Source organism: Flavobacterium sp. Root901, from assembly GCF_001429765.1.
Classification (GTDB): Bacteria; Bacteroidota; Bacteroidia; order Flavobacteriales; family Flavobacteriaceae; genus Flavobacterium.
On record NZ_LMJB01000001.1, the window covers coordinates 115,344 to 173,014 of the forward strand.

45 protein-coding genes (2 of these 45 cut by a window edge) are annotated in these 57,671 nt (G+C 34.7%); 6 read left to right on the forward strand and 39 right to left on the reverse strand.

Going from position 1 to position 57,671, the window contains the following annotated elements; genetic code table 11:
• The 3 genes from ASE21_RS00370 to ASE21_RS00380 all read left to right on the forward strand — a co-directional run.
• A protein-coding gene (locus ASE21_RS00370; protein ID WP_242410199.1) for a hybrid sensor histidine kinase/response regulator transcription factor crosses the window boundary here: on the forward strand, window positions 1-3,299 show its 3' portion. Its footprint begins 718 nt before the window's first position; 3,299 of the gene's 4,017 nt are visible here — the last part of the coding sequence; its start codon lies off the left edge, out of view; the stop codon is at window positions 3,297-3,299.
• Window positions 3,300-3,469: 170 nt separating this feature from the next.
• On the forward strand, window positions 3,470-6,787 hold the full coding sequence (locus tag ASE21_RS00375; protein ID WP_057120583.1) for a CheR family methyltransferase: 3,318 nt from the start codon (window positions 3,470-3,472) through the stop codon (window positions 6,785-6,787).
• A 2-nt stretch (window positions 6,788-6,789) separates the two neighbouring features.
• Entirely contained in the window at window positions 6,790-7,212 is a 423-nt protein-coding gene (locus ASE21_RS00380) for a response regulator (protein WP_057120584.1), read from the forward strand.
• Between the two features lie 26 nt (window positions 7,213-7,238).
• On the opposite strand, the gene ASE21_RS00385 is transcribed toward ASE21_RS00380, so the two are convergent.
• Entirely contained in the window at window positions 7,239-7,658 is a 420-nt protein-coding gene (locus ASE21_RS00385) for a response regulator (RefSeq protein WP_057120585.1), read from the reverse strand.
• A gap of 154 nt (window positions 7,659-7,812) precedes the next feature.
• On the reverse strand, window positions 7,813-8,274 hold the full coding sequence (locus ASE21_RS00390; RefSeq protein ID WP_057120586.1) for a response regulator: 462 nt from the start codon (window positions 8,272-8,274) through the stop codon (window positions 7,813-7,815).
• A gap of 237 nt (window positions 8,275-8,511) precedes the next feature.
• Between ASE21_RS00390 and ASE21_RS00395 the strand changes: the two genes are divergently transcribed.
• Window positions 8,512-8,694, forward strand: a complete 183-nt coding sequence (locus ASE21_RS00395) for a hypothetical protein (RefSeq protein ID WP_057120587.1) — start codon at window positions 8,512-8,514, stop codon at window positions 8,692-8,694.
• Window positions 8,695-8,768: 74 nt separating this feature from the next.
• Here the strand turns inward: ASE21_RS00395 and ASE21_RS00400 are convergent, their stop codons facing one another.
• From ASE21_RS00400 to ASE21_RS00460, 13 genes are all read right to left on the reverse strand, one after another.
• Window positions 8,769-10,097 carry a sugar porter family MFS transporter gene (locus ASE21_RS00400; RefSeq protein ID WP_057120588.1) on the reverse strand — a complete coding sequence of 443 codons (1,329 nt, stop codon included), beginning with the start codon at window positions 10,095-10,097 and terminating at the stop codon, window positions 8,769-8,771.
• Window positions 10,098-10,204: 107 nt separating this feature from the next.
• Window positions 10,205-12,154, reverse strand: coding sequence for a glycoside hydrolase family 97 protein (locus ASE21_RS00405; protein WP_057120589.1), 1,950 nt, complete (start codon window positions 12,152-12,154; stop codon window positions 10,205-10,207).
• A gap of 142 nt (window positions 12,155-12,296) precedes the next feature.
• On the reverse strand, window positions 12,297-13,223 hold the full coding sequence (locus tag ASE21_RS00410; RefSeq protein WP_057120590.1) for an ROK family protein: 927 nt from the start codon (window positions 13,221-13,223) through the stop codon (window positions 12,297-12,299).
• Window positions 13,224-13,234: 11 nt separating this feature from the next.
• Window positions 13,235-15,418: a GH92 family glycosyl hydrolase gene (locus ASE21_RS00415; RefSeq protein ID WP_057120591.1), complete on the reverse strand. Its 2,184-nt coding sequence runs from the start codon at window positions 15,416-15,418 to the stop codon at window positions 13,235-13,237.
• A gap of 30 nt (window positions 15,419-15,448) precedes the next feature.
• Complete coding sequence (locus tag ASE21_RS00420; protein ID WP_057120592.1) at window positions 15,449-16,879, reverse strand: glycoside hydrolase family 125 protein; 1,431 nt, start codon at window positions 16,877-16,879, stop codon at window positions 15,449-15,451.
• A 35-nt stretch (window positions 16,880-16,914) separates the two neighbouring features.
• A complete protein-coding gene (locus ASE21_RS00425) occupies window positions 16,915-19,218 on the reverse strand; it encodes a GH92 family glycosyl hydrolase (protein WP_262487392.1) in 2,304 nt (767 codons plus the stop codon).
• A 3-nt stretch (window positions 19,219-19,221) separates the two neighbouring features.
• The gene (locus ASE21_RS00430; RefSeq protein WP_057120593.1) at window positions 19,222-21,033 is read right to left on the reverse strand and encodes a glycoside hydrolase family 2 protein; all 1,812 of its coding nucleotides are present in this window, start codon (window positions 21,031-21,033) and stop codon (window positions 19,222-19,224) included.
• 101 nt (window positions 21,034-21,134) lie between these two features.
• Window positions 21,135-22,319, reverse strand: a complete 1,185-nt coding sequence (locus tag ASE21_RS00435) for a glycoside hydrolase family 76 protein (protein ID WP_057120594.1) — start codon at window positions 22,317-22,319, stop codon at window positions 21,135-21,137.
• A 62-nt stretch (window positions 22,320-22,381) separates the two neighbouring features.
• The gene (locus ASE21_RS00440) at window positions 22,382-23,506 is read right to left on the reverse strand and encodes a SusE domain-containing protein (RefSeq protein ID WP_082603415.1); all 1,125 of its coding nucleotides are present in this window, start codon (window positions 23,504-23,506) and stop codon (window positions 22,382-22,384) included.
• 25 nt (window positions 23,507-23,531) lie between these two features.
• On the reverse strand, window positions 23,532-25,145 hold the full coding sequence (locus ASE21_RS00445) for a RagB/SusD family nutrient uptake outer membrane protein (RefSeq protein WP_057120596.1): 1,614 nt from the start codon (window positions 25,143-25,145) through the stop codon (window positions 23,532-23,534).
• Between the two features lie 11 nt (window positions 25,146-25,156).
• On the reverse strand, window positions 25,157-28,261 hold the full coding sequence (locus ASE21_RS00450; protein WP_128414636.1) for a SusC/RagA family TonB-linked outer membrane protein: 3,105 nt from the start codon (window positions 28,259-28,261) through the stop codon (window positions 25,157-25,159).
• A 472-nt stretch (window positions 28,262-28,733) separates the two neighbouring features.
• A complete protein-coding gene (locus ASE21_RS00455; protein WP_057120598.1) occupies window positions 28,734-29,759 on the reverse strand; it encodes a LacI family DNA-binding transcriptional regulator in 1,026 nt (341 codons plus the stop codon).
• A 423-nt stretch (window positions 29,760-30,182) separates the two neighbouring features.
• On the reverse strand, window positions 30,183-30,569 hold the full coding sequence (locus ASE21_RS00460) for a nuclear transport factor 2 family protein (RefSeq protein ID WP_057120599.1): 387 nt from the start codon (window positions 30,567-30,569) through the stop codon (window positions 30,183-30,185).
• 393 nt (window positions 30,570-30,962) lie between these two features.
• On the opposite strand from ASE21_RS00460, the gene ASE21_RS00465 reads away from it, so the two are divergent.
• A complete protein-coding gene (locus ASE21_RS00465; protein WP_057120600.1) occupies window positions 30,963-32,177 on the forward strand; it encodes a hypothetical protein in 1,215 nt (404 codons plus the stop codon).
• A gap of 98 nt (window positions 32,178-32,275) precedes the next feature.
• On the opposite strand, the gene ASE21_RS00470 is transcribed toward ASE21_RS00465, so the two are convergent.
• The 9 genes from ASE21_RS00470 to ASE21_RS21900 all read right to left on the reverse strand — a co-directional run bounded on the left by ASE21_RS00470 (window position 32,276) and on the right by ASE21_RS21900 (window position 43,953).
• Window positions 32,276-33,412 carry a DUF7005 family protein gene (locus ASE21_RS00470; protein WP_057120601.1) on the reverse strand — a complete coding sequence of 379 codons (1,137 nt, stop codon included), beginning with the start codon at window positions 33,410-33,412 and terminating at the stop codon, window positions 32,276-32,278.
• 5 nt (window positions 33,413-33,417) lie between these two features.
• Window positions 33,418-36,324 (reverse strand): NHLP bacteriocin export ABC transporter permease/ATPase subunit, encoded by a 2,907-nt coding sequence (locus tag ASE21_RS00475; RefSeq protein WP_199858491.1) that lies wholly within the window; start codon window positions 36,322-36,324, stop codon window positions 33,418-33,420.
• A 15-nt stretch (window positions 36,325-36,339) separates the two neighbouring features.
• Window positions 36,340-38,541 (reverse strand): NHLP family bacteriocin export ABC transporter peptidase/permease/ATPase subunit, encoded by a 2,202-nt coding sequence (locus ASE21_RS00480; protein ID WP_057120603.1) that lies wholly within the window; start codon window positions 38,539-38,541, stop codon window positions 36,340-36,342.
• Window positions 38,542-38,550: 9 nt separating this feature from the next.
• A complete protein-coding gene (locus ASE21_RS00485) occupies window positions 38,551-39,813 on the reverse strand; it encodes an NHLP bacteriocin system secretion protein (RefSeq protein WP_057120604.1) in 1,263 nt (420 codons plus the stop codon).
• A gap of 17 nt (window positions 39,814-39,830) precedes the next feature.
• On the reverse strand, window positions 39,831-41,399 hold the full coding sequence (locus ASE21_RS00490) for a TolC family protein (RefSeq protein ID WP_082603417.1): 1,569 nt from the start codon (window positions 41,397-41,399) through the stop codon (window positions 39,831-39,833).
• A 30-nt stretch (window positions 41,400-41,429) separates the two neighbouring features.
• Window positions 41,430-41,951 (reverse strand): cyclic nucleotide-binding domain-containing protein, encoded by a 522-nt coding sequence (locus ASE21_RS00495; protein WP_057120606.1) that lies wholly within the window; start codon window positions 41,949-41,951, stop codon window positions 41,430-41,432.
• Between the two features lie 124 nt (window positions 41,952-42,075).
• On the reverse strand, window positions 42,076-42,411 hold the full coding sequence (locus ASE21_RS00500; RefSeq protein ID WP_057120607.1) for an NHLP leader peptide family RiPP precursor: 336 nt from the start codon (window positions 42,409-42,411) through the stop codon (window positions 42,076-42,078).
• Between the two features lie 56 nt (window positions 42,412-42,467).
• Complete coding sequence (locus tag ASE21_RS00505; protein ID WP_157848763.1) at window positions 42,468-43,112, reverse strand: helix-turn-helix domain-containing protein; 645 nt, start codon at window positions 43,110-43,112, stop codon at window positions 42,468-42,470.
• Window positions 43,113-43,287: 175 nt separating this feature from the next.
• The gene (locus ASE21_RS21900) at window positions 43,288-43,953 is read right to left on the reverse strand and encodes a hypothetical protein (RefSeq protein WP_057120609.1); all 666 of its coding nucleotides are present in this window, start codon (window positions 43,951-43,953) and stop codon (window positions 43,288-43,290) included.
• Window positions 43,954-44,303: 350 nt separating this feature from the next.
• On the opposite strand from ASE21_RS21900, the gene ASE21_RS00515 reads away from it, so the two are divergent.
• On the forward strand, window positions 44,304-45,068 hold the full coding sequence (locus tag ASE21_RS00515) for a response regulator transcription factor (RefSeq protein WP_057120610.1): 765 nt from the start codon (window positions 44,304-44,306) through the stop codon (window positions 45,066-45,068).
• A 25-nt stretch (window positions 45,069-45,093) separates the two neighbouring features.
• Here the strand turns inward: ASE21_RS00515 and ASE21_RS00520 are convergent, their stop codons facing one another.
• The 15 genes from ASE21_RS00520 to ASE21_RS00585 form a co-directional block, all read right to left on the reverse strand.
• Entirely contained in the window at window positions 45,094-46,641 is a 1,548-nt protein-coding gene (locus tag ASE21_RS00520) for a type 2 lanthipeptide synthetase LanM (RefSeq protein ID WP_057120611.1), read from the reverse strand.
• Window positions 46,642-46,757: 116 nt separating this feature from the next.
• The gene (locus ASE21_RS21800; RefSeq protein ID WP_157848764.1) at window positions 46,758-46,925 is read right to left on the reverse strand and encodes a hypothetical protein; all 168 of its coding nucleotides are present in this window, start codon (window positions 46,923-46,925) and stop codon (window positions 46,758-46,760) included.
• Between the two features lie 84 nt (window positions 46,926-47,009).
• Window positions 47,010-47,366: an NHLP leader peptide family RiPP precursor gene (locus ASE21_RS00525; RefSeq protein WP_057120612.1), complete on the reverse strand. Its 357-nt coding sequence runs from the start codon at window positions 47,364-47,366 to the stop codon at window positions 47,010-47,012.
• Window positions 47,367-47,382: 16 nt separating this feature from the next.
• Window positions 47,383-47,742, reverse strand: coding sequence for a class IIb bacteriocin, lactobin A/cerein 7B family (locus tag ASE21_RS00530; RefSeq protein ID WP_057120613.1), 360 nt, complete (start codon window positions 47,740-47,742; stop codon window positions 47,383-47,385).
• Between the two features lie 38 nt (window positions 47,743-47,780).
• Window positions 47,781-48,131 carry an NHLP leader peptide family RiPP precursor gene (locus ASE21_RS00535; RefSeq protein ID WP_057120614.1) on the reverse strand — a complete coding sequence of 117 codons (351 nt, stop codon included), beginning with the start codon at window positions 48,129-48,131 and terminating at the stop codon, window positions 47,781-47,783.
• Window positions 48,132-48,156: 25 nt separating this feature from the next.
• Window positions 48,157-48,516 carry an NHLP leader peptide family RiPP precursor gene (locus ASE21_RS00540; RefSeq protein ID WP_057120615.1) on the reverse strand — a complete coding sequence of 120 codons (360 nt, stop codon included), beginning with the start codon at window positions 48,514-48,516 and terminating at the stop codon, window positions 48,157-48,159.
• A gap of 37 nt (window positions 48,517-48,553) precedes the next feature.
• On the reverse strand, window positions 48,554-48,883 hold the full coding sequence (locus ASE21_RS00545; RefSeq protein WP_082603419.1) for an NHLP leader peptide family RiPP precursor: 330 nt from the start codon (window positions 48,881-48,883) through the stop codon (window positions 48,554-48,556).
• Between the two features lie 102 nt (window positions 48,884-48,985).
• Window positions 48,986-49,318, reverse strand: coding sequence for an NHLP leader peptide family RiPP precursor (locus tag ASE21_RS00550; protein ID WP_057120616.1), 333 nt, complete (start codon window positions 49,316-49,318; stop codon window positions 48,986-48,988).
• A gap of 79 nt (window positions 49,319-49,397) precedes the next feature.
• Entirely contained in the window at window positions 49,398-51,365 is a 1,968-nt protein-coding gene (locus tag ASE21_RS00555; RefSeq protein WP_057120617.1) for an adenylate/guanylate cyclase domain-containing protein, read from the reverse strand.
• 124 nt (window positions 51,366-51,489) lie between these two features.
• Entirely contained in the window at window positions 51,490-51,822 is a 333-nt protein-coding gene (locus ASE21_RS00560; protein ID WP_057120618.1) for a hypothetical protein, read from the reverse strand.
• Between the two features lie 246 nt (window positions 51,823-52,068).
• Window positions 52,069-52,815: a ThiF family adenylyltransferase gene (locus tag ASE21_RS00565; RefSeq protein ID WP_057120619.1), complete on the reverse strand. Its 747-nt coding sequence runs from the start codon at window positions 52,813-52,815 to the stop codon at window positions 52,069-52,071.
• 217 nt (window positions 52,816-53,032) lie between these two features.
• Window positions 53,033-54,421 (reverse strand): MATE family efflux transporter, encoded by a 1,389-nt coding sequence (locus ASE21_RS00570; RefSeq protein WP_057120620.1) that lies wholly within the window; start codon window positions 54,419-54,421, stop codon window positions 53,033-53,035.
• A gap of 172 nt (window positions 54,422-54,593) precedes the next feature.
• On the reverse strand, window positions 54,594-56,387 hold the full coding sequence (locus ASE21_RS00575) for an IucA/IucC family protein (protein ID WP_082603421.1): 1,794 nt from the start codon (window positions 56,385-56,387) through the stop codon (window positions 54,594-54,596).
• 10 nt (window positions 56,388-56,397) lie between these two features.
• Complete coding sequence (locus ASE21_RS00580) at window positions 56,398-56,994, reverse strand: GNAT family N-acetyltransferase (protein WP_057120622.1); 597 nt, start codon at window positions 56,992-56,994, stop codon at window positions 56,398-56,400.
• A 12-nt stretch (window positions 56,995-57,006) separates the two neighbouring features.
• A protein-coding gene (locus ASE21_RS00585; RefSeq protein WP_057120623.1) for a GNAT family N-acetyltransferase crosses the window boundary here: on the reverse strand, window positions 57,007-57,671 show its 3' portion. Its footprint extends 1,723 nt past the window's final position; the window shows 665 of its 2,388 coding nt (coding positions 1,724-2,388); the start codon falls outside the window, past its right edge; it ends in the stop codon at window positions 57,007-57,009.

Here is a 57,671-nt window from a genome sequence, read left to right on the forward strand (position 1 = left end):
TTGGAACCCGTGATCACGGTATTTATAAATACGATACAGCCAGTGGAAAAACAACTCCGTTTATGACCGAAAAACCGGTTTTTGTACGGCAATTTAAAAGAAATAAAAATGAATTGTGGATAGCAAGCGAATCTGGTGTTTACATTTACAATTTGCAGCATAAAACAGTTCGGAATTTACGAAAAAGCCCAAGTGATCCTTACGCAATATCCGATAATGCAGCTTATTGTATTACTATTGATAAAGAAAACGGAGTCTGGATTGGAACTTATTTTGGAGGAGTAAATTACCATCAGAAACAATACGACCAGTTTAAGAAATATTTTCCGCGAAAAAGTGAAAATGCGATTGTAGGAAGTGCGGTTCGGGAAATTCAAAAAGATGATAAAGGAAATCTCTGGATTGGAACAGAAGATGCCGGAATTAACAAATTTAATTTGCAGACAAAGAAATTTGTAAATTTTCAACCGGACAAAACAAAATCCGGGCTTTCATTTTATAACATACACGGCGTTTTGCCAAGAGGAAATAAAATCTGGATAGGCACTTTTGAGCATGGTCTGGATATTATGGACGCTGCTTCTGGTAAAGTTATCAAACACTATGACCATACCAACAGCAGTTTTAAAAGCGATTTTATTGTTTCATTTTATGAAACTCCTAAAAAGGAATTATATGTAATAACTTCTATCGGGATTTATCTATATGATGAAAAAAATGATACTTTTAAAATTTCGGGCAATTTTTCAGAAAGCACGCACTTTACCTGCATGTTTAATGACAAAGACGGAAATTTGTGGGCAGGATCTTATCGCGACGGATTGTTTTATTATAATCCGAAAACAAAAGAAAAAGCAGTCTACAGGCACGATTTTAAAGATAATAAAAGTATTAGTAATGATTTTATTACTTCTATTTTTCAGGATCAGCAGCATAATTTATGGATCGCGACCGAGAATGGCGTGAATTTATTTGATATCCCAAAAAAGGAATTCAAAAAGTTTACTACTAAAGACGGATTTCCAAGTAATGTGATTTATTCAATCTTACAGGATGAAAATCAAAATTTATGTATTACCACTTCAAAAGGCTTGGTCCGGTTTAACTATAAAACAAAAGCCGTTAAAATTTTTACAACAGCAAACGGTCTCCTAAGCGATCAGTTTAATTACAGTTCAGCCTATAAGGATTCAAATGGAGATATGTACTTTGGGAATCTTAACGGGATGATTAGTTTTAATCCTAAGAATTTTAATACCTATAAGTATAATCCGCCCATATTCATAACCGGGCTTCAAATTAACAATCAGGATGTAATAGTAAATGAGGAAGGTTCTCCGTTAGATGAGTCTGTTTCTTATATCAAAAAAATTACCTTAAAAAATCATCAGTCTAATTTTAATATTGATTTTGCCGCTTTAAGTTATACTGCTCCGGAACTTACGCAATACTGGTATAAACTGGACGGAATAAGCGATGACTGGGTTTATTTAAATAAAAACAATAAAGTTTTTTTTACAGAACTTCCGTCTGGTGATTATAAATTCAGGGTAAAATCGCTGAGTGCAGGCGGAATCTGGAGTAAAGAGGCCGTGGTTGAAATTATAATCTTACCTCCGTTTTGGGCAAGCGGATATGCTTTTTTTGTTTATTTTTTAATTATATCAGGATGTCTGTACTGGCTTTTACGCCGTTATCATCAGATGAATATTAAGGAAAATAACCAAAAAATCGAGAAGCTTAATAACGAAAAAGAAAAAGAAATTTACCATGCTAAAATTGAATTTTTTACCAATGTTGCGCATGAAATACGAACTCCGCTGACATTAATAAAAAGTCCATTAGAAAGTCTTCTGAAAAAAAATTATGAGTCTCCTGAAATCATTCCGAGTTTGTCCATTATGGAGAAAAACACTTCTCGTTTATTGAATTTGGTAAATGAGCTGCTGGATTTTAGAAAAACGGAAATGGAAGGGCTCGGGCTTACTTTTGTAGAAACCAATATTTCTTCATTAGTAAAACAATTACAATCTGAGTTTACTCCATTGATTGAAGAAAAAAGAATTCAGGTGCAGTGGGAACTTGGCGAAAAAAATATTTATGCTTTTGTTGACGAAGAAGCCATCAGAAAAATATTGAGCAATTTAATCAGCAATGCTATAAAATATGCCAAAAGTAATGTGATTATTACGCTTTTCAGAGATGAAAACTCTTTGGAATTTATAGTTAAAAACGATGGGAATTTAATTCCGAAAAGTCTTAAGAGCAAAATTTTTGAACCATTTTTCAGAATATTGGGTTCTGAAACACAAACCGGAACAGGAATTGGTTTATCGCTTGCACATTCCCTGACTGAATTACATAAAGGAACTTTAAAACTCCAGTTTTTAGATGACTCGATGAATACTTTTGTGCTCCGCTTACCGCTTCGTCAGCAAAGCGAGTTCCATCTTTATAAAGATACTTCAGAAGTACTGAAGGAAAACAATGAAGAACTTGAAAATGAGATTACCGCTAAAAATATAAAAACCCAAATTCTGATTGTAGAGGATAATCTGGAGCTGCTGAATTTTATGAGCAAGGAACTCGGAAAAGAATATAAGATTTTCAAGGCTGCTAATGGAGAAGAAGCTTTAAAAATTATTCACAACCAAACAATTCATATTGTAATAAGCGACATTACTATGCCGGTAATGGATGGAATCGAATTGTGCGGCCGAATTAAATCGAATATTGAAACCAGCCACATTCCTGTTATTTTGTTAACCGCTTTAAGTGCTGTACAAACCCGTATAAAAGGACTGGAATCCGGCGCTGATGCTTATATTCCTAAGCCTTTTTCAATGGATTTTATACTGGCGCAGATCGATAATTTATTGTCCAACAGGCGTCATGTAATGGAGTATTATGCAAGTTCTCCATTGTCACATTTAAAAACCATTGCACATAATACAATTGACGAGGAATTTATTAAAAAACTGGATGAAATTATAGATCAGAATATGGCAGATACAAATTTAAGTGTTGAATCACTTGCTGATATCCTGTACATGAGCCGTTCAACCTTATATCGAAAAATAAAAGATATATCGAATTTAAGTCCAAACGAACTGATTAATAATGCACGTTTGAAAAAAGCTGCTGAACTCCTGCTTTCCGGAAAATACAAAGTGTATGAAATCGCAGAAATAGTGGGTTATAATTCTCAGTCCAGTTTCAGCAGAAATTTCCAAAAAAGTTTTTCGATGTCGCCTTCAGAATTTATTAATAATGGAAATCAGGAAAATAAAAATGGCTGATTGTCATTCCCAACTACAATACGGAATAAGATATAGGAATTTTTCAATTAAATCGTATTTTAACAGCCGCTTTTTATAAAATAAATGAGGAAAAAAAGGCCTGATTATAAAAAATAAAATAAAAACGAATTATGCTTTGCTGATGAATCTTCAATAGTTATCTTTGAGATATGGACAATTTTACCGAAAAAATTTTTGATATCCGAAAACACAGCCTTCCAGTAGTTGGTGTGGCAGCATCCCAAGAGAGCCTTCAGGAAGTAAGAACCCTTGTGAAAAATCTGCCTGTTAAATGCGGTATGTCTTTTATTGTCTACATAGAAAATCAGAACCAGCCCGATGCCGAACTGTTGAAACAACTATCTGACGGCACAGGATTAAAAGTTAAAACTATCGAATCAGGGAACTATTTAAATCCTGACACGCTTTATATTTTAAAATCTGATGAAACTTTATCACACAGCAATGGCACATTGTCCTTATCTGAACGACGCAAAAGAATTGATTCTTTATCAGCTTTAGATCATTTTTTTGTATCTATTGCACTGGCATGCAGAGAATCTGCACGCGCGATTTTACTTTCAGACAGTAAAACAGATGGCGTTATAGGTCTTAATTATATTAAAGAACAGGGCGGAACTGCTTTTGCTAAAATATCTGAAAGCGTACTTAAAAACGGTGCGAATCATAATGATCCCGTTTTTGAGGCCGCAGATTTTATATTAAAGCCGGAAGACATTCCTTCTCAGCTGCTGCTTTTAGAATCTGTTTATGAATCTAACTATTCGTACAGTTCTGAAAAGGACATAAAAATACTTCAGGGTGACGATGAAATTTACATCGCTATTCTGGATCTTTTGCGTCAAAAGCTTGGAAATGATTTTTCAAATTATCGACAGCCCACAATTCGAAGGAGAATAGCACGAAGGATGGTTATTGCCAAAATAAGTACTTCTAAAGTCTATCTGGAATTCCTTAAAAACAGTCCGTCAGAACTGGATTTGCTCTTCAACGATTTTCTAATTCCCGTTACCGATTTTTTCAGGGATTCACAGGTTTTTAAAATACTTCCTGAAGTAGTATTTCCAAGAATTCTGGAAAATAAAAAAGATAATGACAAAATCAGGATTTGGGTTGCAGGATGTTCGACCGGACAAGAAGCTTATTCTATAGCAATTTCTCTTCATGAATTTCTCGCTTCAAAACAGCTCTCCATAAAAGTTCAGATTTTTGCTTCGGATATATCCGAAAATTCTATCTCAAAAGCACGTGCAGGAGTTTATTCACGTCAGGATGTCCGCCGCATTTCCGAAAAGCGTTTATCAAGATATTTTACGAAAATTGAAAGCTCTTATCATATCAATAAAGAAATCCGTGATCTTTGTATTTTTGCATCGCATAATTTTGTAAAAGATCCTCCTTTTGCAAAACTGGATTTTGTTTCCTGCCGAAATGTTTTAATCTATCTGGATTCCTATCTTCAGAAAAAAGCCTTTAAAACTTTCCATTACGGACTTCTGCCGGAAGGTATGCTCTTGTTAGGAAAATCAGAGTCGACCAATTATACTCCCGGATTATTTGAACCTTTGGTTAAAAACCTTAAAATTTTCAGTCGTCTGAACAGCGTTCATACCAAAATTCCAATTTCAAGAGAAAGAGCCGAGACCATTTCTGCTTCAAAAGCTAAAGCGGTTAAAAAAGAATTTTCGCAGCCTGACTTTCAAAAAACAGCACAAAAACTTCTTTATAACAGTTACACGCCGGCCGGAGTAATTGTTAATGAAAAAAAAGAAATTATCCACTTTCATGGTGATACGGGTCCGTTTTTATTGTCTCCGCAGGGAAAACCTAATTTTAATATTTTAGAAATGGTTCGGGAAGGACTTGCATTTGAGGTCCGTTCTGCGCTTCTCGACGCACGCAAAACACAGCAGAAATCGATAAAATCGGCAATTCCATTAAAAGGAAGAAAATACCTGGCCGATATTGAGGTAATTCCGCTTGAAAATAATACCGAAGAAAAACACTATCTGGTTCTCTTTAGCAAAAGCGTAAAAATAGTTGGAGAGCAGTTAGATGATGAAGGAATAAAAGGCAAAGCCGAGAAAAGAATCAAAGATCTTGAAAAAGAAATCCAGCAGTTAAGAGAGGATATTAAAAAAGTTACTGAAGATCAGGAATCGGCCAATGAAGAATTACAGAGTGCCAATGAAGAATTGCTGAGCACAAGTGAAGAACTTCAGACTTTAAATGAAGAACTCGAAACTTCTGCAGAACAGCTTCAATCCAATAACGAAGAGCTCCTTGCTATGAACGAAGAGCTGATAGACAGACAGGAACAGCTTGTTTTTTCACGTCTCTACGCAGAAGCTATTATTGAAAATATTAGAGAACCTCTGTTGATTATTAACAGTGAACTTCGTGTAAAAAGTGCTAATGCTTCGTTCTATAATCATTTTTCTGCTGCTGAAGAATCAATTGAAGGCAGGGTTATTTTTGATACGGTTATAGCTTCAGGAAACCTGAGCGATCTGCGTCCACAGATTGAACTTTCAATTTCTAACGGAAGTAAGATGGATAATGCAGAGGTCAAAATAGTGATGAGCAGCGGTCACGAAAAGACAATGATTATGAATGTTAGGCCCATCAGTAATAACAAACTTGGTGAACCACTTGCACTTCTTGCTTTTCAGGATATTACAGATCTGCTTCGTACCAATAAAATACTGGAATATACCAACCATGATCTTGAAGACAAAAATAAGCAGCTTGCATCATTTACATCTGTAGCCAGCCATGATCTTCAGGAGCCTTTAAGAAAAATCAGCCTTTTTTCGGGCATGATACTCAAAAATAAAAAAAATGTACTCTCAGAAGAGTCATCTACATATCTGAACCGAATGATCGTCAGTGCCGGAAGAATGCAGCAGCTTATTGACGATCTTCTTATGTATTCTAAAGTCACCAGTGTGAGTCAGGGCGATTTTATAGAAACAGACATACCGGAACTTATAGAAGATATCTGTACCGAAATAGATGATTTGATACTGAGCAAAAAAGCTGTTGTCAACGTAGGAGACATACCGCATATAAAAACAATTCCACCTTTAATGCGGCAGGTTTTTATCAATTTAATATCAAATTCATTAAAATACAGCAGAGAAGGTGAACCGCCTGTAATTACAATAACAGCATCTGCAGACAGCAGTCCTGAAGCAGTATTTACAAATGCAGATAAAAAATCTTTTATGCATATACGTGTGAAAGATAATGGCATCGGGTTTCCAAAAACAGCAGAATCCAGGCTGTTTGACCCTTTTTTCAGACTGCACAGTAAAGAAGAATATGAAGGAACCGGTATTGGTCTGGCGCTCTGTAAAAAGATAATGGATCTTCATTACGGTTACATAACCTGCATTGGAGAACCTGAAAAAGGCTCTGAGTTTAATCTTTATTTTCCAATTTTAACCAATCCTCAAACCAACTAATAATGTCAAAATCAGGACCAATAATTCTATTTGAAGATGACCACGATGATAGAAGCTTTATGGAAAAAATATTTACTGAACTGGAAATTGATAATGAAAGGGTCTATCTCAAAAATGCCGCCGAAGCTTTAGAGTATCTGGGTAATACAAAAAAATCTCTTTTTCTTATTTTCTGCGATGTAAATCTGCCTGGCATGAATGGTTTAGAACTCAAAAGAAAAATTGACAACGATCCTCATTTGAGACTAAAAAGCATTCCCTTTGTTTTCTATTCTACCTCAATTCGTCAGGATCAGCTTATTGAAGCCTATGCAGAACTTACTGTTCAGGGTTTTTTTAAGAAAGAAAATGATTTAAATGAGACTAAGAGTACAGTGTCGACTATAATTGACTATTGGAAATTGTGCAGGCATCCCAATAAATAATTATTGCAACTCTGGGATCATTATGGCTAAAATGCAGGCCTGCAGCTTCTTTTCCAGTAAGATACTATTTCACTGATCATACTTTTATATACTGAAAAAGTACTTTCTTTTTTAAAATATCCGTTAGCTGAAAGTTCAAATGCTTTATCGATGTTTTCAGGGTTTTCAGATGTACTTAGAAAAATATACGGGATGCATTTTTTTGAAAGTTCATCATTTTTCATAACCAGCCTACGGAGTTCAAATCCGTCGAGTTTGGGCATGTTAATATCAGACAGAATCATGAATGGCATTTTATCCATTGCGTTAAGATAGGACAGCACATTTGTAGGGTCTTCAAAGAAAACCACTTTATTTGGAAGCTCCAGGCTTTCAAATATGTCAGAAAGAAAATCGCGGTCATCCTGATCATCCTCAATAACAATAATTTCACCATTTTTATTCATCTGCAAAATCGTAGATCAAAAGTTACTTTCAAATTGAATTGTAAAAATGTAAAGTTACTCATTATATATGCAGAAACCTAGTGAATTCGCGTCAAAAAAAAACACATAAATTCTTACAACTAATACCGCTTAAATTCTTAAAAGTTAAACGGCATTAATTTTTAGGAAAGAAAAAAATAGTCTGTGGTTTTTCAGATTCAAGAGCTGATAATACCTCCTCCAGCCTCCCTTCAAGACCTGAGCAAATACTCTGAATCAGATATTTTAAATCATTAAAGTCAAAAGGTTTTATAATATAAGCTTCAGCACCCAGCACACGGGCCTCGTCAATACCCTGGCGGCGTGATGAAGTTGCTGTCATAATAACTGGAATTTCTTTAAAACGGCTGTCTTCTTTAAGTAGTTTGAGGCATTCCCAGCCATTCATCTTGGGCATCCCGGCATCAAGTAATATAAGTTCAGGAAGGGTTTCCATATCTGGCAGGAGCTGCAATGCCTGGCCTCCACCCTCTGCACATCTCAGTATTATATCTTCTACAAAGCCAGATAGTGCGTCTGCAAAAAACTCCGCATCGTCGCTATCATCATCAATTAGTAAAATTGTTTTCCTTTGCATGTTAAATTTATTAATGCATTCTGATTGTAAAATTGTTTAAGTAAATTTAATCAATACCTAAACAAAAACCTAGCAAATTCGATATTTGATTTCAACGAGCCGGATTTTCTATTTTGTAAACAGACAAAAGAGACAAAACAATTTTGGAAAACTTGTATTTAAATCTAATCTAAATTTCTTTGAAGATTGCAGGAATCCTTGTGCAATATATTTTAATATGTAATTTTACAGAAAAACATGAGATCCATTTTTACTGTAATTTTAGCGGCAATGTCGTTATTATCATTTACTAACTGTGTAGTTTCGCATTCGCATTCACAAACTCCGGTTACAAAGACAAAAAGAGTACCACCAGGACAAGCCAAGAAAGCCAACGGTGACCAAAGCGCCAAAAAGTACGCTCCCGGACATAACAAATAACAGGTATTTTTTGCAGTATACTAATGTTTCAATTCCGGCTTACCGAAATAAATGTTAGTATACTGTAGGTTACTTTAATTATTTTTAGATAAACTTTCTGACAGTTCTTCTAAAGTTCTTCCTTTTGTTTCAGGCATCTTAACAAAGACCCAAATTAACTGAAATACCATCATCAAACAGAAAAAACAAAATACAACTGCAGCGCCAACTTCTTTAAATAAAAACGGAATAAAAGAAGGGATTAAAGCCGCCAAAACCCAGTGAACTGATGTCCCGAAGGAAGTCCCGGCCGCTCTAAGTTTGTTTGGGAATAATTCAGAAATAAAAACCCAGATTACAGAACCCTGTCCGATAGCATGTGAAGCTATAAACAGAAAGAAAAAAAGCGGTATCAGCATTCCTTTCCATTCCAAATAAAAAGCTAAAGTTACTAGTCCTAAGGAAACAATATAACCAAATGAACCAATGTACATTAGGGTTTTTCTTCCGTATTTATCGATAAGCGAAATTCCGACTAATGTAAAAATCAAATTGACCAAACCTATTCCGATACTGCTCAAAAACGAAGCTGATTTTTCGAGTCCCGCCAATTCAAAAATACGCGGAGCATAATATAAGAAAGCATTAATTCCTGAAAATTGATTGAAGAGTGCAATAAAAAATGCCAGCATTAATGGTTTTCTGTATTTTTTCATAAAAATAGATTCATTAGAAATTTCCTGCTGCTTTTCATTTTCCATTGCCGTAATTTCAGTTATTACCTCATCTTCTGTATGGATCAGTTTTAGAATTTGAACTGCCTGCTCTTTGTCTTTTTTATATTCATACAGCCAGCGCGGGCTTTCCGGAATTCCAAAAACCAATATTGTGTATACTAAAGCCGGTGCCGATTGTACGCCCAGCATCCATCTCCATGAATTTTCACCAAAATCCTGTAACAAATAATTGGACAGAAAAGCAGTCAAAATACCAAAAACAATATTAAACTGGTATAGCGCAACCAGTTTTCCCCTGTTTTTTGCAGGAGCAATTTCAGACACATAAGTAGGAGCGGCAATTGTTGAAACTCCAATTCCTAAACCGCCTAAGAATCTAAAAATGGAAAAAAAGATTGAATTATTCGCGAAAGCAGTTCCAACGGCCGAAAGAAAAAATAAAATACCAATTAAGATCAGCGTTTTCTTTCTGCCTAATTTTGTTGTTGGAATTGCACCAAAGACAGCTCCAAGAACCGTTCCCCACAATGCAGATGACATCACAATTAATCCGTGATACAAATCTGAGGTATGCCATATTTGCTGTAATTGTTTATCTGCGCCTGAGATTACAACTGTATCAAAACCAAATAAAAAACCGGCTAATGCCACTACAACAGACCAATACAATATCTTTTTATCTTTCATCTTTAATCTTATTTATTTGATTTTTTTTACAATTGAAATACAACTTATATAAACTAAGCAGTTAGTATTCTGATGACGTAGAGCCTGTTGCGTAATTTGGAATTAAATTACTTTTTAGGAGTAAGCCTGGCTGCCCAGCCTCCGTTTTTGACCATTTTAAAAGAAATAACCTGACCTTGTTTTACTTCGCTTTCTATTCTTTTGTAATCCATTGCTTGTCTTCCGGCATTGATTCCGTCCTGAAAAGCATTCATATCATAGCTGGTGTTTTTGGTTAAGAAATCAAGGTTTATTTTAAATTCTCTTTTTTCCTGACTTCCATTGGTTATTGCGCCAATAAACCATTGATCGCCTTTTCTTTTGGCTATTATCAGGTATTCTCCTGCTTTGGCATCAATGGCAATTGTTTCATCCCAGGTAGTTGGCACTTTGGTAATGAACTCCGTACATTCTTTGTTTTGGTAATAATTGGTCGGATTATCAGCGAGCATTTGCAAACCACTTTCAAAAGCGATATAAAGTGCCATTTGAAATGCTCTTGTTCCTTTTGATGCTGAATTTGGTCTATCGCTATGATAGATTTCCGGCTGCATATTGATCATTGCTCCCGGCGTAAAATCCATTGGACCGACTGCATTTCTTATAAAAGGCAAAAATAAGCTGTTGTCTACAGTTGCGCCGTCCATTTGTTCGAGTCCTCTTACACCTTCATAAGACAACAGATTTGGATAAGCATATTCTAAACCTGCGGGTTTAAACGAACCGTGAAAATCTACAAACAATTTGTTTTTTGCTGCTTCTTTTATCACACGCTCGTAATAATTGACCATCCATTGATCGCTGCGGTCCATAAAATCAATTTTAACCCCGGCAATTCCCCAGTCGCTAAAAGTTTTAAACAAATCAAAATGATGTTCTACTGTAAGCCAGGTAAGCCAAAGTACAATTTTTACATTTTTCTTTTTTCCGTATTCAATCAATTTAAAAAGGTCAATATCCGGATTTGGAGTAAAAGGATCTGTAGTCGATTTTGCCCAGCCTTCGTCCATAACAATGTAAGGAATCCCAAATGCTGAAGCAAAATCAATAAAATATTTATACGTTTCTTCATTATAACCTGATTCAAAATCAACGTGATAAGGAGATGCGCCGTTCCACCATTCCCAGCTGACCTGACCCGGTTTGATCCACGACGGATCCTGTATTTTACTGCGTTGTGCCAAATTATACGTCATCGTGTTTTCCAACAGCTGTTTGTCTTCTTTCGTTATGACAAAATATCGCCATGGAAAATTTCTTTTACCAGTAGTTTTAGCAATATATTCTGCCTCAGAAGTAATTTTTACACTTCTGTCCCCGTCATCTCCAAAAGTTAATGGCGCTTTTGCGAAAACACCTTTTATTTTATTTGGAGCAAATCCTTTTAAAAACATTGCCGGATAATCGCTAAGATCAGATTCAGAAATTAAAATTTTATGATTTTGAGAAGAATTAAACAATGCCGGCAGTGTCGCCATTTTTGTATTTGAATTAAAATCCTGCGTATTCAATTTAGAATAGGCATCTTCGTATGAAGTTTTAAAAGAGCTTGTCTGCTGTAAATGTGCCGTATAATTATTTGGTGTATTTAAAAGAAATTCTTCATCGTAAATAATGTTCTCTGCCGATTTTAAATTGGTAATAAAACGGTATGCGATTCCATTATTATACGCTCTGAATTCTACGCTGTAATCTCCTTTAAAGTTCAATCTCAAAGCATTATAATGATTGTTAACCGTGCTGAATTTTAGAGGAACAACAGGCTTTTCATTGATGTTAATCTGTTCTGCTTTTTTTCCAGTCAGTTTGGGCTGTTTACCTAAAACACGGTCTTTTAGTTTTAAACTTAAAGTGTTGTTGTCAAAGATGGTTTCGCTGCCTAAAAACACAGAATAAGTGATGCTGTCTTTTAAATTAATCTGAATTTTTAAATTTCCGTCCGGAGAAGATAATGCTTCTTTCTGGGCAAACGTGCTTAATGAAAAAAGCATTAGAAGTATAAAAATGGATTGTTTCATTTTAGTTTGTTTTTAGTTGTCTGGTTCATCGGAATTGTAAACTCTAAACCATGAAGAATTCAAAATTTATTTTCATGATTTAATTGATCTTTATTCAGCAAAAATTGAGAGAACTCTTGATTAGCCAGTCAATTTTTACTGATCAGAAACTTGGTAATGTTTCCTTTATTATTTCCCAAAAAGATTCATTAAACACATAACTGGCCCCAATGATACTCGATTCTTCTGTGTTTTCTAAAATGATAATTTCGATTTTACTGTTTTTATCTTTCCAGATCTGAGTTACTTTAGGCAGAAACTGTGCGTAACATTTTGCAATATTTCCGCCCAGAACCAATGTATCAGCTTCAAAAGTCTTTAGAAAAGGAAATAAAAAATCACTTAGGTTAAAGGCGAATTCTTCAAAAACTTTTTTCGAAAATTCATCATTTTTATTTGCGATTTCTTTTACTCCGTCTGTAATTTTTTTCCCGCTGTATTCTTCATATTTTTTAATGAACCATCTTGTAGAAAAATATTCATCGGCAATTCCCTCCTTAAATGTTTTATCCCAAAGACAGCCGTTGTCGGGAATATTTTCGCCGCTTGTTAATGGTACTGTCTTATCTAAAAAAGAAGCGCCAAAACCAGTTCCTAATGTTATTGCTGCAACTTTATGCTCTTTTTTATCCAGTCCGTTCATTAAAACACTTCCTATACCAAATGAAGAGGCATCATTTAGAAAACGAAATTTTACATTTTTTGAAGTTATATATTTTGAAAACTCATTTGGGATTACAACATTGTACAATGCCTCAAATTTATCATTTCCTTCAAACATTGCGCGGCCTGTTTCATATTCAAACGGTCCTGGCATAGAAAACGCGATTTCAATATTTTCGTTCAAACCGCATTTTTCGATGGTTTTATTAATGACTTCTGCCCATTTTAAAAATATAATTTCCTTAGGAGCTTTATTATCAACCAATCCGCTAAAGTAAGTTCCCTGAACTATCTTAAAACTCTCATTGTCGACTGCAGCACTGCTCACATGACTGCCGCCAACATCAACTCCTATTGTTAATGCCATTCTTACTCTTTTTATTTTTTAGTTTTAAGTTCTATTTTTCCTCCATTTTTAAAAAGATCATGCGAAATAAAATATCCTTTATTCAAATTACCGTTGACCTTAATTTCTTTTAAATTTCTTCCGCCGGCAGGATTTGTTATGATTATTTTTTTACCTGATGGCATTGTCCAGTTTACTTCGCTAAAAACCGGAACCGTTACAATATACTCCGGATCAGCGGGCGATAACGGATAAAGTCCTAATGCACCTAACACATACCATGACGACATTTCGCCTGCATCGTCCATTCCGGACATTGCAAGTTTTTCAGGACCAATTCCATACATGGTATCCAGAATTTCGTCGATTCTTTGTTGTGATTTTTCCGGTTTGTTTATGAAATAATAAGAAAATGGCGCTTCATGGTCAGGCTGGTTTCCATGGCAGTATTGACCAATAAATCCAGAAATATTCCAGGCAATGTAATTTGGATTCCAGGGTTTTGTAAAAAACTCATCCAATTTTGCTTCAAATGGCTTTTCGCCGCCATACAACTGAACAAGTCCGTTCATATCATGAGGTACAAAAAAGGAAAGCTGCCAGGCGTTGGCTTCACGATACATGTATTCGTAATATGGAAACTCAGGATTAAAAGGTGTAATCCATTTTCCGTCTGCCAGTCTTCCTCTCATAAAAGTGGATTCTTTGTCAAATACGTTAGTGTAGTTTTTAGAACGTTTTGCCAAATCATTATAATGTTCCGTATCATTTAATTCTTTAGCCAATAATGAAAGTGCGTGATCATCGTAAGCATATTCTAAGGTTTTGGTAACCCCGGCATTTGCTTTGGTCTCGATTACCGGATTTTTAATGTCTTGTTCCGGCACATAACCTTTGGCAATGTATTCAGCAATGTGAGGTCTTGTTCCGCCTTCTTTGTAAGCATTGTTTAATAATAATTCATACGCTTTTTTAACATCAAAATTTCTAATTCCTCTGCTATAAGAACCAGCAATAAAAGATGCTGCGTGGTCTCCGTGAAAAAACGTCGGGATAAAACCCTTAATTTCTCCCTCATTAATAATCGAACTAATCATGTCACCAGTTTCTTCCGGAGAAAAAATACTTAGCAGTACCAGTTTATTTCTGTAATCATCCCATAAAGATGGCAGCGTATAATAGCGATAGTTTTCTTTTCTCACTTTTCCCGCTTCATCTGTAAACTCTCCGTTAACATCGCTTCTTAAAGCCGGCCAGAGAAATGATCTGTACAACATGCTGTAAAACATTACGTTTTGTTGTTTTGTACCGCCTTTTACCTGAATTTTTGATAATAGATTTTCCCATGTTGTGCTTCCTTCTTCAAAAATTTTCGAGAAGGTTTTGTCACCTGCTTCTGCTTTTAGGTTTTCTTTAGCATTTTCTACACTAACAAAAGATAATGCTATTTTTACCGTTACAGGTTTTGTATCTTCATCTTTAATATTTACTAAAGTATAACCACCGCTTTTGGTCATTTCTTTAGTATCTAGTTTATCAATCGGACTGCTTAAAGAAGCATAAAAATAGATTTTCTCTCCTCCGGTTCTTTGAAAACCGCTTACAGCATTGTCACCTTCTTGTTTAATCTGCCAGTCATCAACATGATTGTTGGCTTTTCCGAGATCAAACAGTACTTTTCTTCCTTTGTTGTTTTTAAAAGTATATTCGTGTATACCGCAATGTAACGTTGAAGTTAGTTTTACCTGAACATTATAATCTTTTAAATATACTTCGTAATAAGCCGGACTTGCTTTTTCCTGATCGTGGCTGAAAGATGATTTGTATGGAAATGAAGCTCCGTCTGAAACAGGTAAAAGCGGAATATGACACAGGTTCCAATGTCCTTTATTGGTATGTGTAAATCCTAAAATTTCTTTATCTTCATATTCGTATCCGGCACCGGATCTGTATTTTGTCATTGGACTCAGCTGTACCATCGCGTTTGGAACCGATGATCCCGGAAAAACTAAACCTGCCCACACACGCATATCCGGCGGCGGTGTGTATCCAATTATTTTAGTATCTAAAAGCGGTGCGGTCCCAATAAATGGATTGACAAGCGCTGTATATTTCCCTTTTGAAAGTCCTCCGCCAGATTCCTGTGCGCTGACATTTGCGCCAAAAATTGACATAGATAGAGCTGCAAGAACGAAATTCTTGTTTAATTTTATCATCTTTACAATAAATTAGAACTTATTAATCAGTTATAGTTCAAGAAGTTTTGGATTTTTTTGGTACGTGTCCCACAATAATTCCCCAAACAATGTATTGGTCCACGCAAACCATGATCTTGTAAAGTTTTTGGCATCGTCTTTATGAAAGGATTCATGCATAAAACCCGTATCGCCGTGTGAAGCTTTCAGCATTTTGATGCATTCTTTTATTTCATTTTGATCTGAAGTTGTGTATGCTCTCATAACCAAAGACATTGGCCAAATCATATCCATACCAACGTGCGGACCGCCAATTCCTTCTGCCACTTTTCCTTTAAAGAAAAACGGATTATCTTCTGAAAGCACAAATTTTCTGGTATTTTGATAAGTTGGGTCATTTACATCAATGGCATCCAGATAAGGAAGACTTAATAAACTTGGAACATTGGAATCGTCCATCATTAAATGACCTCCAAAACCATCTACTTCAAAAGCATAAATATTTCCGTATTTAGGATGATTTACAATAGCATGATCTTTAATTGCCTGCTCTACCTCAGCTCCTAATGCCCTTAATTCTTTAGCAGTAACGGTATCTTTTATGATGTTTTCGAACATTTCCGCAGCTTGTTTCATACTGGCTGCTATAAAAAAGTTGGAAGGAATTAAGAATGAAAAAACCGTTGCATCGTCACTTGGCCTAAAAGCAGAACATACTAAACCAACTGGTTTTACCGGATATCCGTATCCTTTTAAAGGTCTTGTATCTGTGGCGAATTGCGTTGTTCTCTGGAAAGTATAAGGGTTTTTACCGTCTTTTTGCTGCTGGTCTTTAAAAACTTTTAATGTTGTTTTAATAGCTTTTACCCAATTTTCATCAAATGGAGAAACATCTTTTGTGTTTTTCCAGTAATTGTAGGCCAGTCGAATTGGGTAGCAGAGTGAATCTATTTCGTATTTTCTTTCATGAACACCCGGTTTCATATCCGTATGATCGGTTGTCCACTCCCCTTTTTTATTTGGATCATTGTAGAAAGCATTTGCATACGGATCTTTTAAAATATACTCTGTTTGTCTGTTGATAACACCTGCAATCAGATTTTTCAGTTTTAAATCTTTTCCGGCGAAAGCCATATAAGGCCAAACCTGTGCAGAACTGTCACGAAGCCACATTGCATCAATATCTCCCGTAATTACGTAAGTATCAGGTCTTCCATTTTTTTGTGAATATGTTACAGTTGTATCTAATGTATTTGGAAAACAGTTATTGAATAACCATCCTAATTCTTTGTCTTTTACATTTTTTTGGAATTCAGCGATTGTTTTTTCTATAAACTCGCTTTGAAAATTTCTTTTTTCTTTTGGTACTCTTACGATTGGAAAATCTTTTATCACCTTTGTTCCGGCTATTATGTCCATCGGATTAATAAGTGCTAAAGTGCCAAATAGAGCGGTGTTTTGTATAAATTTTCTTCTTTCCATAGTATATATTTTTATTCAAGGCAGAACCTTTTTATTTATTCGTTTGTTAGTGAGTAAGGGGCATCTTTTTTATCGATACCTCTTTTAAGATTTGGCGTTGATGACATATCAAAATCCAATGTCGCGCCATTCATTAGTTCAGAGTGGCTGAGCCAGTTCTTTTGATAGTTTTCGCCGTTAAATTTCAATTCCCTGACATATTTGTTCTGAGCGCTGTTTTCTGCAGCATTAATTTCAATTGTATTACCATTCTCCAGCTGAATAGTTGCTTTTTTAAATAATGGCGCTCCCAAAACATATTGATCTGAAGCCGGAGTTACAGGATAAAAACCTAAAGAAGAGAAAACGTACCAGGCCGAAGTCTGTCCGTTATCTTCGTCTCCGCAGTAACCATCAGGCGTTGCATGATACATTCTGTTCATGGTTTCGCGTGCCCAATATTGTGCTTTCCATGGTTCTGCTGCATAATTATAAAGATAAATCATGTGCTGGATTGGCTGGTTTCCGTGCGCATATTGTCCCATATTGGCGATCTGCATTTCTCTCATTTCATGAATTACACCACCGGTAAAATTGGATGTTGCAAAAACCGGAGGTGAAGAAAAAACTTTATCTAATTGAGAAACAAATCTTTCATTCCCTCCCATCAGGTCAATCAGACCCTGAACATCGTGAAAAACAGACCAGGAATAATGCCAGCTGTTTCCTTCTGTAAATCCATTAAACCATTGAAAAGGATCAAAAGGTTCCATAAATTTTCCATCCTTATTTTTTGGATGCATTAAATTGTATTTTGGATCAAAAAGATTTTTATAATTAAAACTTCTTTTTTTATATAAATCAATTTCCGACTGTGGTTTATTGAGTGCTTTGGCCAATTGATAAATAGCAAAATCGTCGTAAGCATATTCTAATGTGCGGGCAGCACTTTCGTTTATAACATCATTAGGAACATATCCCAGGGTATTATAAGAATCAGCGGCTGCACGTCCGACGGCTTTTAACGGACCTTCATTATTTGCGCCATGAATTAAGGCTTTGTATAAATTTTCGATGTCGTATTGCTTTACTTTTCCGCTTTTGAGATAAGCTTCAGATACGATTGAGGCAGAATTATTTCCAACCATAATATCGCGTAATCCCGGGCTTGACCATTCCGGCAGCCATCCGCTTTCGTTAAAAGCGTTTGAAAGTCCTTCCTGCATTTGTGTATTCAGTTCCGGATACATCAAATTCAGAAAAGGGTATAATGCTCTAAAAGTATCCCAAAAACCAGTATCAACAAACATATATCCCGGAAGTACTTTTCCGTTATACGGACTGTAGTGTACTACTTTTTTATTTTTATCAAACTCATAAAACTTTCTCGGAAAAAGAAGAGAACGGTATAAACAAGAATAAAAAGTTCCCATTTGGTCCGGCGTTCCGCCTTCTACTTTTATTCTGCTTAACTCTTTGTTCCAGATTGCTTTACCTTTTTCTTTCAATTCATCAAAATTGTCATTTCCAATTTCTTTTAAATTTCTTTCGGCTTGTTCGTAGCTTATAAAAGAAGAAGCAATCTGTGCATTTACTTTTTCTCCGGATTTAGTTTTAAAACCAATAACAGCTCCGGCATGATCTGCCTGCATTTCCAGTGCATTGCCTAAAATATCTCCGTTGAATGTTGAATGTACATCAAAATCTTTATCGAAAATAATAACGAAATAGTTTTTGAAATTAAGAGGCACTCCACCGCTGTTTTTTGTTGTAAAACCAATAATTTTTCTTTCTGAGGGAATTATTTTTACGTAAGAGCCTTTATTAAAAGCATCAACAACAATGTAAGCTTTGTCTGTTTGAGGAAACGTAAATCTAAATCTGGCCGCTCTTTCTGTTGGCGTTATTTCTGTCGTCACATTATGATCTGCCAGAAAAACACTGTAATAGTATGGCGTAACAGTTTCTGATTTATGTGAAAACCAGCTTTGTCTTTCTTCTTCCTTAAATTTTAATTCACCGGTTACCGGCATGATAGAAAACTGACCGTAATCGTTCATCCATGGCGAAGGCTGATGTGTTTGTTTAAAACCTTTAATTCTATTTGATTTATAGGTATACGCCCATCCATCGCCCATGTTTCCGGTTTGAGGTGTCCAAAAATTCATTCCCCATGGCATAGCAATAGCCGGATAAGTATTTCCGTTTGAAATTCCGTAGTCAGAATCTGTTCCTATTAAAGGATTTACCCAGTCGATAGGATCCTGAGGCGTTATTATCTGCAAATTTTGCGAATTAGCAGAAGTAAAAGTAAACAACACCAACACTCTAAAAATTATATTCTTTTTTGTTGTTCTCAAAATTTAATTATTAATAGCATTAATTACTTCTTTATTTATTTTATTGACTTCTGAAAAATTCATTTTATCTACTTTTCGATCGTATGTCATAAAACCATTTACTTCTCCTTCTACATCAGTTGTCTGCGTATATACAGCGGCAGAAAAACCTGTTTTAGCCAATTTAATTAATTGATCGGCATATTCTTTGTATTTTGCAGTGGTTTCGTCATTGTTTTTAAATTGTGTATATCCCCAATTTTTATCGGCCTGCCACAAATGGCCTGTTACCGGCATGCCAATTCCGCCATATTCTCCCAAAACAGTAATTCTTCTGGCATCATACAATTTAAGCTCAGGCCCCGGATAATGGTGAATATCCAAGATATCGCCTGTTTGAAAATGATTTCCGCCGCTTGATGAATTTACTAATCTGCCAGGATCGTGATTTTTTGTCCATTCTGTTATTTCGACTGTTTTAAATTGTCCCCACGCTTCATTAAACGGAACCCAGACTACAATACTTGGATAAGAATAAAGATGATCCATAATTTCTCTCCACTCTTTTTTGTATGTTTCCTCAGAGTGTGCGGTTCTTTTTAACTCTGTTCCTTCAAAATACTTGTGCATCTGCCATATTGGACCATCGTCTCCATTTGGCATATCCTGCCAGACTAAGATACCCATTTTATCGCAATGTGTATACCATCTTGCCGGTTCTACTTTTACGTGCTTTCTAATCATATTAAAACCTAATTCCTTGGTTCTTATAAGATCATATTGTAATGCCTTATCTGTTGGGGCAGTATACAATCCGTCAGGCCACCAGCCCTGGTCTAATGGGCCAAACTGAAAACAGTTTTTGTTATTAAGCTGTATCCTGACAATACCATTGCTGTCTCTTTTTGAAGATATTTTACGCATTGCAAAATAACTTTTTACTTCATCTGTGACTTTATTGCCGCTGATCAATTTCACTTTTACATCATATAAAAATGGAGAATCAGGCGACCACAATTTTGGATTATTCAATACAATATCTAAAGCCTGACCAGCTGCAGCTTTTTCTGAAGCAATTATTTTTGCACCATCCAAAACTGTAATTTCAACCACATCGCCGGCAGTACTTCCTTCTGTTTCTGCAGCAATATTAATAGTATTATGATCAATGTCTGAGGTTGTTCTGAGATTCGTAATGTGTTTTTTGCTGACAGGCTCTAACCATACTGTCTGCCAGATCCCTGTTACAGGTGTGTACCAGATACTTTCCGGATTTTTAACTTGTTTTCCTCTTGGCTGGGTTCCGTCACTTGTTGGATCCCAAACTTTTACTACCAGTTTTTGCGATTTCCCATTTAAGAAAGGAGTAATATTAAAACTAAAAGGTACGTATCCTCCGGTATGTGTTCCAATTTTTACATTATTGATCCATACTTCTGTTTTCCAGTCTACTGCGCCAAAATGCAATAAAATTTCTTTGTTCTTCCAGTTCGTGTCAATTGTAAAATTAGTTTCATACCAAAGTTCGTTTTCAGAACCTACTGTTTTCATTACGCCCGAAAGACTTGATTCAACAGCAAAAGGAACAAGTATTTTTCCCTCATATCCTTTTGGCGCTGTCTGCCCTGCGGGTTGTATGGCGTAGTTCCATAAACCGTTCAGATTTTTCCATTGTTCTCTTTCCATTATAGGCCTCGGATATTCCGGAAGCGGATGATTTGGATCAACCTGTTCTGCCCATTTTGTTTTTATTTTGTCTCCCTGCGGCTTCCATTGCGCAAATAATGACAGGCTGGCAAAAAGAAAAAATATAATTGTAATTTTATTTTTCATCATAGTTTTTGGAAATTTTAAAAGCGCATTAGATTTTATAAAACCCGAAGGAGACTGACCTCTCCTTCAGGTATTACAAAAATTACTAAACAAACTAACTTTAATTAATCAAAAAATCCGTCTTTGTCAAGTTTAGCTGCTGCTTCTATCAGCATAACGCCGCTTAACTGGGTAGTAAGGTCTACACTTGCACCAGCCGATGGAGCTGTTTTCCAGTTGTTGCCGGAAAGCATTGAAGGTCTTAATATTCCATTTTTATAAAATGTCTGTGCATTAAATTTTAAAAATGCCGCAAATTTCTCCGCATCTGTAGAGTTGATTGTTGGCTGCTCGGTAAGCTCGGTAAAATAACGTACCAGAATACCTTTAAACAAACCTCCGTCTCCCTGACCTTCATCTTTAAGAAGACCTTCAGAAAGTATTTTTGGACTTGTTAAAACGGTTCTTCCTGTTTTTAACGCATCATCAAGATATGTCTGCTCATTTGTAGCTTTGTATAATCTTAATCCTGCACCAATCCAGGTTCCCATGTTATAAGTAAAAACCCAGTCTTTATTGGTTGTAATTACTCCGTTTACTTCTGCAATATTGTCCCAGACTGCTCCTGAAACAGGATCAACCAGATTGTTTTTCTGCCATGCATAAATTTTCTTAGCCCATACCAAATCATCCGGATCATTGTCTATTTCATAAAGTCTCATGGCAAGAATAACAGCAGGTGCGTTTGATACTGCATTTTTTTGTTTTGGTGTGTCCTGTTTCCAGGTAATACCTCCTCCAAAAACATTATCACTCCAGCTTAGTTTAATTCTTTCCCATAAAAAATCGGCTACATCTTTATATTCCTGATCGTTTGTAGCGTTGTAAGCACGAACGCAGGCATTTGCCAGCCAAAGCATATCGTCATTAAAAACATTGTTGTAGGTGTTTCCGTTTTTTACTTTAATTCCCTGAACCAAAGCTTTCATTTTGGCTTTATAACTATCATTTCCTGTTCGAAGAAAACCATCTATTAAAACATCCAGAACGTGAGCATTTGGCCAGTAATTAAATGTACTGTTTCCTGCATTGTTCTGTACAAAAGTACCGTTTGCACCCAGGTAATTGTTGTAGGTTGAAAGCTGGAGCGAATCTGCGGTCTGAGACCAGGTGTATTTAAATTCTGTTCCTGTTCCTGAATTAGGATCACGAAGCGGAATTGGATCATCGTCGCACGAAACAGTTAACAACCCTAATCCTATTACGCATAATAACAGAATATTATATTGTAGTGAAAATATTTTTTTCATAAGATATTTATTTAACAAAAACGTCTCTTAAAGACAATCCTTAATAGACGTCATTGGGTTATTTATAAAACTGTAAAACTGTGAGTGTAAGCTGTTGCAGCGGCACTAAAATTAATTTCTGCATTTACATTTTTATTGTCTACTGCAGAAGCAAACTTGAAACTGTTAGCCCAGTAATCATTACTTACAGGAACCATGTACCAGTATGATGCTGCAACATTACCGTCTGGTCTTGAGTTATCTGCATTGACACTTCCATACCATTCTTCAGTTGTCGTTGTGCCATTTACTACTGTAAATTTAAATTTATAACGCTCGTCTCTACCCCATGATTCCTGTTTAAAACTTATCGCTTTATTGTTGGCTTTCCAGATACCGCCTCCTGAATAAGTGTATTCAAACAGATATTGTCCTAATGGAGGAAACCATAATTCTATCTTTTTAATTTCTGTCATCGTTGTAGAACCATCACTAAAATCAACTTTGATTTTATAAACTTTGCTGTCTCCTGCATAAGTTGCTGCACCGTCTTGTTTTAATTTACCTCCGTTAATGTAGAAAACTTCCGGAGTTCCGTTTTTTCTGGTAATGAATTTATAAGTTCCCGCACTTAGTTTAGTGTAAATTTCGAATGATGTAGCACCAACTTTTTTGAAAGCCTGGGCATTTGCAGCTGTTTCTCCGTTTTCAGATCCAGTTCCGGTAATAAATAACTGATCCGGAGTTGGGAATCCGCCTGGTCTTTGTACTTCTATAATTCCTGAAACAGCTGACTTTTGAACATTTATTCCTTTTGATGAGTAAACAGTCCATTTTATCTTTCCGATAGTTTCAGATTGAATTCCGGCTAATTCGGCAATTTTGTTTAATTCTGTAAAAGAAATATTTAATGTTTTTTGAAATCCGTTTCCATCAGACGGTTTTACGTAAATTGGTTTTGAGAAATCTCCATTTTCCTTATCAAAAACCACATCATAAAGTACAACTCCATTATCTTCAGCCTTAGCTCCTTCCCACTCAAACACGGCAGAACTCTGTGCGCCAAGATCAAAAAATTTATTATTAGCAGGCGAATAAAGGGCATTTACCGCACTTACATTGGTATGACTCATGCTGTCGTCATTGTTACAGCTTACCAAAAATACTGTACAAAGTATTAATACTAATTTTGAATATATATTTTTCATGTTTTATTTTTTAGGTTAGTTAGTTTTACCAGTTTGGATTTTGACTTAAATTGGTATTAATCAAACGCTCATCTCTTGGTATTGGCCATAAATAATGTTTGTCAGGATCGAAAGTTCTTAAGTTTACTCTCAAATAACCATTATCTACAGATGAAATACCGAATTTTGCTCCATGTGCATATCCGTTTAATACATTCTCGGCAATTTTCCATCTTCTGATGTCAAAGATTCTTAAGCCTTCCATACCAAATTCTGTACGGCGCTCGTTTCTAATTACTTCTCTAAGACCTGCTTGTCCTAATGAACTGTTGAAACCTAAAGCAGCACCATCTGTAAAACCTGCACGAACCCGAATTGGTCTTATGGTCTGGTCCCAGACTCCGCTAGTCATTTGGTTAAGCTCATTTTTGGCTTCTGCATACATTAATAAAACATCGGCATATCTTATAAGCATTAAATTTAATCCCGATTGTAGCGAAGTTAAATGCTGCGTATCATAATATTTACGGGTGTAATATCCTGTAGGCGTTGCAGATGAGCCTTGTACAAATTCGTCTGGTGATGAAGATCCCGGCTTAATAGAAATTGTACGTGTGCTGCCGTCTGCTTCCCTCCATTTGTATTGATCGTATACGACAGTTCCGGTAAGTCTCGGATCTCTGTTTACATACGGATCATTCTCATTATATCCTGAACCTGCTTCGTTGATTTTTTTTCCGTTAAGCATCAAATAGCTGTCTACTAATTCCTGAGTTGGAGCCAATGCATTTAATCTTGCTCCTGCAGAAAGCGGTGCCATGTCAAAAAATTCGCCCCACATTCTAAACTGCGGTACGTATTGCAAACTCAGAATATCTTCACTGCTGTATTCGTTTTGTGCCTGAAAAAGGCCTTCATAAGAAGGAAACAAACTATATTGGCCATAATTCATCGCCATTAACTTCTCTGTAACCTGCACAACCTCTGCCCAGTTTCCTTCGTACAGATATACTCTGGCTTTTAATGCAGCTGCTGCTCCTGCAGTTATCTTTCCTCTGTCGGCTGCGGCATATTGTGTATTTTTTGGAAGAACTGCAATTACAGCATCCAATTCACTTAATATAAACTGAATAACTTCTGCATGCGAAGTACGACTAATTGACGTAGCTTCCTGCAGCGATGGATCTTTTTTTAATAACGGAATATCCCCAAACCATGTAGTAAGCTGAAAATGCTGAAATGCTCTTAAAAAACGAGCCTCTGCCTTCATTCTTGCAATAACCGCTGGATCTGCATTTGGTACACGGTCAATATTTTCTAATATCAGATTACAGGTTTTGATTCCCGCATATCTGTCATTCCATTCTTCTTTAATTCGGGCTAAAGACGGATCATAAATTCCGGCGCCAATCGATGCTGCACCGGCGTTATCGCCTCTTCCGTTATAAGCATTATCAGAAAGTGCTTCGTTATAAAAGAAATACTGGCTTTTTTGCATTTGCGAATAAGCCGTATTTAAAAACGTCTGCGCTTTATCGGTACTAGTCCAGTAAGTTGAATCTGTAAACTGATTCTCTGGTGCCTGATCCAGGTCTTCACAGCTTGTGAGCAGTAAGAGCAGAACCGGTATAAATTTTATATGTTTAAATATATTTTTCATTTTGATTTTTTTTAGAAGCTGATATCAAGACCCATTCCGTAATAAACCTGCGTTGGATAAGCTCTTCCGCTGTTTGCCCCTGAAGGCGTCATGCTGTTATTGAATTCGGAAAGCTCCGGATCAACAAATTTAACTTTCGATAAGGTCAGCAGATTTTGCCCTGAAACATAGATACGGAAATTACTCATACCTAATTTTTCTGCTGCCTGATTTGGTAATGTATACCCTAACTGTACATTTTTAAGTCTGGCATAAGCGCCATCGTACAAATACATATCTGAACCTCTTCTAAAATTGTTTGTATTAGACTGTGTTCCGTTGTTTGCCAGTCTTGGGTATCTTGCATCCGGATTTTGAGGTGTCCAGTAATCAAGCTGATGCGTATACATGGTCATACCATAATTATAGTGAAAAGGCTCCACCAGCTCACCTCGAATCATCATGGTTCTTTTTCCAACTCCTTGTAAAAAGATACTTAAATCGAAATTTTTATAATCAACATTATACGTTACTCCAAAAGTGTATCTTGGGAAAGGATTTCCGAAAATGAATTTATCATTATCATCAATTTTACCATCTTTGTTAGCATCTACATAACGGTTATCTCCCGGATGTACCGTAATTCCGGCAGGAACTGCCGCACCCTGGATTTCTTCTACATTTTGAAAATATCCGTCTCTTTTTAAACCAACATAAGAATTGAAAGGCAAGCCCTCACGAAGCAGAACCTGAAGTTCTTCAACACCTGTTAATCTTTCCTGTCCGTTAAAATCAAGTACTTTATTTTTAGAATCACCAACATTCAGCGTGATACTTTGGTTTAAAGATTTTCCTTTATGTCTGTATGTAACACTTACTTCCCATCCTCGATTACCTACTTTACCAGCATTAAAATCAGGAAGATCTGTACCATACACTCCGGGAACCTGAGGCTGCACCAGAATGTCTGAAGTTACTTTATCAAAATAATCAAATGAGAAAGATAAAGCTCCTTTAAAAAAGTCGGCATCAACCCCGGCATTAAAAGTCGCCGCTTTTTCCCATTGAATATCCGGATTTGCAAAATTATATCCGGTACCGCTTACGCCAGAATTGTTGAATCCATAAGCATTCTGAAAAGTAAAATAAGTAGTCTGATACTGGTAATTACCTACGTTTTGATTTCCAAGTATTCCGTAAGAAGAACGCAATTTTATGTTTCCTACATTATTATTGTAGCTTTCCATGAATTTTTCCTTTGTCAGGGCGTAACCTACAGATGCCGATGGAAAAAATCCCCATCTTAATTCATCTCTGAATTTTGATGAACCATCATATCTAAAACTAAACTCTGCAAAATATTTGTCGTTATAATCATAAGACGCACGACCAAAAAGAGAATTAAGACTGTTTTTAAAAGAAGCCGGATTACCATTTGGATCCGTTCCGTTAGAGTTATAAGAATCCTCGCCAATAACAGTTTCGCTGGTTGGTGTTCCTAAATCCGGATCAGTATATTTTTTATAAATTCCAGTTCGGCGCTCGGAATGATTTTCATTAGAAACCCCAACTAAAGCCCCTACATTATGATTCCCGAATGACTTTGAATATTCCAGCATAAATTGTGAATTCAAATCAAGGCTTTTTTGCGATTCGTCTCTGGTATCCCTATCGGCCCCATAAACTCCCTGCGGAGAAAAATTTACCTGCTTAACACGACTGTACAAGCTTCCAGCCCATAAACGTCCTCCCAAAACTCCTTTAACTTTTAAAGCATTGGTTAACTTAAATTCAGCATTAAAAGCTCCAAAAATATCATCATTGTCGTATTTTCTAAAACCACCCTTCTCTAAAATACCAAGAGAATTAAATTGCTGCAATACATCGTTTGTTAAGTAGTTGCCATTTTCATCTTTTTGAGTATAATATAATGGAACTCTAAAAGCATCGACCATTAAGGTACCAGTACTTGACGAGTGGTCATTTATTAACTGTTTAGAATAAGCAAGGTTAGATGTCAGCTTAAATCTTCCATATTCATTGGTAAGATTAATTCTGAAATTATAACGCTGCATACCTTTCTTTGGTCCCACAAAATTACTTTCGTTGTCTAAATAGCCTAAAGAAACTAAATAAGTGGAATTTTCACTTCCACCAGAAATTGAAAGATTTTGATTTAACTGTACAGACGGTTTTACAATTTCTTTTGCAAACCATTCTGTATCACCTTTAGCTTTTAACTCTGCAATTTTTTCGGCCGTAAATACCGCTGTTGTTTCGCCGGAATTAAATGCTGCTTCATTTCTCAGCATTGCATTTTCATATCCATGTACAGGCTCTGTAAAAAACTTTGGAGTATTAAAACCGGTTAAACTGCTGTACTGAATAGACATTGTTTTGTTTTTACTCCCTTTTTTAGTTGTGATTAAAACAACACCATTGCTGGCACGCGATCCGTAGATGGCGGCACTTCCTGCATCTTTTAAAACAGATACACTTTCTATATCGGCAGGATTTAATGAATTAATATCACCTCCTACGATACCATCTATAACTATCAGCGGACTATTATTGCCCAGTGTGCTGATACCTCTAATGTTAAGGTTGACACCTGCACCAGGTTCAGAATTTGTCTGCTGAATGGTTAAACTAGGCGCTTTTCCCTGCAATGCCAGAGTTGTATTTACGTTTGGCCTGCCCTGAAAAGCATTATTTCCAACCTGATCTACAGCACCTACAACTTTCTTTTTTTTCTGTGTGCCATACCCTACAACGACTACCTCATCAAGGGCGGAGACATTCAGCTCCATAGAAACATTAATAGTAGTTCTGTTGTTTACTTTTACTTCTATCGGTTTATAACCAATCATTGTAATTTTTAAAGAACCATTACCATTTTTGAGCTTTATTGTATAATGCCCGTCAAAATCAGCATTTACACCATTTCTGGGATCAGTACTGTCTACAATTGAAGCACCAGGAAGAGACAAACCATCTGAAACAGAGGTAACAACCCCGGAAACCTGAACTGGCTGGCTTTGAGCTGAGGCAAAATCGTAAAAGCCGCATACGAGAAGAATTGTGAGAAAGAAATGCGTACCGCGCATTCTCTTCCTGCGATTTAATAATTTCATCATGAAGATTTTGGTTTAGTTAGTTACACTAAATTGAGAACCATATTTAGAAAGTTTTGTGGTAATTGGCTTTCCAATATAAAAGAGTATTAATTGTTTTTTGAATAAAGTTCCGGCAGCTCTAATTCAAAAAATCGAAATACTATTTTTAAGTAATCAATTCATAGCAAACATACTAAAACGTTTTAGTAAAAAAAACTTTTTTTTACTAAATATAATTTTATTGTTAATTTTATAAGAGATGTATTTATTCGAGGAGAAAAAATAAAGATTTCTCAAAACATTAAAACGAAAACGTTATAAAAAATGTTAATGAAAATTGGCCTCAAAAATCATATTAGGTTGAAATGACATAAAATTCTTCTATTTTTTTGCCGTTAAACACAAAAAAAAATCTGAAAATCAACAAATGGTTGAAATTCAGATTTTTTTAAAGCAAAAATATAATAGTATAGTTGCTTAAATTATAAAAATATTATTTAGCCATAGACGATTCACGTATTAACAATTCTGTTTTTAAAACTACACGCTGATTGGGAGCACCGGCTTCTTTTTTCTTTAAAAGCGGCAGCATGAGATCCATTAATTTAATACTCATTTCTACTAAAGGTTGAGAAACGGATGTAATAGTTGGATCGTATATTTTAAACATATCATTATCATCAAAGGCAATAATTCCCAAATCTCTAATTAATTTTGGATTTTTCTCTTTTAAAACTTCTAACCCGCTTTGAGCCAGATAATTTGTTGAAAAAAACACCGAATCTAAATCCGGGTGTGTGTCTAAAAAATTATGAATATAAGCTTTCCCTCTTCCTTTTATAATTTCATTAAACGGAATTTGAAGTGTATTAGACTTTAACCCGTTTGTTTTTACAGCATCTTCATAACCGTTTAAACGCCCACCCATCTGACTCTGATTGGTTGCTGTAGTAATAAAACCTATATTTTTAAATTTATTATTTATCAAATGCTGAGTAGCATCAAAAGCTGCTTTTGCATTATCGATAACTACACTGCAGCAGTCCAGTTCTTCAAAAAATCGATCAAGCAGCACAACTGGTATATTGTCTTTTAACAAATTTTCAATTGTATCTTTTATGCCTGGAGACGGCACTATAATAAAACCATCAACCTGTCTGAAATTAAATAAAGAAATCAGTTCATTAGATTTTTCATCGTTATTTTCATTACTGCAGAAAATGACTTTGTATCCTTTATCATATGCGATATCTTCAAAAATACGTGCAAGTTTGGAGAAAAAACTATTTGAAATATCTTCAACCATAAAAACCAAAATTTTTGATTTACCGGTTCGAAGGCTTTGCGCAATCTGATTTGGCCTGTAATTTACTAATTTAGCATAGTCTAAAACCTTTTTTGTAAGTTCCTTAGAAATATGTTTTTCTTTTGCCTTACCATTCAAAACAAATGATACTGTAGTTACAGAAATCTTAAGTTCATTTGCAATATGTGTTATAGATACAGGTTTTTTTTTCATTTAAAATTATTTTACACCCAAAACCGTCATTGAAGTTTCAAATATAGTAAAAGTTATAATAGCGTTTAAAATCGCGATATACTATATTCAAAACGTTTTACTGTCTTAAAGAATTTACAAAACAAACCTAAAAAGAATCAATACGAAGATTTAATACTTTATTATCAAAAAGTAATATTATTTTCCCGCTTGTTTAAAATTCTCACTGGAGACCTAAACAATCACAAATTTACTAATACGTTTTAGTTGACAAAATATTATTTAGATTATTTGCTTAACCCACATCACTTCAGAAAGATGTAAAGCTGAAAATTTCAAGAGATTATTTTTGCTTACTTTCTTAAAATGCAATCCTGTTTTATAGATTTTTGAAGTAACCATAAAACAGGATTATTTATCACAAAACTTTGAATGTTAGTAACTCTAAGCCTTAGCATTACTTTTAAATTCTGTTTCGGTATGCATAGCACAAATCCAGTGGCTGTTTTCTTTGATCCATGTAGAAGTGCAGGCACACTTTACAGGTACTTTTTGTTTATCATCTGTAATTCCAAATTCGATTAAGTAACCAATTATTGCAGTATTCTCAGTAACAAGTTTCGTTTGAATATCTGTTATATTCAAAACTTTTATTTTATCTCCGCCTCCGGATTCAAACATGCTTTTGAATGTGTTTTCATCTACGCTTTGGACACCATTTCTGCCCGCAATAATACAAGGAAAATGAGTAAGATTTTTTACCGTTGCATAATCATGATTTTCCATTCCCTGCCAATATTTTCTTTCCAGTTCAATTATTCCCGTTTCCATAATATCATTTTTAATAATTTATAGTAATACAAATTACAATTTTATAACCAGAAGAAGGGATGATTTAACACATATTTAATTGAATATCAAAAAATTATAAATACAAATAAATATTTAACGCAGCTTTATATTCATTAAGATCTCTTCATCAAGTTAAGCAGTGAGTCGATAAAATTAACTTTTACAAAAGATTAGTTTTTTTATTTGAGCCACTGAAGCCAAATATGCTGTTAGAATTAAATCGTATTCTTCCTATTTATTGAGATGCATTATCACAATACCTCTGAGCTTTTTTCACTCAACAATGTTATTTTTTAACAATCACTTTCTTAAAACATTTATATATTTACCGCATAAACCTTATAAACAAAAAAATAAATAATTAATAAAATTATGACTAAATTGTATGCCAAAGAATTACTGTTAACAGCAGTATTAGCATTTTGTACAAGCCATATTAATGCACAGGAAACTTCATTAGGAAGTAAAATTGTTGGTAATAACGATCCCAATAATTATTATATCGGGCATTTTACGGTGCCAGGTTCTGATGGATTAGATCTTCATTGGTTTGGGGGAATTCGTTTTGGTGACAGCACATCACCATCTGTAATGCAGATCAATAATGGAAAAGTAGGAATTGCTACATCCACTCCTTCTTCTAAACTGACTATTAAAAGTTCCTCCAATGGTAGTGATGGTGCTTTAAGAATACTGGGATACAATAATACGTCTGACATAAGTTACTGGAGCGAAAGTCAAATTGCTATGATGTATAACGGTCAGTATAAAAATTTAATCTCTTCTACAGGAGATTCATATTTTAATGCCGGAAATGTTGGTATTGGCACAAATGCACCAACTGCAAGTTTAGATATCAATACTCCATCAATAACTGGATCTGAGACGTTATTAAAATTACGAGTAAGTGATGCTCCTTCAGATTATTTACGAATTGGAAATGCAACAAATACTGATGCACAATTTATACCCACTTTATATGGTTATCGCATATCAGATAATAGAGCTTCACTTTATTTGACAGCTTCAACAGAAACCAATATTGACAACGGCACAAGTCCCTTAATGGTATTTGATTCACGAACTATAAATGCTGCCATTGTAACAAGACCGTTGTTTTCATGGGAATCTTATGGCAATAAAAAAATGACTTTAAATGCAAATGGCAGTCTTGGAATTGGTACAACAACTACAGGAAATCATAAACTAGCTGTTGAAGGGTCTATTGGCGCACGCGAAATTAAAGTAGAGGCTGCTGGATGGTCTGATTTTGTTTTCAAAAAAGATTACAATTTGCCAACTCTTGAAGAAGTAGAAAAGCACATTAATGAAAAAGGACATTTAAAAGATATTCCTAGTGAAGAAGAAGTTCTTAAAAACGGAATTAATCTGGGGGAAATGGATTCAAAATTATTGCAAAAAATTGAAGAACTTACTCTTTATATTATTGAACAAAAGAAAAGTTATAACAAGCAGACAGAGGAAATCGAAAAAATGAAAAAACAGACCGAACTACTTGAAAATGAAAACAAAGCTATTAAATCTGTCCTTGAGAGATTATCAAAAATTGAGGAAAAGCTAAAATAATTTGACAAAGCATTTCATTAACAAAAACCTCCAAAATTTATTTAATTTTGGAGGTTTTTTTATAGCATATTATTTTATAAGAAGATATCCAATACTTATTAAAACAATGTCCGATGAAAATTTTCGTAATAAATATCAATTAATTGTTCAGCGCCATTAGCTGATGCTAAATCGGTTAAACTCATTTCACAAAGCGCATCTATTCTGCATGTTTGGTCTTTGGCCGATTTAAGTTTGCCTACACTTTTGTCAAAAATCGCGATGTTTTCAATAGCATTTTTTATTATTGTAATTAATTGTGTAAAATCATCCGGTGATAATTTAGCTTCTTTTACATAATTTTCTAATCTCGCTCCCTGTCTGTAATGAGGATAATTTTCTAATCCCATAAAAGTCAGCATCCAGACTTTATCATAATTCCATATTGTTTTAATTATTCCAATATAGTCTGCTATTAATTCATCGTGCAGGTTATTGGTAGCCTGACCAAATTTTTTGAGTGTATACAAATGTGTAAATTCATGTTCTTTGCGAATCGAAATTGAATAAGAAATCCACAAATCTTCTTCCAGTCCCAATTGACCTGCTGATACATTACTATAAGGTTTTGTACTTAAAATGATCAATTTGTCCTTATACAGAGATTTGTTGGGCATAATATTATTTGAAAATTCTGCATTCCAATCACCAAAAGGATTATTCTGCTGCCAGTTTTTTTTGATGCTGTTCAGTCGTTTCCAGTTATTCAGGCCATTTAATAAAACTGCCCCCATAGACGAAGGAATTGGAACCGGATTGTTTTTATGTACTAACGACTGCAGAATTTTTACGAAATCTTCTTTATTAGGAACAACCAAAACCGGAATTCTGCCTGCAGCACTCTCGTGTATTTCGATTGAGATATTTTTTGCATCTTCCAGTTTTAAATAAGCTGATAATTTTATATCATTTGTTTTTCCCCTTAAAACAACATTATTATATAATTCGAGTTTATCAATCTCTTTTTCGATTAAAAAATTCAATTGCGGATAAAACTCTTTTAGCATATTGAAAATGTCTTTTTCATCTGAAAGATTCATTAGAGATTCTTCCCAAAATTCAATTTGCGGATCTTTAAAAGTAGAAATCAGGCAGTCATCGTTTAATGAAAACTTATTAAAAAGGTAAGTTTTAAGTTCGTCAGATAAACCAACTGATGTCTCATCAATTGATTCAGGTAAAAATGAATTATTCATAATCGTTACGAAATTTGGCGTTTGGCCAGTTGTGTAAATAATCCGTCTTGCTGCATTAATTCGTCATAAGTGCCGTATTCTGTGATTTCTCCGTTATCCAAAACATAAATCCGATCTGCATTTTTTATAGTACTTAACCGATGTGCAATTACGATACGTGTTGCCTGAAGTTTATCCAGACTTTCGGCAACAATATTTTGGGTTCTGTTATCGAGTGCGCTTGTGGCTTCATCCATAAACAATAATCTTGGTTTATGTACAATTGCTCTTGCGATCATAAGCCGTTGTCTCTGACCTCCTGAAAATGTTCCTGCGCCTTCGCTGACAAGTGTGTGCATTTCCATAGGCATATTTTTGATATCTTCTTCCATTCCCGCCATACGGGCTGCATCCCATGCATCGTCGAGTGTCAGTTCTGAATTTCCAACAATATTCTGATAAATACTTCCGGCCATCAATGCACCATTTTGCAATACAACCCCAATTTGTCTTCTTACGAGCTCTTTGTTCATGGCATCAAAAGTATTTCCATCATAAAAAATAGAGCCCATTTCTGCATGTTCAAATCCTAAAAGCAATCGCATAATAGTTGATTTTCCGGAACCTGAAGGTCCTACAAAAGCAACCATTTCGCCAGGCTTAATTTTGAAAGTTATATTTTTTAAAATCAAAGGCTGATTTTCATTGTATCTAAAAGAAACCGAATTCATTTCAATATCGCCGGCCAGCTCTCCCGGATCAACACTCTGGTCCATAGATTCCGGTTCTTCTTCTAAAATTGGTTTGACCCTTTCATAAAGCGGAATAACATTTAAAGAAGTTATAAATGCCATACTTAATCGAAGACTATCTCCTAAAAACTTATTAAAAGCGGTAATAAATGCCATAAAAGAACCCACCGTAATCATAGTCGATCCTGCTGCCGTGGCATGTATCACGGTATAATAAATAAAAGAGAAAAAGAAAATACTGGTAAATAGCGGATAAGAACTATTAAAAATTTCCACAAAGTTTTGATAGTTTCCAGAGCTAAATCCTAATTGTTTTAGTTTTGAAAATTTTTCTGCCCATAAAGTAAAAACTCTTCGTTCTCCGCCTGTTATCCTTATTTTGCTGATTCCGGATAAAAATTCAAAAAGAAAACCCTGAATTTCTCCCTGATATTTAGATACTTGACGGTCATATTTTAGTTTTAAACAGCCAATTACGATCATAAAAACAACAGCAGCCACAGCAAGTCCGACACCAACCCAGGCCAGACTCGAATCGTAATAAAAAAGAAGAATCAGGTTTACAAAGGAAAATGCACCGCTTAATACGGCTGTCATTAATGTGCTTGAAAGTATCTGACGGATCGAGTTGATACTCAGAATTCTGTTCGTAAGATCTCCGGCAGTATATTTTTTGTAAAAAGTTACGGGCAGGCGCAATATATAATCCATAACTCCCGCCTGCAGGTTAATACTCGATTTTGATTCTACTCTCATTTGCAAAACACCCTGAACAAGCTGAAGTCCGGCAGTTACCAAACCTATCACGATCATGATACTGAATATTTCAAAATGTATGGATCTGTCTGCCGTTGGAATAACATCATCAAATATAATTCCTGATAAAATGGGAACCAGCAAACCAATCAAACTTCCTGCAAATGAAGCTAAAATCAATAATTTGGCATCACTTTTAACGCCGTTCATAGCAAAATTCAATACCTTTTTCATGGAATCCATTTTGACATTGAATCCAGAAAAAAACATGTAGCCAATTGGTTCCAGAGATGCCGCTGTTTCATGATTTACAATAGATTCAGATCCGTCTGCCAGATTTTTTATCAAATACGATTTTGATGTTTTTTGGATAAGAGCAACAGGTTCATTTTTTTGTTTAGTAAAAGCCAGCAAATTTCCATTGTCTTCTTTCCACCACACATCTCTTAAAATGATTTTTCTAACTCTTGTTTTCGAACTTTTGGCAATAGCATACAGCAGATTTTTTGCACTTGTTTCATTCGGATCAATATGTTTGGGTTCTTCAAACTTAAACTGGCTGTGCTCTGCAATAACCTGGCAAGTAGCATAAAGTAAACTCTGTTTATTTAGTTTTGAAGCTGTTACAAGCGGTACATTTTTTTTACTGCCTGTTACTATAGATTTTATTTTTTCGAGTGTATTTTTTAATTCATCTTCTTCACTGACCAATTTTGCATTAAAATGTTCATTCTCAAAAACGCTGTTATTTTCTATTGCTTTAGTAAGCTGAGAATAAAAATGAACTTGTATTTTTTCTAATGAAATTAAAAAATTGACCTCTTCTTCTATAACTTCTCTGGTACTTAATATTTTAATTTCTGTATGATCTGATAAGGATTTTATCCATAGTTTATTGGATACCGGAATTGGAAAATTAGGCTGATCATCAAAATTTACAATAGCATCATCTGAAAAAACAGAAATACTTCCGCTGTTTATGTTTACCCAATTTACGCCGTGAGAAGGATAGGCAATGCTGTTTTCTTTCAGGTTAATTTGATCAAAATCATCCAGAGGTGTATAAACTCTTGGTGCATTTTGGAAATTTAATTCAGAAGATGTTTTTAAAATCCATTTATTAATCATGTTTTTCAAAAAGAAACGATCAATATCCAAAAGATCACTTTTGTTTATTGAGAGTAATTTAGCATCATTAGAAAAAACAATTAATCTGATATTTTGGGAACATTCCGGAGGCAGAAGACTAAATAGAAGTTCGCCTTGCTTTGCCGAATACAGAAATTTTAAAGCACATAAATAATCTCCGTTTTCATCAATTTTAGTGTGAAACACATTTACTTCGCCCGAAATAACCATCCAGAAACTGTCTGTGCTATTAAGAATCAACGGATTTTCAACTCCTATATGTATTTTCGCTTTCATTGACATGGTGTAAATTTATTTTGATTCGATCAGGTGAGCATAAACGCCATTTTGTTGCAGCAATTCCTGATGAGAACCACGTTCTACTATTTTTCCAAACTCCATAACTATTATTTCGTCACAATCAATTATGGTACTTAATCTGTGCGCTACAATTAGGCACGTACAGCCTCTTTTCTTAATATTATCCATGACTGTTTTTTCTGTAGTCGGATCAAGGGCGCTCGTGGCTTCATCCATAACTAAAATTGTAGGATTGCCAGATAAAGCTCTGGCGATTTCTATTCGCTGACGCTGTCCGCCGCTAAAATTAGTTCCGCCTTCCATAACGCTGCTGTCATAGCCGTCACTTCTCGCTGCAATGACATCGTGAATCACGGCATCCCTTGCAGAATTTATAATGTGTTTTTCGGGAATCATAGCGTCCCAAAAAGAAATATTTTCTTTGATTGTTCCATTAAATACAATTACATCCTGATCTACAACAGCCAGTGAGCTTGTAATAATGTTTCTGGAAATGGTATTTCGGTCTTTACCATCAAGCAAAACTTCTCCCTGCCACGGATCATACAATCCCGATGCAATCCTCGCTACTGTAGATTTTCCGCTTCCGGAACCGCCCACGAGGGCAACTCTGCTTCCTGGTTTTAATTTTAAACTGAAGTTTTCGATCAATGCCGGCATTGTGGTGTTGTACCCAAAGGTGACATTTTTCATTTCAAAATAGCCTATCAGCTTATTTTTAGGAGCATCTCCAGTATTAAACGGATTGTTTTGACCGGATTCTTTTTCTCTAAACTGATTGTCAACTTCATAATTTAATACGTCGTCTATACGTCCCATATCACTTTCTGTTTCATGAAGCATATTACCAACGTTTACTAATTGATTTACAGGTGAAATAAAATTGTTCATCAAATATGTAAAGGCTACTAATGTTCCCAGAGTCATTTCGCCATCCATGATTCGTAAAGCTCCAATCCCAAGAATTAAAGAACTGGTTAAGGATGTAATTAAACTCGGCACTACATTAAGCCTGATTGTTAACCAGCCTAATTCCTGCTGTGCGTTCATTACTTTTGCGAGATAACCAATCCAGTTGATAAAAAAATCATTTTCCCTTCCAGATGCTTTTAGGGTTTCAACCATGCTAATTCCGGAAGTTGTGGTTCCGAGTAATTTTCCGGTTTCATTGCTTAATCTTCGGCTTCCGTCTTTTCTCGCCGTTGCAAAAAGTTTAATAAAAACAACGTTTAATGCGGCCATAAAAATCCCAATTAAGGTTAAGGTCACATCATAAGAAAACATCAAAATGGCATAAAAAATAATTACTATAACATTTAAGGCTGCATTCGCCAGATCACCACTTAATAGTTTGGCGACCTTATCGTTTAACGAAACCCTGTTGCCTACTTCTCCGCTGTAACGCTGGGTAAAAAAAGCTATGGGCAAATGAAAAACATGCCACAAAAACTTACTGGAAGTAACAAGCGCCAGTTTTGTTTCGAGCTTAAGTAAAAAATACTGCTGAAGATAGACCAAAAGTGAATTTACAATTAAGATACCGCCCATTATTAAAAGCAGCGGCATTACAAATCCCGAGAAATTATTAATAAGGTATTTATCTATAAAAACAGTAAGAAAAGAAGGAATTACCAATCCCGGAATTACCAAAAATAAACTGGCAATAATGATATAAGTTATACTTAACTTAGAACTTGATATTCTGGAAAGCAAAGAACCTGCAAGTCCTTTTTTTTCATTTCCTTTCTCAAAACTTTCGCTTACGTCAAAAGTCAGGACAACACCGGTATAGGCATCATCAAATTCCTGATGACTAACAGTATATCTTCCCTGCGCAGGATCACTTAAATATACTTTGTTTTTGGTAAACCCTTCGAGTACCAAAAAGTGATTAAAGTTCCAAAAGATGATGGCCGGCGTTTTAATCTGCATGAGTTTCTCGATCGATTTGGCATATCCTTTCGCCTCCAGTCCAAACTCTTTTGCCGCTTTAATAATATTAGTGGCTTTAAGACCATCTCTGGAAACACCGCAGGCGATTCTTAATTTTTCTAAAGGAACAAATTTGCCAAAATGACCTAAAATAATACTTAAAGCCGCTGCACCGCATTCCACACTTTCCATCTGCAAAACAGTTGGAACCTTTGTTGGCCGGGCTTGTTTTTCAATAACAAAAGTGGTACTATTTCCCATTGGTATTTATTAATATAGATCAAAAAATTTCTTGAATGCAGGTACTACAATCGTTACAGGAGGTTCTTTTTTTATGGTTACTTTTCCCATACACGAAGTACCTTCTTTTATAAAAAGCTCCGGGCCTTTTGCAGATGTCCATTTATAGCCGCTGTACGATTTTGGATCTTTTTCAAAATCTACATGTACTTCAAATAATGGTCCTTGTGCCAAAAGCCCTTTGGCAAGCTGATCGTTTTTAACAGAAGTCAGCATACCTTGCTGCGTTACAGGAAAATCTGAAACATAGGTTACTTTTCCCTTTATGAATCCGTATTCCTGAGGCTGCACGGTCGACGGAACTACTAAAGCTTCCATCCCTTTTCGTATTTTTTTTCCATCTTGCGACGGAATGTATAAAACACCTTTTAACACGGCCAGTTTTGCTTCGTTCAGGTTTTTGAGTTTAAACAGAGGCGTTCCGGCAGCAACAACAATTCCTGCATCAGTTAAAACCTCTATAACTTCTCCGTCGTAAGGACTTTTTATATTTTTTTGCTGATCGTATCTTTCGGTCAAAAACTGAAGATTTCGTTCTGCTTCGGCAATTCTCTGGTTTTGGAGTGTTACTTTTTGCTGAAGATCGTAACCTAAATTATGCTGTTGTGTTGAAGTTTCTACGGTTTGTCCTTTTAAACGCTCAATTGTATTTTTTGAAGCTTCAATCTGCTGTCTCGTAACGGCTACTTCAGATTTGGTTATTAAGCCTTTGCTAAGCAGGCCATTTTCTGATTCCAATTGATTATTGAGGAAAATTAATTTCTTTCTTTCTGCTTCAATTTCACCCTGGATACTTACGCGCGTCTGCTTTATCAATTCACTTTGCAGCTGTGTTCCCTGACTTCCGTAAGAAGCGAGTTTTCCCATTTCAAATTTTCGATCAGATACTACGGCTTTTGCATCTTCTATCTGCTGATGCAGTTCCGGCTGTTGTATGGTGGCAATGATATCGCCTTTTTTTACATGATGTCCAATGGCGACTTTTAATTCTACCAGCTGTCCCTGCGATGTAGCGACAACTTCGTGAACTTCGCCTCCCTGAACTACTCCAATTACATCTAATTTTGTTTTTACGGTTCCCATAAATGCCCATAATACACCTGTAAACAATGCTACTGCCACGGTAACAAGTGCGATCCAGGCTTTTGGTCCTGTAACTTTAATTAACTGATCTAATTTTTCCGGAGTAGAAAGCTTTTCTAACGCCGATTTTCTAAAAAAACTTGCTGACATAGTTTCTGGGTTTTTTATTAATTTTCTGTATTTGGAACAGTATAAAATGCATTTTGAATAACTTTAAAATCAAGGCTTTCTTTAGAAACAAGTGTACCTGTTTCATGTCTGAGGCTTATAATTGCATTTGAAAATTGCTGCTCTGCATTTAGATATTCTAATTCTGAATAAGTGAATCTTTCCTGAAACAGCATTAAGTTTAAAAGAGTGGTTAAACCCATTTGAAATTTTACCTGTTCGTTGTCAAAAGCCTGTTTATGGAATCCCATAGATTCTTTTGCCTTTTCCAGAATTAAAACACTATTATTTAAGTTATTAAGTGCTGAATTTACATTCAAATCAACATTTCTGCGGGTGTTGTCGCTTATTACGGTCTGATCTTTTACCGCAATTTTATTGATGGCATAATTTCCTTTTGCCAGATTATTATTTAAGGCAAATGAAAAGGTTAATTTTGCTCCTATTCCAACATCCTGGCCCTGATTATTTACAAATGATGAAAATGTTTTGTCAACTCCATTTCCTACGCTTGTACTGCCGTAATAGGCAAAACCGGTCAAATCCAGTTGTGGTTTTAAATTATTTTCAGCAAGTTGGTATTGAAGTTCTACTGCTTGTGTAACTTTTTCGATCGCTTTTAAATCGCCCCGATTGTTCTGAGCACTTTTAATAAGTGATTTTTTATCGATATTTTCCTTGTATCCACTTTCTGCAACTACCGGAAAATCACTTGTTGGATCACCAAGTTGTTCGCTTTCTTCGTCAGATAAACCAATGGCTCTTCCTAAATTTAATCTTGCGTTATATAAATTTTGCCTGGCAGAATACGTTAGTCTTTCCTGATTAGTTAAATCGGCATTTACCTGAGCCATATCGCTTTCCGGTTTTTTATCTGCTTTTATCAACTCTTTGGTAATTTCCAAAACATTCCTTACCCTGCTTTCGTTTTGTATATAAACATCCAGACTTTTAAATGCGGTATAATAACTCCAATAAGCAAGCCCGATCTGCAGAATTTCGTATGAGTTTGTAAATTGGTAATCAAACTTGTTTTTATCAATATAAAGTTCGGCTACCTGTTCTCCCGTTGTTATCACTTTTTTTCCTCTTCCCCTTAAAAGAGGCTGTGTCAATGAAAAATTAATAACTCCGGTATGAGTTCCGTAAAACTGTCCAACAAACTGATTGAAGGAATTCAACGGAAAATTACTGTCGTTATAAAGATATCTTAAACTAACTTCTGCAATTTGTGAGGTTCGGAACCTTTTTTGCAAACCAGCCGAAAAATCTACGGAATTCGACTTAAGAGATCTGTCGATGTATTGATTTCGCGGGTCGGCATCATATAAATTCAGCCTGCTGTTTTGATACGAAAGCCCTGAATTTAAATTAAAATCAAATGTGCTCCATTGTACCTGAAGTTCTCCTTCAGCATTTTGTATCGCATAGTAATTTCTTTTAATATTCGGACTTTTGTCAAAAGCTATAGTCGAAATTTCAATTAAATCACATTTGATTTTAGATTGACTTTGTACGTTTTGAACAGCCGTTATCAATACTGCAAAAAAGATATAGTTAAACCTCATTTAAATCTGATGTTTAAGGTTAATACTGGATTATGCTTCTGAAAATCGGTGCAAAATCTGGCCAAAACGTGCACCCGCCTGAGCCACTCCGTCTAATATTTTTGTATCTATTAAATCTTCTTCTTCCGGCGTACCGTATCCTAACTGATCTGTTGTTTTTCTTAATCTGTTAGAAAGGAATAAAGCCAGAGCGTAATAGAAATTAGCTTTGAAATCAGGATTTGTACTAAGTCTAAGGTCTATTACTTCTCGTGATATTTTATACACCGCAGAAGTTTTTCTGGCAATTACAGAAACAGATGGCGGTCTTGTTTCCAGAAAAGACATTTCGCCGACAACTTCTCCGGTTCCCAATGTTGCAATATCTTCTTTTTCGCCGCTCTCTGCACATACAGATAACTGACCCGATAACACAATGTATAAGCTGTCAATAAAACTGCCTTTCTGAATCAGTTTTTCGCCTGTTCTCAATTCTATTTTCTGCCCATTGTGAATTAACCATTCTACATCTTTATTATTAAACTGACCTAAGAAAAAAAGTGCTCTTTTCATAATTTTGTTCTTTTAAGATTATACTAATTTATTTGAATTCTGTTTGTTGATTAAGACAATCAGTCTGTTAAACCTGACATCTTAAATTTAGATTTAGAGTTAAAAAAAACTCACTTAAAACTTATTAATAAATATTCCCTAAAGAATCATATAAGCTTTCATAGTCTGTAATAGCGGAGTCTTTTGAAGTCCCGCCGCTAAGTTTATCCAGTTTTTTTTCATCCAGTTCCTGATCTTTATGCTGCATTTTTACAGGAATATTGATGTATAAGTATTCCGGATCTGACTGGTCTGTCACTTTGATTTTCTTACCTGTTGGCAGACTTCTTCCAAAAAATTTCTCTAACGTTGCCTCGGGGTTTTTAATCAATGATTTTTTAAAATCATCGTTTAACCAGGCCTCGGTAATTATCCTAAAAAATACATCCTGACCTTTTCTTTGTTCTTCTGTTAAAATCATTTTCTTTTTTCTTAAAATTTAAATTTTGCTTCTAATGATATTGGTGTAATCAAATTTTATCTCAAAGAATTAATTAACTCTTTTGGCGAAATATCATATTGATTTAAAAATAGCTTTGAGAAATAATGCACATCATTATACCCTACAGAATAAGCAACCTGCGAAATTGAGTTTTGAATATAATTGTCAATCAAATGTTTGGCTTTATGCAGTCTCAAGATTCGTATGTACTTGTTTGGTGTAAGGTGTACCAGATTTGCAATTTTTCTGTGCAGCTGTCTTTCGCTTACTGCCATTTTATAAGACAGTTCGTAGAGGTTCATATCATTTTGGCTGATCGAACTGTAAATTTCTTTTTCTAAATTGAGCAGCCAGTCCTGATCCAGCTTGGTTACTTTTTGCGGATTAATTTTATTCTCACACAAGTCCTGAACATTTTTATTAGATTCGTAGATGTCAAAAATTTCCGGACGTCCCTGAACTGTAAGGCTTACAGATTTGGATTTGATTCCGTCTATAATTTCTTCAATCAGGTCATTAATTTGTTTGCTGCTCGAGAAGATAATTTCGCTCTGCGTTTTATTATCTGCAATATTGGGCTTACTGGCCTCAATAATATTCTCTAACGGATTTTTAATATTCTGAACTATCTGATTTAAAATATCTGGGGAAGACCAATCTATTGTGGTGCTTTTTGTCATTTCATTCATCATTTGTAATAGAATTAACTGGTTAATCAAAAAATCTGTATACAATACTTTTTAAGAAATTACCTCTTTTAATTATGATGTATTAAAGCCATTTGTGCGATTGATTGAATCATCATAAAGATTTTAATACGTCTTATTTTTTGTTTTTCAACTATTTAAAGGAGAATTAGCAGGTGTGATACTGATATTCGCTGGTTTTAAATATTGAGTGAGGTATTTTATCAACGTACTGAGATGTTACGAGATACTTGTTGTTATAATAAAATTCTTTTAAGCCTTCATAACTCATTGCAATTGGAATCGTTTCAGAACCCAGGTAATTAACAGAAGATCCTATCACTTTTGCTTTAATTCCCAGCAGGTTCATGATTCTTAAAAGTTTACTGTCACACTCTGCAAAGGCAACACCATTTTCCTGTTCGCAAATGGGTGCGATTGCGCAAACCATTAATCTTTTAAAAAGCGTTTTATCGTTGATGTTTCTTTTGGTTGCAAAACGGCCAATGTGCCAGATTGATGACAATTTTTCTGAATAACTGAAAAAACTTAAAGGATCAATATCAAAAATTTTCTGAAGAGGGAGTTTAGTTTTATAATCCCATTTAATTACCCGGATAGATCCCTGGATGTTTCCGGAAAAATCTTTAGCAACAAAAATTTCAGAATCTTTAAAATAATTCAGTTCTTCGTCATACACTTCCTGGGTGTCTGTTACAATTTCGTTTACACTTACATCTTCACAATGATGATTAAAGTTTTCTTCGACTACAAACTTGGCTAATTCTGTTAGCTGATCTAGTTCTAATTTTTCTAAGTAGTTTTGGTTTATCATGGTTATTTTTGGTTCAGTTGATTACATCAAAGCTAATTTTCATATAGCACACCTCCGCTACACTATCGGGTAGTATTAAACTGTAAATCAATAAACTACACTAAAGGGTAGTGTATTTATGTTAAATTAAATTCGCTAAAAGAGAAGAATTTTACTGTAAATAAAAAACTACATTTTCTGGTGAGCCTGCGCTGGCAAGCCTTTAAGTAAAATCTCACAAAAAAATTTAACAAAAAATCGGGCGTAACAATTTGATAATCAATAAGTATTATTATTCTTATTTTTACAAGATTTCTGTAATTCTTTTCATACATTACAAAAAATAATTACATTTGGTAAAACTATGAGTGATGACAGACCAGGATTCTAATTCGTTTTTTGATTCCAGAAACACAATTTACGGCTTGACAGATGATGAAAGGGCACAAAAATTTCATTATTTAGAACCCATTAAGGCATTTGCAAGAGCAACATATACCAGTATTTACGTGATAGATTATTTGGAACAGGGATTCGAATTTGTTTCAGATAACCCTTTATTTCTATGCGGAAATACAGCGCAGGAAGTTCTTGAAATGGGATATGCTTTTTATTTTAAACATGTTCCTCCGGCAGATTTAGATTTATTACTGAAAATCAATTCTATAGGCTTTGATTTTTATGAAAAAACACCCGTTGAAGACAGAATTCTTTACACAATTTCTTATGATTTTCATTTAAAAAATCAGGAAGGGAAATTAATTTTAATCAACCAAAAACTTACACCTGTGTTTTTAACCAATACCGGAAAAATCTGGAAAGCGATCTGTATTATTTCCTTATCGTCTGAGCGTAAAGCGGGGAACGTTAAAATACATAAAAACGGAGAAAATCTGGTGCATAGTTATAATCTGGTCCTGGATCATTGGGAAGATTCTCAGAAAATATCTTTGTCTAAAAGAGAGCAGGAAATTTTGCAGCTTTCGACCAGAGGCTTTACTATAAATGAAATTGCAGAAGCAGTATTTCTCTCTCCGGATACCGTAAAATTTCACAGAAAAAAGCTTTTTGAAAAACTTGAAGTAACCAATATTTCTGAAGCTATTGTTTTTGCGACCAATAATAAATTAATATAACTCATAACGTTTTACGGCTATAACTTTAACTGCCCTTGATATTAATCCAACGATTAATAAATTCCAATTGCTCTTTTTTATGCTCAGGAGAAATAGTATCAATTCTTCTTTTAATATTTTCGATACAATTGAATTCGAATATTTTGAAAGATTCCTTACAAGTAAGAAAATTATCCTGACTGTTAAGACTAAAAATTGGAATATCTCCTTTTAGCATCTGCTGCAATTCGAAATCAAATATAAATTTATACATTTCCATATTTTGCCCTGCATAAGCCTTAGATAATAATTCTTCTAATTTTGCATTATAAACTTCAAAACTAGACATAAGAGCAGCTGTACGCATGAATTTTAAAATCTTAAAATATATAAAAGTAGGCCTCCACACATATCTCACTTCCTGATTTTTAAATAATTCAATTGGTGAATTAAAAGATTTTAATTCTTCTTTATGATTCGAAAACAAATCATATACTACAGAGAATCCTTCGAGAAAACTATTGCTGTAGTTGGTTGGAAATATATAATGACCCTTAAATTTAGGAATATTATTTTCTGCAATCTTTGTGAATAAAAAGCGTGTTACTCTTTTAGAATTTATAGTATTTGGATTGACAATTCTTTTTTCTAATTCTGTAACCTGTAAGCTATTACGAACACCATAACCAGCAAAATGTATTGGAACACCTGTATCATCATTCACGATCAAAGCATTTTCTAAAACAGACAAATTAGGGATTTTGCATTGATCATCCCAGGAGTTATTAATCAGACCATTAGACAAAAAAGGCTGAATAATGGTTTCGTGATCTATAATAACCGGGTTTTTACCTGATGCAATAACATTTTCCCGATGGCAGTCTTTACTTCCTAAAAGATATACTGCAGCGAGTAAAGCACCTGCTTTATAGTAATATTCTTCAAGATCATTTTCAGAATTAATCTCTTCATTATTTACAAATTCAAGCCACCCATATTCACCGCAATCAAGTGCCTGAAATGTTTTTAAATCTAATTTCAGTTTTTGATTGATCCAATTAATTAGTGCATTATAAGAACGCGTAAGGTTAATATTTCTGGGTTTGTAGATCAGTTTAGTTTCATTTGATAAATGAATCAAAGCAGTTCCTTCACCATTGTGTCCGTCACCAAGACTTGCATCAATGTCAATTATTTTTACCTCACTTAATTTAAATACAGCTTTTATGCTTTCATAATCCGTATTAAAACGGGTCAGGATTTTATTAATGTGACGGGAAAAATTGGCTGTTTTTTGTTTCATCAAATGATCCAAAACAGGAAAATCTATTGCTAATGATTGGTTCATTTTTGCATTAAAAACTTCTATTTCAGTATTGCCTTCGAGAATAAAAGAATCCAGTGACTGCTGTAAAATAATTTCAGATAAAGAACTCAGCTCTTTGACCAGTTCAAAATGCAGTTTTTCTTTGGCTTTATCTGATAATTCTAATTTTATCTCTTCCAGAAAACATGCTGTGTAAGGAAAAATGATCGCAGCAAAAGGAATTGTTTCAAAATTTTTAGAAATAAAACCGGTGGATAAATTATTCATTTTCTAAGATTTTAGTGTGAATAAAAGTGTGCTGTTTTAAAATTCAAGCAATGTTTAAAAATTAAAAACACCCTTCGTTTGCACACAGGGTGTAGTATATTTATATATTGAAAAGTCTACGATTTCTTATTTTTGTTTAGCTGAATAACGCTGTAAAACAACACTATAATTGCTAAAATAAAACTAACTGTACCAAGAGAATTATATTGACAGCTTACTAATATTGATCCTGAAATCACTAAAAAAATTCCCGCGAATAACGATATTTGTCCTTGCTTTTCCATCTTTTTAAATTTTAGAAAACCCTTGAACTTTAATTTCAAGCCTGAAATTGTTCAAGGGTTTTTATTTTAATAATATGCTTTTTCTTAGTTAATGTAGTCCCATAACGCTGCAGCTCCAAAGCCTCCGGCTACAGTTCCAACAACAACAACTAAAGTTAAAGGAGTAAGACCACCCGCAACGATTTCTAATTGCTCTGAAGATAATTCTAACTCGTCTAATTTTGGCTCAGCAGGAATATTGAAGTAAATGATAGAATCACTGCTCTGATCTTCAACCACAACTTTTTTATTACTTGTTGATTTTTTACCAGTTACTGCTTCAATAGCTGCTTGTGGATTTGTTAATAATTGATCTTTGAAACTTGGGCTTTGCCATGCTTTTTCGACTAGAGTTTTTAATAATTCTTGTCCTTCTATCTGTGCTTCTTGTGAAATTTTCATATCTGTAAGATTTAAATTATTGATTATAAAGTTGTACTCCTGCTGCAAATGCTGCTACACCCAATGCATAAAGTCCGATAACGACTGCTGGTGTAAGTCCGCCTGCAACTAATTCTAATTGCTCTTCCGTTAATTCTAAACCATCTAAGTTTGGTTCTGCAGGAATATTAAAATAAATTACAGATTCGTTAGTTTGGTCTTCTACCACAATGTTTTGATTTTCCGGCAATACAAAGCTTTTGTTAGTAAATTCCTGAATTGTTGCCAGCGGATTTTTAACTAACTGATCTTTGAAAGTAGCACTTTCCCATGCTTTTTCGATAAGACCTTTCATTAATTCTGCTCCTTTTTCCTGATGTTCTTTAGTATATTTCATCTTTATATTTTTTATGTTGTTAATAGAATATTGGTTGATTAGATTGTTTCAAACGGTGGAATCGTTGGAAAAGTTGGTGTAGGATACCAAGGTAATGTTCCAATTGGAGGCCATATAGAAACACCGCCGGCAACTGCCTCTAACTGCTCTTCGCTTAATTGTGCGTCTGTTGTTTGTTTTGCCGCAGCAGGAATGTTGATATAAACCACAGAATCATCTGTTTGGTCTCTTACAACGATTGTTTTACCAGCAGGCAGATTCAATTTTTGTCCTGTAAATTTTTCAATTGCAGCTACAGGATTTGCAATTAATTCTTTTTTAAAATCAGCATTTTCCCATGCTTTTTGTACCAGCTCTGCATAAAGCTTTTGTTCTTGAGTAAATTCCATGATATGATGTTTTTAGATTGATTAATTATATTACATAAATGTCAGGTGGGAATGTTGGGATAGGAGTTGGTTTCCATATTCCGCCCGGGAAATCAGGAAAACATCCGCCTTCTATAACACCTCCTGCAGCAGCTTCTAATTGCTCATCAGTCAATTCTGCATCTGCATATTTTTTTGTAGAAACAGGAATGTTGATGTAAATAGTAGATTCATTGCTTTGATCTTTTACTACCAATGTTTTTCCTGCTGGTAAATTCATTTTTTTACCTGTAAATTTTTCAATTGCAGCAACTGGGTTCGCTACTAATTCTTTTTTAAACGCAGCGTCTTCCCATGCTTTTTGCACGATCTCTGCGTAAATTTTTTGTTCTTGAGTTAATTCCATGATACTTTATTTTATGTTGGTTAATATCTTTTTTAGTCTAGCTTAACAACTTAACAATTGGAAGTACAATATATTCAAGTGTCAAATCAAAAGGAGTTGTGTAACCTCCGGCAACAGTTTCTAATTGTTTGTCGCTTAATTCTACATCATCTAAATTTGCTTTGGCAGGCAGATTGATGTAAATTGTAGAATCATCGGTCTGATCTCTTACTACTAATGTTTTTCCTTCTGGTAAATTCAATTTTTTACCGGTTACTTTTTCAATTGCAGCTAATGGGTTTGCTACTAATTCTTTTTTAAATTCTGCATTTTCCCATGCTTTTTGTACGATCTCAGCATACAATTTTTGTTCTTGTGTAAATTCCATGATAATAAATTTTTTAAAGTGATTAATAGTAATCTTGATTTAAGTATTTAAGAGGGCTGGTTCAGTAATTAAATTTGGTAAGATTTAATTGTCCCTTTTATTTTAAACGATAATGTAATTTTTTAAGGCGGGAAATAAATTATCTACTAAATCCAGCCAGACTGTTTGTCCGCCTCCGGCTATTATTTCCAATTGATCTTCAGTTAGTTCAATGTCTTCTATATTCGGTTCGCTCGGAATATTCATATAAACTTTAGACTTATCTGTCTGGTCGTTTACTACCAGTGTTTTTCCTTCGGGTAATACAATTTTAGCTCCGGTTAGATTTTCGATGGCTTTTACAGGATCTGCAATTAAGCTTTTTCTAAAATTAGCATCTTCCCAGGCTTTAGAAATTATCAATCGTAAAACCTCTTCCTCTTTTTTCTGTTCCATGATTTGTTTCCTTTTGTATAATGTAAAATTAGTCCTTCAAAATAGTATAAAAATGCCAAAAAAACTGACAAAAACTAAATCAGATATAATTGTGGTCTAACATGTTAGGGATCTTTACCAGTGAAACCGTGTTTTTCTCGACAAAATACATTTTGATCTCCCCTTTGCCTTTTGCATATATTTTTCCGCGGTATTCAAATACAAAAGATTCTTCGTCTTTGATTAAATTATAAAGGGATTCGCTTATGTTCACTTTTTCTACCATTCCGTTACTTTCAATTCTGCTTGCGGTATTTACAGTATCTCCCCAAACATCATATTGAAACTTTTTTACGCCCACAATTCCGGCTACAATAGGTCCGGCGTGAATGCCCAGGCGCATTTCAAAAGCCGGAATATCTGCTGCTGTATTGATTATTTTTCTTTCAATCATGAATTCCTGCATTTCTAAAGCGGCATTAACAATATTCTTCAGCGAATTTTGATCAGGATTTGGAATACCTCCTGCGGCCATATAAGAATCTCCAATGGTTTTAATTTTCTCAATATTGTATTTATCCGAAATCAAATCAAATGCTTTGAAGCAGACATTTATTTCTTCGACAAGATTTTGTGGAGACATGGTTTCTGCAGTTTGTGTAAAAGATTTAAAATCAGTGAAGAGAATCGAAACCAGATTAAAGTCTCTGGCATTTACAAAACCTTTTTCTTTTAATTCTTCTGCGATTTCTTCCGGAAGAATGTTTAGCAGTAATTTTTCCGAACGGTCTTTTTCTATTGTTAATGCTTTTCTGGATCTTCGAACATAATTTAGCCTGTTCCATAAAGCAATAGTTATCAATACAATAAAACAAAGAGAGATAATAATTAAGTTTCGCTGTTTTTCCTTTTTCTGTACTTCTTCTTTATGCAAAAGGTCTATTTTGTGCACTTTGGTAACATAGGCGATACTGTCAATCAGTATTGCTTTTTGAAACTCCATGTTTAATATCTTATTAGAAGTTTCTTCAGATTGTAAACTATCCTTATAATCATTTGATTTTTCGTAATAATGAAGCGCCAGATTATTGTTTCCAACCGCTTTATAAGTTTCGTAAAGACATTTGCAGGCATCTTTTTTTACCGATAACGCTCCAAGGTTTTCTGCAATGTCCAGTCCGGTTTTGCATTTTTTGAGTGCTTTATTACTATTTCCAAGTTTATTTAAAATATTGCCAATAGCAACTTGTGTAATACCTATGTATTGTAAACTGTTTATTTTTTGAGAAGACGCCAGACAAAGATTATAGTACGACAAGGATTTGGTAAGATCGCCCTGAATAGTAAAGAGTTCGCCCAAATTATAAAGTACTTCTATTCGTTTTTGTTTGTCGTCTATTTTATCTGCAATGGCCAGAGCCTGATTGAAAAAATCATACGCTTTTGCATATTCTTTCTGCATCATATAAATTTTACCAGCACCATTTAGGTTATGAGAAATTCCTATAGAATCTTTTAATTCTCTGTAAATGGCATTGGCTTTTTGAGAATAAACCATTGCATTAGAATAATCCCTAATATCAACATATATTCCGCCAATGTTTTGTGTAGCAGCGGCAATGACTTTTTTGTCGCCAATTTTAGTCTGAATTTTAATAACCTGACTGTAAAAATCCAATGCTTTTGGGTAGTTTCCTAGGTAATAATAAACAGCGCCCATATTGTTTAATGCCGCAGCAACTCCTTTATCAAAATTAATTTTTTCGTAAGCCTGCCTGCATTTTGTGAAGTAAGAAAGGGCTTTTAAATATTCTCCCTGATAATAACAATTTGTGGCTATTTTGTTGTAACTGTTTCCAATACCTTTTTGATTTTTTAATTTTTGATAGATATTCAAGCTTTTTTCGAACAAAGTCATTGCTTCTAAAAATTTCCCTGTATTCTGATGCTTTTCTCCGGCATTTAATAAACTATCAGCCGTTTGTGCATTTTCGGGAATATGTTTTACAGCATGTTTAGATGACACTTTGGTTTGTGCATCCAGGCCTGTACTGTTTATCAGAAACATAAAAATCAAAAAATATGTAGACAAGATTTTCACAAATAGTAGTTTTAAATTAAAAAACGCACATGTTCACAACGAGCGAGCACATACGTTTTTATTTCATGCTAACTATCCTTCGATTTATTTTTTAGCCAAAAATATTTGAGGAATAATTACTTGCGCTCACAATAATAGGCGGTGTATGATCTGCTTCTGCTCCACCTGAAATAATATCCAGTTGTTCTTCATTTAATTCCATGTCTTCAAAATCCGGTTCAGCAGGAATATTAATAAAGATTGTAGAAGAATTGGACTGATCTACAAAAGCTAATGTTTTTCCTTCCGGCAAATGGATCGGATGTTCTAAGAAATTTTCTATTGTTTCTACTGGACTTTTAATCAAATTGTCCTTAAAAACCGGATCTTTCCATGCTTTTTTTACAATAGATTCTAAAACCTTTTGTTCGTTAGTTAATTCCATTTTTTTTAATTTATGATTAGACCTAATTATTCTGTTACTGTAAAATTATCTGCATTATGTAATACAGAATTGCCAAATAGACTGACAAAAAGGTTATTATCTATTTAAAAAGTAGAAAGAAAAATATAGAATTGAGCAAAAATCATAATGAAAAAACTGCTTTCAAATCAAAATTCGAAAACAGTTTTTAAGATATTTTTTATGGTTAAAGAATAAAAACTATGAAAAATAGTTTCAGTAAATTTTCTATTTAATAGTAGTAAAATAAAATTCAGGGAATACTTTTACAGATTGACCAACGGCAATATCAAAGGCAATTTGGGTACAAATTCCGGCGGTCAGCCAGGACGCAGCAGAAAGCTGAGGAGGAGAAAGACTTTTGTTTTCATTAATATACTTATCCAGGATATCTTCAAGCCATTCCTGCGATTTTCCCTGATCTCTCATACATTTTAAAACATACTCAACTACATTAATTTCGGTAAATTTTTCATTTGATTTCTTTAAAAAATCCAGCCCTTTATTCCCCAAAATTATAATAACCAAAGCGCCCCATCCTAAATTATACGGATGAAGAACAGGAATATTTTTTTGCTGGCAAATGGAATCAAACAAAAGCGGAACATCAGAAGTAAAGTCCAGAGCATTAACTGCAATTTTACAGTCTTTTATATAATCTTCGACATTTTGCGGCGTTAAAAAGCAGTTGTGAATAGTGATTTTTGCTTCGTTATTAATAGAAAGTAATCTTTCTTTAATGGCTTCAACTTTTGGTTTTAAAATGTCTTTTTCAACATAATTTTGTCTGTTTAAGTTTGATGTTTCGACAATATCACCATCAATTATTGTTAAGTTTTCAAAACCTAATCGCAGTAAACATTCTGCAATAACACTTCCAAGACCTGCGCCGCCTAATAATATTTGTGTATTTTTTATTAATTCTTGTTGTTTGGGAGTAATATAAAGTCTGTTTCTTGTATGCCTTTCATTCATATTTTCTTTTTTTTCAATAATTAAAATTTGTTTTTCGAGGCAGCATCAAAAGAGCAGCATTCATGATTTGAAATCTGTTATTTTGTAAGATCTGCATCCGGGCTAAATTATCGAAAAAAAGTTGAACCAAACCACAACTAACTAACAATCATTACTTTAAGTGTCGTTTTTACACAATGAATCTTATTCAAAATATATCTTTAATTCTAAAAAATATTTAAACTAAAACTCTTTTCCATTGTCCTCTTTTATAAACAATTACACTCAGAATAGTAATTAAGGTTTCAGCTGTTGGAATTGCAATAAAAACACCTCTAGGACCCATTTCGTAATAATGGACTAATAAATTAGCAAACGGAACCTGAAAGACCCAAAATCCCAGAATATTGATCCATGTCGGCGTCCAGGTATCGCCCGCTCCGTTAAAAGTATTGTTTAAAACCATTCCGATTCCGTAGAAAATAAATCCGACACTCATGATTTGCAAAGCATTTACGGCAATTGCAATAATAAAAGGATCATTTGTAAAAAATGAAATCAGAAAATGAGCACTAAAAAAACAAACCAGCATAATCGATCCCATAAAAATCATATTGTATTTTGCGGTCTTATAAACCGCTTTTTCTGCTCTTTCAATTTCATCGGCACCTAAATTTTGTCCTACCAAAGTTGCAGCGGCATTGCTAAGTCCCCAGGCCGGAAGAATAAAAAACATCATAATCCTGATCGCCGTCTGATAACCGGATGAAGCGTAATCCCCGCCGGTTGTCGCAACAAGATTAGCAAGGAAAATCCAGCTGCAGGATGCAATTACATATTGCAAAACACCTGGCGCTGCGAGTTTTATAACACTTTGAATTAATTTGTAATTCGGCAGAAAATAATTCCATTTGATTTTTAATATTCCTTGTCCGTAAAAAAGAAAATAACATTGGTACAAAACGCCAATTCCTCTTCCGATGGTTGTGGCGGCAGCCGCTCCGGTAACGCCCATGGCAGGAATAAACCAAAAACCATTAATAAGCACAGGACACAAAATGATGTTGGAAATATTGGCAATCCATAAACTTTTCATTGCGATAATGGCATTTCCCGCACCTCTGAAAATTCCGTTTATAAGGAAAATCAACATGACAAAAATACTTCCTGCCATCATAATTCTCGTGTAATTTATCCCGTAAAGTACAGAAGCCGGAGAAGCGCCCATTAAAAGCAGAATTTCTTTGGCAAAAATAAAACCTCCTAAACTAATGAAAACATTTATGCTAATAGCAATTATAATAGCCTGAACACCTGATTTTGCTGCTTGCTGTGTTTCTTTTTCACCAATACGACGCGACACAATAGCCGTTGCAGCAATGCTTATTCCAATGGCAATGGAATAAATAATCGCAAAAAGAGATTCAGTCAAACCTACAACCTGAATGGCATAATTGCTCTCTTTTAAATGTCCGACAAAATACAAATCGACCAAAGCAAAAACAGATTCCATAACCATTTCTAAAACCATCGGAATGGACAGGATCAAAATTCCTTTTTTGATGCTTCCTTTTGTAAAATCAAATGATTCTGCATATTGCAGTATTCTATTTAAACGTTTGAACATAGGTTGTAGTAATTTGTCTGACATTTAAGTCAGACCAGATAAGTTTTTTTTATTTTTTAATCTCGCAAAGCCGCAAGTTTTTTGCCACAGATTAAAGGATTAAAAAGGATTGTAAATCTCAAATCTGCCCAATTTGCGAGAAAACAACTTGCAACTTTGCGAAAAATGACTTTTAAATTGTGGTTTCTTGCTGCTTAAAAACAGCCACAGGATTCTTTAATTTCCCAACAAATTGAAGACTTTCTACAGGATCTGCCAAATCAAGCATTTGTTTATTGTTACGTAACTGCAGACGGTTCAGGCAGCACGAATCAAATTCCGGAGCAAACAAATTGTATTTTTCAAATTGTTTCTGCAAATGCGGCTGAGCAGACTGATATTCATGAATACAATCGGCAACAGCTGACCAGAAATCTTCTTCAGAAAGCGTTTTTGTTTCGGATAAAATTGCTGAAAGAAAACGGAAATAAAACTGAAAAATATCATTAAAAATGCACAGGATTTTTAAAGGCTCTTTCATATCGATATGAATGCGTTTTACTTTTTCCGGCATTGGAATTTCTCCATTAAAAACCATTACTTCTTCTGTAATATCTTTCATAATTGCTTTTACCGGAATATGATTTTCGAGAACTAAAATCAGATTTTCACCATGCGGCATAAAAACCATTTCGTGCTCGTAAAAACAATGCAGCAAAGGTGACAGATACGCATCTAAATAATGGCTAATCCAGGTTTTAGCACCGATTCCTGATTTTTGAATCAATTCAGAAATAAAAGCAGTTCCGGACTGATCGACGTGTAATAAAGCGGCCATTGTCATGATATGCTGTCCTTTTGCTAATTTCGGAATTAGACTTTCGCGCCATAAGGCAGCTAACATTTTATTATGCGGAATACTTCTTCCTAAAGGTTCATATAAAAAATTACGATAACCAACAGTGGCGACTTCGCCCAAAAGTGTAAAACCTTTTTGCTGCAAATAAATATCATTTTCAACCAAATCTGCAACCCATTCTGTAATGGCCGGCGTACTTTCCATATAATACGGCGAAAGTCCGCGCATGAATCCCATATTGATTACAGAAAGTGCTGTTTTGGCATAAAATTTCTCTGGTGAAGAAGTATTAAAAAAAGTTCGAATCGATTGCTGCGCCGAATATTCATCATCGCCGTAACCCAGACAAACTAAATGATTTTCGGCAATATCAGACGCAAAAATCAAAGCCAGCTTATTAAACCACTGCCACGGATGCACAGGAAAAAAATAATAATCACCAGCATTTAAACCTTTAGTTTTTAATACATTTTCAAATGATAAAATGTTTTCTGAAGACAATTCCTGCTGCAGTACTTTTTGATAATCTAATGTTTCAATGGCTGTAAAAGTAGCTTTGCTTCTATGCCCGGCAATCCACAAAAGTTTTACGGCCGCATTGGCTTCTGGAGAAAATGAGGCAAAATCATCAATATTAAAACCATTTTTTCCACTGTTGGCCACAAAACACGGATGTCCTTCTGTCATAGCGTGTTCGATTTTTTGATAATCTAAATCCAGTAAATCTTTTGATGAATATTTTTCGTTTGCAATTTTATATGCCGTACTATATAAAGTGCTTGTAATTTCTTCCAGATAAGTTGGCAGCAAGCTTTCGCTGATGCCTAAAACAGCTGCAAATTCAATAATAAATTCAGAAAGACGCAGAGGAACATTTTTTCCATCGATTGTTTTATGTATAGAATTTACAGCAATTGACCAATGGTTTAAAGCCAAAATTGCGGCTTCAAAAGTGTATATTGCTTTTTTATCCGGAGAAAAAATATGATACGAATTCGAGTCTTTTTTTATCGGGACAATCAATAATTCGTGTGCAAATTCACTTAGTGTTTTTTTGAGTAAAATGGCATTTGCCTTATCCCAGTTTTCTTTTGTTAAGTGCTGTATATTTTGGGTTGGTATTTTCATTTTTTTCAAATTAAACCGATTGTAATGCCTTGTAATAATCCTCGCGTGTACAAAATTCGAGATGCGCTTGTTTGTGAGGTAAATCGAGAACACGCTGAAATACAAATCCGGCTTTTTTATTCAGCAGATGAATTTTATGGTTTCTCGCATCGGGTTCAACTACAATACGCTTATTTAAGGCATCACTAAAAATAAAATCCAGAATTACGGTAAAAATATTCCATGTAAAATTCGGAATTGGTTTTTCTGATGGCGCAACCAGTATGTGCATACCTTTATCTCCTTTCTGAGTTTCATAATATTTACCTACAATATCATCTTGTGGATTATAGCATTCTAATAAAAAAGCAATATTGCTGTTGAATTTTCCAATATAAACCTGTGCTTTTTCCTGAATATTGTAATAGGCATTTTTTACTTCTTCTTCAGAAAAGCCATTCATTTCCCAATAAACGGCATATTCGCGGTTGACCCAATTATGAATTACCGGAATATCGATTTCCATATCAATAGGACGCAGTTCAAAAACGCCTAAACCGGGAATTGTTTTTACAAAAACAACATCGTTTGTAACATCATTTTCGGGATGAGTTAGTATAGTATTCATCTGTTTTCGGGATTAAGCAGTTACTTTTTTATATGGAGCAATTGGGTTTTGCAGTTTTCCCTGAAATTGCAGCAGTGCCACAGGATCATCAAGATCAATCATGGTTTTGTTGTTATTGAGCTGCAAACGGTTTAGGCAGGAAAGCTGAAATTCATTAGCAAACAAATCGTATTGTTCGAATTTGGCTTCTAAATGCGGATTTTGTTCCTGATATTCCGAGATACATTCTGCCACTAACTGCCAATAACGATCTTCAGAATATCCATCACTGGAAACCAAAATAGCCGACATAAAACGGAAAAATCCATCAAAAACATCAATAAAAATAGAAAGGAGTTTTACATCTTCCGGAACCTCAGCATAAATTCTGTCAATGTTTTCAGGAACCTCAACATCAGGATTCAAAATAACGACTTCTTCTGTAATATCTTTCATAAAGGAACGAACCGGAACATGATTTTCTAATCCTAAGATCAGATTTTCGCCATGCGGCATAAAAACCAAATCATATTGATAAAAACAATGCAGTAAAGGACTTAAATAAACTTTGAAATATTTTGAAAGCCAATCATCTATACCCAAAGAAGATGCTTTTATAATTTCAGACAACAATGAATTTCCGTCTTTATCCAAATGCAGAAGTGCCGCCATTGTCATCAGTTGTTCGTCGTTTTTGA

What these genes read in the sequence shown, in the direction of transcription:
- ASE21_RS00375 (WP_057120583.1), top strand. Translation starts at nt 3,470, where the DNA reads ATGGACAATTTTACCGAAAAAATTTTTGATATCCGAAAACACAGCCTT.
- ASE21_RS00380 (WP_057120584.1), top strand. Translation starts at nt 6,790, where the DNA reads ATGTCAAAATCAGGACCAATAATTCTATTTGAAGATGACCACGATGAT.
- ASE21_RS00385 (WP_057120585.1), bottom strand. Translation starts at nt 7,658, where the DNA reads ATGAATAAAAATGGTGAAATTATTGTTATTGAGGATGATCAGGATGAC.
- ASE21_RS00390 (WP_057120586.1), bottom strand. Translation starts at nt 8,274, where the DNA reads ATGCAAAGGAAAACAATTTTACTAATTGATGATGATAGCGACGATGCG.
- ASE21_RS00395 (WP_057120587.1), top strand. Translation starts at nt 8,512, where the DNA reads ATGAGATCCATTTTTACTGTAATTTTAGCGGCAATGTCGTTATTATCA.
- ASE21_RS00400 (WP_057120588.1), bottom strand. Translation starts at nt 10,097, where the DNA reads ATGAAAGATAAAAAGATATTGTATTGGTCTGTTGTAGTGGCATTAGCC.
- ASE21_RS00405 (WP_057120589.1), bottom strand. Translation starts at nt 12,154, where the DNA reads ATGAAACAATCCATTTTTATACTTCTAATGCTTTTTTCATTAAGCACG.
- ASE21_RS00410 (WP_057120590.1), bottom strand. Translation starts at nt 13,223, where the DNA reads ATGGCATTAACAATAGGAGTTGATGTTGGCGGCAGTCATGTGAGCAGT.
- ASE21_RS00415 (WP_057120591.1), bottom strand. Translation starts at nt 15,418, where the DNA reads ATGATAAAATTAAACAAGAATTTCGTTCTTGCAGCTCTATCTATGTCA.
- ASE21_RS00420 (WP_057120592.1), bottom strand. Translation starts at nt 16,879, where the DNA reads ATGGAAAGAAGAAAATTTATACAAAACACCGCTCTATTTGGCACTTTA.
- ASE21_RS00430 (WP_057120593.1), bottom strand. Translation starts at nt 21,033, where the DNA reads ATGATGAAAAATAAAATTACAATTATATTTTTTCTTTTTGCCAGCCTG.
- ASE21_RS00435 (WP_057120594.1), bottom strand. Translation starts at nt 22,319, where the DNA reads ATGAAAAAAATATTTTCACTACAATATAATATTCTGTTATTATGCGTA.
- ASE21_RS00440 (WP_082603415.1), bottom strand. Translation starts at nt 23,506, where the DNA reads ATGAAAAATATATATTCAAAATTAGTATTAATACTTTGTACAGTATTT.
- ASE21_RS00445 (WP_057120596.1), bottom strand. Translation starts at nt 25,145, where the DNA reads ATGAAAAATATATTTAAACATATAAAATTTATACCGGTTCTGCTCTTA.
- ASE21_RS00450 (WP_128414636.1), bottom strand. Translation starts at nt 28,261, where the DNA reads ATGATGAAATTATTAAATCGCAGGAAGAGAATGCGCGGTACGCATTTC.
- ASE21_RS00455 (WP_057120598.1), bottom strand. Translation starts at nt 29,759, where the DNA reads ATGAAAAAAAAACCTGTATCTATAACACATATTGCAAATGAACTTAAG.
- ASE21_RS00460 (WP_057120599.1), bottom strand. Translation starts at nt 30,569, where the DNA reads ATGGAAACGGGAATAATTGAACTGGAAAGAAAATATTGGCAGGGAATG.
- ASE21_RS00465 (WP_057120600.1), top strand. Translation starts at nt 30,963, where the DNA reads ATGACTAAATTGTATGCCAAAGAATTACTGTTAACAGCAGTATTAGCA.
- ASE21_RS00470 (WP_057120601.1), bottom strand. Translation starts at nt 33,412, where the DNA reads ATGAATAATTCATTTTTACCTGAATCAATTGATGAGACATCAGTTGGT.
- ASE21_RS00475 (WP_199858491.1), bottom strand. Translation starts at nt 36,324, where the DNA reads ATGAAAGCGAAAATACATATAGGAGTTGAAAATCCGTTGATTCTTAAT.
- ASE21_RS00480 (WP_057120603.1), bottom strand. Translation starts at nt 38,541, where the DNA reads ATGGGAAATAGTACCACTTTTGTTATTGAAAAACAAGCCCGGCCAACA.
- ASE21_RS00485 (WP_057120604.1), bottom strand. Translation starts at nt 39,813, where the DNA reads ATGTCAGCAAGTTTTTTTAGAAAATCGGCGTTAGAAAAGCTTTCTACT.
- ASE21_RS00490 (WP_082603417.1), bottom strand. Translation starts at nt 41,399, where the DNA reads ATGAGGTTTAACTATATCTTTTTTGCAGTATTGATAACGGCTGTTCAA.
- ASE21_RS00495 (WP_057120606.1), bottom strand. Translation starts at nt 41,951, where the DNA reads ATGAAAAGAGCACTTTTTTTCTTAGGTCAGTTTAATAATAAAGATGTA.
- ASE21_RS00500 (WP_057120607.1), bottom strand. Translation starts at nt 42,411, where the DNA reads ATGATTTTAACAGAAGAACAAAGAAAAGGTCAGGATGTATTTTTTAGG.
- ASE21_RS00505 (WP_157848763.1), bottom strand. Translation starts at nt 43,112, where the DNA reads ATGACAAAAAGCACCACAATAGATTGGTCTTCCCCAGATATTTTAAAT.
- ASE21_RS21900 (WP_057120609.1), bottom strand. Translation starts at nt 43,953, where the DNA reads ATGATAAACCAAAACTACTTAGAAAAATTAGAACTAGATCAGCTAACA.
- ASE21_RS00515 (WP_057120610.1), top strand. Translation starts at nt 44,304, where the DNA reads ATGACAGACCAGGATTCTAATTCGTTTTTTGATTCCAGAAACACAATT.
- ASE21_RS00520 (WP_057120611.1), bottom strand. Translation starts at nt 46,641, where the DNA reads ATGAATAATTTATCCACCGGTTTTATTTCTAAAAATTTTGAAACAATT.
- ASE21_RS21800 (WP_157848764.1), bottom strand. Translation starts at nt 46,925, where the DNA reads ATGGAAAAGCAAGGACAAATATCGTTATTCGCGGGAATTTTTTTAGTG.
- ASE21_RS00525 (WP_057120612.1), bottom strand. Translation starts at nt 47,366, where the DNA reads ATGAAAATTTCACAAGAAGCACAGATAGAAGGACAAGAATTATTAAAA.
- ASE21_RS00530 (WP_057120613.1), bottom strand. Translation starts at nt 47,742, where the DNA reads ATGAAATATACTAAAGAACATCAGGAAAAAGGAGCAGAATTAATGAAA.
- ASE21_RS00535 (WP_057120614.1), bottom strand. Translation starts at nt 48,131, where the DNA reads ATGGAATTTACTCAAGAACAAAAGCTTTATGCAGAGCTGGTACAAAAA.
- ASE21_RS00540 (WP_057120615.1), bottom strand. Translation starts at nt 48,516, where the DNA reads ATGGAATTAACTCAAGAACAAAAAATTTACGCAGAGATCGTGCAAAAA.
- ASE21_RS00545 (WP_082603419.1), bottom strand. Translation starts at nt 48,883, where the DNA reads ATGGAATTTACACAAGAACAAAAATTGTATGCTGAGATCGTACAAAAA.
- ASE21_RS00550 (WP_057120616.1), bottom strand. Translation starts at nt 49,318, where the DNA reads ATGGAACAGAAAAAAGAGGAAGAGGTTTTACGATTGATAATTTCTAAA.
- ASE21_RS00555 (WP_057120617.1), bottom strand. Translation starts at nt 51,365, where the DNA reads ATGTTTCTGATAAACAGTACAGGCCTGGATGCACAAACCAAAGTGTCA.
- ASE21_RS00560 (WP_057120618.1), bottom strand. Translation starts at nt 51,822, where the DNA reads ATGGAATTAACTAACGAACAAAAGGTTTTAGAATCTATTGTAAAAAAA.
- ASE21_RS00565 (WP_057120619.1), bottom strand. Translation starts at nt 52,815, where the DNA reads ATGAATGAAAGGCATACAAGAAACAGACTTTATATTACTCCCAAACAA.
- ASE21_RS00570 (WP_057120620.1), bottom strand. Translation starts at nt 54,421, where the DNA reads ATGTTCAAACGTTTAAATAGAATACTGCAATATGCAGAATCATTTGAT.
- ASE21_RS00575 (WP_082603421.1), bottom strand. Translation starts at nt 56,387, where the DNA reads ATGAAAATACCAACCCAAAATATACAGCACTTAACAAAAGAAAACTGG.
- ASE21_RS00580 (WP_057120622.1), bottom strand. Translation starts at nt 56,994, where the DNA reads ATGAATACTATACTAACTCATCCCGAAAATGATGTTACAAACGATGTT.